The following is a 52,074-nucleotide window of genomic DNA, read 5'->3' on the forward strand; positions in this document are numbered from 1 at the left end:
TAAAAGTGTGAATACGATGAACACATTTAATGTTCTTTGTTTACTAATTATCATGTATACTTTCTCCCCTTAAAATAAAATTAATATTTTAAATCTTTCGACTATTAAAAGGTATAGTTACCTTCTCACCCCCTTAAATCCTCATTAATAGTTTTAAAGATTCATAGCTTATTTATTGATTTTTTCTCTTTTTTAATAAGATAAATAGAGCTAATGACATTAATATAAAACCTAGTGCATAAAATAGGGTTGTTCCTATGCCTCCTGTATTAGGCAACAAATAATTTGATTTTGTATTGTCTACTGTTAATTGAACAACGGATTTATCTGTCGTAATTTCGACTTCAATTGGTTCCTTCAATATTCGATACCCATCAGGCGCTTTCGTTTCTACGAGTTGATAGCTACCTAATGGCAACTTATCAAATGTTAGCTTTCCATTTGCATCTGTTACACCCGAAGCAACGACTTTATCCATATTATTTACATCTCGTAATTCAAACTCTGCACCAACTAGTACTTCTCCTGTTTCTTCATCTGTTTTAGTAATTTCAACTATTCCATTATCTATTGGTGTTACAGTCACTGGATCAGTTACTTTGTTATCCTCTGTATCTGTTGCGTTTACAAAATCTAGTGTTACGGTATTAGGAATCTTTCCATTTTCATAAATGGATATATCTGTATCCGCATTAATCTTTGCTGGAATGACTAGTTCAATCTGTTTACTTCCATCCAACGCATTGAAATCAAGGACTTCCACCTTCACAATATTACCATCAACTGTTAAATTAAGGGCATTACTCTCTTTTCCATCAACTGTTACAGCGACTTTCTCTTTAATAACAGTCAAACCTTTATCTACCTTATCCGTGATACTAAATTTGTCATAATACTTAATATCATTTGGTATTTGTGTAATCACATTGTACTGGTACTCTTTTTCACGTAAGATATCTAAATGTTTCTTCCCATTAACATCTTTGTCAATTTTAGGAACAGATGGAGATAAATAAATTCCAGCATCCCATGTCATATCATTATCCGTTAAATCGATGATATCTGTTCTTCCTGTTTCCTCATTTGCGTTAGAGTCTTTGGCCAGGTCACCTTGCGTTACTTTTGTAAATGTATACCCTTCAGGTAAAACAAATTCCACTTCATATTTGCCTGGTTGTAAATCTTTAAAAAGATACTTTCCGGTGCTATCTGTCTTTGTTGTGGCAATTTGTTCTCCCTGATGATTAAGGAGGTTTACTTGAACTCCCTCTAACGGTTCCTCATCTTTATCTTGCAATCCATTTTGATTAGCATCTTCCCATACATAATCTCCTAAAGATACAAGCTTTGTTAATCCAGCATCCCAAGTCATATCATCATCCGTTAAATCGATGATACCTGTTCTTCCTGTTTCCTCATTTGCGTTAGAGTCTTTTGCCCGATCTTCACCTTGCATTGCTTTTGTAAATATATATCCTTCAGGTAAGACAAATTCCACTTCATATTTGCCTGGTTGTAAACCTTCAAAGAGATACTTTCCGGTGCTATCTGTCTTTGTTGTGGCAATTTGTTCTCCCTGATGATTAAGGAGACTTACTTTAACTCCCTTTATCGGTGGTTCATCTTTATCTTGCAATCCATTTTGATTAGCATCTTCCCATACATAATCCCCTAAAGATACAAGCTTTGTTAATCCAGCATCCCAAGTCATATCATCATCCGTTAAATCGATGATACCTGTTCTTCCTGTTTCCTCATTTGCGTTAGAGTCTTTTGCCCGATCTTCACCTTGCATTGCTTTTGTAAATATATATCCTTCAGGTAAGACAAATTCCACTTCATATTTGCCTGGTTGTAAACCTTCAAAGAGATACTTTCCGGTGCTATCTGTCTTTGTTGTGGCAATTTGTTCTCCCTGATGATTAAGGAGACTTACTTTAACTCCCTTTATCGGTGGTTCATCTTTATCTTGCAATCCATTTTGATTAGCATCTTCCCATACATAATCCCCTAAAGATACAAGCTTTGTTAATCCAGCATCCCAAGTCATATCATCATCCGTTAAGTCGATGATACCTGTCCTTCCTGTTTCCTCATTTGCGTTAGAGTCTTTTGCCGGATCTATACCTTGCTTTGCTTTTGTAAACCCATATCCTTCAGGTAAGACAAATTCCACTTCATATTCACCTATTTTCAAATCTTTAAAAAGATACTTTCCAGTGCTATCTGTCTTTGTTGTGGCAATTTGTTCTCCCTGATGATTAAAGAGATTTACTTTAATCCCCTCTAGCGGTCGTTCACCTTTATCTTGCAACCCATTTCGATTGGTATCTTCCCATACATAATCCCCTAAAGATACAACATCAGGTATCTTCGTTAATCCAGCATCCCACGTTATATCATCATCTGTTAAATGGATAAAATCTGTTCTTCCAGTTGTTCCTGTTTCCTCTATTACATTAGAGTCTTTTGCTGGATCTTCACCTTGCATTGCTTTTGTAAATTTATATCCTTCAGGCAAAACAAATTCCACTTTATATTCATTTCTATCTAGTCTACTAAATTCATATTTACCATGTTCATCTGTAGTTGTTGTGGCAATTTGTTGGCCATTATAATTTAAGAGATTTACTTTAACTCCTGCTATCGGTGGTTCACCTTCATCTTGTATTCCATTTTTATTAATATCTTCCCATACATAATCCCCCAGAGATACTTTGTTGTGAAAATTATGAAGTTCAAATCCACCTGAAGAAATTAAGTTCGTCGCATATAATGATCCATTTAGTGAACCACCTTTTCCCGTATAAGTTGCATTCAGAGCATACACATCACCAATTAATCCGTATCCACTACTACTAACTTCAGTTGCTTGTGGAAATAACCAAGTCAATTTATCAGCAACGTGCTTCATATTAGGCTCTGTTCCGTGCGGAGCACTTGTGTTAATTAGTTTTCCATCATAAAGCATTGCCCCGCCTGAAAAGTTAATCGAGCTAGCTTCAGAATAGACGATAACCTTTCTATAATTTGACAAGTCAGGAATATTTAATTCCCCAATATTCACAACATCACCTGAAATATTAGCTACTAGCACAGAATTATCATATGTAGATTCTTCAAATGTAACTTTTGCATTAGGGGAAGCTGTATTATAAATCATCGTACTTTCTATATTTCGATTTATTTGAATGAAAAAATTATCAAAAATCGTATTCATTTCACTCTTTTGTATTTCCAATCTGTTCCCACTCACTAAATCAATTTCATGCTGTGTAGTAGCTGCATCCGTATAAACAAATCCGCCACCTTCAATTACTACATGTGTAGGTGAATTGTTAATCTTCCCTCCTAAGATTAACCCTGGCGTATTTTCATATAAATAAGGATCTCCTATAATGTTATATCCACCAGTGGCAGCTGCGCCATATGTGAAATGGCCTTCCACATAAATATCATTTTTAACTGCAACAGACCCTTCGGTATCCGCACTATCAAATGTATGATCACCAAATAACACAGCATTATAGTGATCAATTGAGCGGGAAAGATTTTCTAATGTTAACTCTTCTTCTACTGCTTTATTATTTTGATTTGCAGATGCATGTACTGCATATTGTGACGTAGTTAAATGAAGTAGAAGGAATATAGACATTAAAATTACCAGTAATCTATTAACTCTCACTAATAATTCCTCCTTCATTAATAAATTTTGTATGATATCTTCAATATGAAGAACTATCAACAGCAATTGATTTTATTTATTCACCAAAAAACAACAAACTAATATCCCCCCTAATTAGCAATTCATAATAACAAATAAGGCTATACAACAATGTAGTAACAAGTTAATTATTCTTGATATAATGTAAATGATACATCTCAACAATTCCTGAACAAATGCAACAATATATTGCTTTTAAGACAGAAAAAGCAAATAAAATCCAAAAAAAAATGATCCCTTCATAAATTAGGAATCATCAATTTAAATTATTGTTCTATTACATTCTAAGGAAATCACTTTGTCTGGGAGTCTCCCCCCCTAAATATCACCGGCGCCACCAGTTCGTTTATGTATAACCGCAAAGCGTACTACTCTACCTTTTTGATGTGTTGTGCAAAATACCCTCATTCGTCGATGTACACGAGTGAAGATACCACTTTTGTACTTCATCACTCGGTGCTACATCTAGTTCTTCATACAACACGTTTTCGAGTATTTGGTATTGCCGATGCACACTGACATGATCCTTTTCTGCAGCAAAGATTTTCATCAATGCGAAGTACGCTTCTTCAACGAGCGGTGCATCTGCACAAATACGTGTATACCATTGCTTTGCTTCTATTAACTTTCCTTGCCTAACGTAAAATGCGGCTATTTGCAAAGCGATTTCCACCCACTGTTGTTCGTACTTATATCGTTCCCCTTCTGCCCACAAATAATCATAGTCTTGTAAATATCCACCTGTATAAATGGCCATTGCATCTTCATACATTTGTATAGTCTTGTCACTAAGGGATGGAAGTGTTTCTATCTTATCCTTCCACTGCTCAACGTCTAATAAGACATCTTTCGTTCTCAAAATATACCCTTCTGCTTTATTTTTGAGTTTAAAATGGTTGTTGTACTTGCTTAATGTTTTACGTACATGATATATAGTTGTGTATAAATGCGTATATACTTTGTCAGGATTTGCATCTGGCCAAAGTAATTCTATTAACGTCGCTTTTGAAACGAGCTGTTCACGATGAAGGATAAGATATAGAAAGGTTTCCATGCCTTTCTTCGTTCTCCACGTAACTATTTCCTTCTCACCATCTACTAATTGAAAGGACAAATTCCCAAAAACATGGACACGGAGAAATTGGTGTTTCGATGCTTCGATTGGTCGTTTTAATCCATTTAACTGTTTTATCCGCTCCATAGTTGTTTCTAGCCTATTTAATTGAATAGGCTTCATTAAATAGTCAATCGCGTTCAATTCAAAAGCTTGTACAGCGTAATTATCATATGCAGTCGTAAACACAATCGTTGCTTCTGGCTTTGCTTCTATGATTTTCTCCGCTAGTTCTATACCGTTTATTTCTGGTAAATGAATATCTAAAAATACAACATCAACTTCTTGTTGCAAAATGTGTTTTTTTGCGGTAACAGAATTAGTATAAGCTCCCTGTACCTGTATTCCGCCCATTTTCTCCAATAATCGTTGAAGGTAATCCAGTGCAAGCTGTTCATCATCTACTAAGATAGCTTTCATATCCTTCTCCCCTCATTTAACATGTAGTATTCACTCGTATCATCTATTACAATTAATTCCCCATAAACAAATGTATCTTTATTTCCTAAGCCATATTTCAGAAATAATAATGAAAGCAACTATAACCATAAAGGACACAACCCAAAACCAAACAGGTAGAGTAGCATCTAACAATTTCACTCATCTCCCTAGGTCAAAAATATTACTTTTATTGTATCACCACCCACACATATGTACCAAAGGGAAGACTATTTTCTACTTCAAAATGTAACCAATCCTTGTTATGATAAAAGTACTTTCAACGATGAATGGAGGAAGAAACAATGAATCAAGACTGTATTTTTTGTAAAATTGTTGCTGGAGAAATCCCTTCTGCTAAAGTGTATGAAGATGAACATGTGTGTGCATTCTTAGACATTAGTCAAACAACGAAAGGACATACATTAATTATTCCAAAGCAACACACCCGAAATGTTTACGACTTAAAAGAAGATGTAGCTGAAAAACTATTTGCTCGCGTACCAAAGGTTGCAAACGCAATTAAAGACGCCTTTCAACCAGTTGGTATGAACATTCTCAATAACAATGAAGAGGCTGCTGGTCAAACGGTATTCCATTTACATATTCACCTGATCCCGCGTTACGGGAAGGCGGATGGTTTTGGCGCTAAGTGGGAGACGCATACAAATGATTATACGAATGAAGATTTGCAAGCAATGGCTCATTCCATTTCTGAACAAATTCAAATGTAAACCATTAAAATATCCATTTACTTTGACAGAATATTTGGTACAATAAAGTTATCCTTTCGCACTTGGCCATGAGGGCACAGGTGGAAAGCAGAAGAGAGTAGATTAGATGAGGAGAGATAAGATGAATAAGCAGTTCGATACTCGTGTGTTAGTTATGCTATCTTTGTTAATAGGGATTGGAGCTGTATTGCACATTTTCGCACCACCTATTTTATTTGGAATGAAACCTGATATGTTGTTAGTTATGATGTTTCTTGGGATTCTATTATTCCCACAGTTACCTTATGTGATATTACTCGGTTTCTTAACTGCAGGCATATCAGCTTTAACGACTTCCGTACCCGGTGGACAAATGGCTAATATGGTAGACAAACCAATAACTGCATGTTTGTTCTTTGGTTTACTAATTGTATTCCAGAAAGTAATACGACCAGTGAAACTTGCTCCGGTAATTACTGCCATTGGAACAATAATTAGTGGTGCTATATTCCTCTATGTTGCTGTTATAATTATCGGTTTAGTTGAAGGATCATTTACAGCATTGTTTCTAGCGGTCGTCCTTCCTGCAGCGGTGCTGAATACTGTCGCCATGATTATAATGTATCCAATTATAGCAAGAATCTTTGCACGAAGTCGTATCTCATCGATAACTACAAAAGCATCCTAATATTTATATATAACAACCTCTGACTCGTTCAGAGGTTGTTAATTGTATAGAAGAGGGAATAAGAAAAACACTATATAATATTCTCAAAAAAAGTTCATGAATGTTCAGATATATGACATTTATAACTCAACATCAAGAGGCAAATTCGCTATAATAGAAGCAAGAAAGGAGTTTTAACTTATGGGAAAAAATAAATCATTATGGTTAGGGTTTGTTGTAGGCGGCATGGTAAGCGCAACGGCTACATTACTTTACACTCCTTCTTCAGGAAGTCAAATTCGTTCACAGACGAAGGATTCCACTGAACGGCTACGAAGCACACTAGAGGCACTTAAAGAAGAAGGGAAAGGGCTATCTGATCAATTAGCTCAAACATCTAAAGAAGGTGTGACCCTTCTAAAAAGTCTTTCTACTGATATGAAAAAATCGATTGAGAGTTGGAAACAAACGATGGAGCCTCACCAACGAAAAATCACCAAAAGCCTTCAAGAAATTGAGGAAAGCTTAAAAGAACTAGAAGAAAAAACGCAACAAAACACATTCCGGTGAAACAGCTAATAAAGCCCCTGCCATTGAACGGATACCCGTCTTGTGGCAGGGGCTTTATTCACATTTATGGAAAAAGATAATAGTATGTGTCACTATCCATAGAATAAAGCTATACAAAAGACTTTCATCTATTGTATAGCTTTTTCACTACTTATTTCAAGTCTTCAATTGAAGTAACATCCATATATTTTGGTACGACTAAACCAATTTTAGCACCTTCTAGGTTTGCTCCAAGGTCCTCTACTTGATCTTTATAAGACTCATACAAATCACCGTGTGTCCCTGGTAACCAAGCTGCTACCATTCCATCAGCTTCCCCTTCAGCAACTGCCTTCCACATCATCGCATTTTCAACTTGAGTAATCTTGACAGCAAATCCTTGACGACGTAACACTTCAGCAATTACGTTGGTAGATGCAATTTCAGAATCCCATGCTACATATACAAGCTCTACTTCTATTCCATCAACCTTTTCTGTTCCTTTGGTCCATTCAGCTACTTTATCTTCATTGTCATCAACCCATTGTTTCGCTGCCGTTTCTATATCTTCCCCATCACTAACAGATAGCATAACTTGTTCCATTTCATCTGTAGTCCACGCAAACTGATCTAAAATTTTATGAAAGTTCGGCTTTTCTTCTTTGACACCTTGACGTACCATTGTTTTAATTTGTTCTTCGTCCCCAAATACGCCTTTAGGGTCCTCTAAATATTTCAAATCGTATTTAGCAAATTTCCAGTGTGGCGTCCATCCAGTAACGATAATTGGCTCTTCATCTTCAATGGCATTACCTAATTCTTCTGTCATTGCACCGCCTGAAGATGTCTTAACTTCCCAATCTTCCAAACCATATTCTTCAATTGCTTTTTCTGATGATTTTACAACACCTGCACCTGCATCAATACCAGTAATGGTGTAATCTACTGTTTCTCCTACAGAAGCATTTCCACTAGTTCCTTCTTCAGTTCCTGAACCACACCCTGCCGCTACAAGTGTCAAGGATAAACCCGCTGCAACACTTAAACGTTTCCAATTCCATTTCAACATAATTATCATACTCCCCTTTTTTACAAATGATTTTATTTGATCACGTATTAGTAAGTAGTTCCGTTCTTATATTCGAACATTTCCTATTACTAATCGTGTCTAACATACATTACTCCCCTTTTTGGGTATTCAAGCTTTGGGTGAAACGGTCAATAATAATCGCCAAGATAACAATACTTACACCTGCGACAAACCCTAAACCTACTTGGTTACGGGAGAGAGACTCTATAACACGCTGTCCTAATCCTTCTGCACCAATCATGGATGCAATAACAACCATGGATAGGGAAAGCATAACAGTCTGATTAATACCTGCCATTATAGTCTTTTTCGCCATTGGTAACTGAACTTTGAATAATTTCTGAAAGGACGTAGTACCAAAAGCGTCAGAAGCTTCAATTAATTCTTGTGAAACTTGACGTATTCCTAAATTAGTAAAGCGTACAGTAGGTGGTACCGCAAATATAACAGAGGCGAATACTCCAGGGACCATTCCAATTCCGAAAAAAGCAACTGCTGGAATTAAATAAACAAAGGCTGGCATCGTCTGCATAAAATCTAGTATTGGTGTCATAATAGTTTCTACAATATTACTTTTTGCCATCCAGATTCCTAGGGGTACACCTATAATAACCGAGATGACACTAGCGGTAATGACGAGGGAAAATGTATCCATCAATTCTTCCCACATTCCTTGGTTGAATATAAACCATAAACCAATAAAAGCAAAAGTCGCTAACCCAAACCGCTTTCCTGTTACAAAAAACGCCAACAAGGCAATGAAAAGCATAAAAATCCACGGATTAATCCATTGCAACGATAAGCTAAGCCATTCAATAAAATCTCCTAAATGTTCTTTTATTGGTTCAAATAAAAATTCGAAATTATCGGTAATCCATTCTGTTACAAGATCCACCCATTCTTGTACTGGAATCGTATTAATGAACCCCATTTAATGACACCTCACTTCCAGCTAAAGCAGCAATGACAGCACCACGAACGATAACACCACGTAGCTTACCATCGTCGACTACAGCAATAGGTACCGGTGAATCGTGAATTATATCAAATATTTCTTGCATCGACGTATCTAAAGATGTCGTAGGAAGATCTGTTTCCATAATTTCATTTAAATCTGTAACGTTATTTTTTACCGCTTCCGATGCTTTATCAGCTGATACGACTCCTTTTAGTTGACGAGTGCGATCCGTTACATAAATGGTGGATATACCTTCTTCCTTCATGCGTTCTAATGCAACACGTGGACCATGCTTTTCATAGCTAACTGTTTCTGGTCGTTTCATGATGTGCTGAGCAGTTAATACTTTCGAACGATCAACATCCTCCACAAATTTTTCTACGTAATCATTTGCTGGATTGACGAGAATTTCTTCAGGTGAGCCAATTTGAACAATAGAACCGTCTTTCATTAACGCAATACGATCTCCAATACGTAGTGCTTCATCTAAATCATGCGTAATAAAGATAATCGTTTTCTTCATTCTCTCTTGTAAATCCAATAGTTCATCTTGCATCTCTTTACGAATTAATGGGTCTAATGCAGAAAATGCTTCATCCATTAACAACACTTCTGGATCATTTGCCAGTGCACGAGCAAGCCCAACACGTTGCTGCATACCACCTGAAAGTTGCCCAGGGTATTGATTAATGAAATTTCCCAATCCGACTAATTCCAATGATTCTTTCGCTTTTTTACTTCGCTCTTCTTTCTCCATTCCTTGCACCTCTAATCCAAACTCTGCATTCTCTAATACGGTGCGATAAGGAAATAATGCAAAGCGCTGAAAGACCATACTCATTTTTTGACGTCTCACTTCTCGTAACTCTTTACTTGTCATATTCGAGAGGTTTTGATCATCTACATAAACATTTCCTTCCGTTGGCTCAATTATTCTATTAAGCAAGCGAACTAAAGTAGATTTACCACTTCCAGATAGTCCCATAATAACGAATATTTCGCCTGGTTCAACTTCGAATGTCGCTCGGTTTACCCCGACCGTATTTCCTGTTTTCTTTAGTATTTCTTCTTTTTTAAAACCTTCATCAAGCAGTTTCTGCGCTTGAGCCGGGTGCTTACCGAAAATCTTCGATAAGTTTTCCACTTTAATAACCGGCACGTATATTCACCCCTCTTAATATTTAATAAAGATTCTTTGTTTTCAAATCATTCAAACAACCAATCATCTACTACATTAATATAAATGATAAATAATAATAGAACAAACTTTAAATACTTTTGTATAAGTTTATATTTATTGTACTGTTTAAACTGAACAAACTTAAGGCATTTAATTCTTTTAAATGCTCCCTTATGCTTCGAAATACTATGTTATCCATTATTTCAAATTTTCTAAAATTTATTGTATGGTAAGTAATAGCAACGTGAAGGAGGCTCCTTTGATGTCTGAATTCGAAAATGATTCCTTATTGAATAAATTGCGATATGAAACAATCACAGAATTTGCTAAAACACTTGAAATGTTTGGCCTTACTGCAGGAGAAGCTAGACTATTTGTTGCCTTATATCTTGTTAATGAACCAATGACACTTGATAATATGAGCGAAATGTTAGCGAAGAGCAAAACATCCATGAGTACAGGAATTCGTACACTTGTAGATTTAAATTTAGTAGAAAGAGTTTGGGTCAAAGGAGTTAGAAAGGATTTGTACAAAGCAAATGACGATATATTTAACAAATTTATGTCCTCTTTTGTACTACGTTGGCTTGACGCTACGATGAGACAAAAAGCATCCATTCTCGAAATTAAACAAAGCTTAACAGAAGATAAGCATTCTATACCCGCTCATCAAGTAGAAGAACTGAATGATCGGCTCCACCAAATCATTACATTTCACAACGAAATCTCACAGGCATTATCCAAGCTAGACGTTTGATTACAAACCAAATAACTACTTTCATCTCATAAAAAAAGCACCACTTTGTATGAAAGTGGTGCTTTTAGGTTGCAGTTTTCAAAAAAATTCATATATATTTAACATAGTATCACTTTCTAGTATAGCGCTTTCTTGAGATAATAATAGTAGTGTAGTTTCATACATAAAAGGTGGGATAATGATGAGTCATAATGAAGAGATATCTGTACAAGAAGCCATTTTATTTACACATAAAATGGCACAACTAAGTAAAGCGTTATGGAAAACAATCGAAAAGGATTGGCAAAGCTGGATAAAGCCTTTTGATTTAAACATTAATGAGCACCATATTCTGTGGATTGCGTATCATTTAAAAGGAGCAAGCGTATCCGAGATTTCTAAATTTGGGGTTATGCACGTATCTACTGCTTTTAATTTCTCTAAAAAGCTCGAAGCAAGAAATTTATTAACGTTCTCTAAACGAGAAAATGATAAACGAAATACTTATATTGAAATAACTCCTAAAGGAGAAAAATTGCTATTAGAAACGATGCAAGCATACAAGCCTGAGAACAACTCCATTTATAAAGGAGTCCAGCCATTAAAAGAGTTATACGGAAAATTCCCTGATTTTTTAGAGTTAATTGCGCTGATTCGCCAAGTATATGGACCAGAATACTTAGACATTTTAAATCGTTCAATGAGGAGTATTGAAAGCGAATATAAAGAACCTGCTATGGAGGATCACTCAAATGAATCTGATTGGAATTAATTTAACATTCAGAAACGTCTATTTTCCACCTCACTGCACTAAATTCTTTCATTAATTCTAAATACAACCCTTCTTGTTTCAGCGCTTTTATCGTGTAATCCGGATGTAATTTCACATTTAGCATTCCTGCAAAGTGAAGTAACAAGGCTGTGAAATCTAACAAGCCGGCCTCTTTCTGCTCCTCATATTGGCCTTCTAAATCATCTAATAAGGCTAACAATTCAGCGTACTCCGCTTCTGTTAGCTCCTTTTCCACAACCATCTTCTTGAATGGATGCTTCTCTCCATCTATCATTTGCGATAAAAGCCTAATACGAAGGGCTAGTTTCCCTGTTTTATCTTCGTGCAATTCCACACTTATGTTCTCTCCTTTAAACTGCTGTAATGCCCCCATAAACAACCTCTCCAACCAATTCAAAAATATGACATCATTTTTTTCAAAAAGAGTATTGATTTCTTTTATAAAACATCGTATCATTCCTTAGGACTAAACATTATAAAGAAATTAATTGACTTAAGTATATCGATAACAATTATATTTTACTATATCCCAATTAAAATTGTCACAATAAGGGGGTTAATGAGGATGAATTTAAGCTGTTGGAAATCCTTTAACATCAATAAAGAATTTGGCTCTAATCGACTTTATCTCATGAGCCTATTACTTGGTATTTTATCATTTATACTGTTATATATTCCAGTATCTATCTATCATCAAAACCATCAATTAGTTGATTACGGATTGATTCCGTTAGTGATTACATTGTTTTTACTACCTATGCTTCATAAATTAATGCACATTGTACCACTTGTATTCGTTAATAAACGAGTACGGATACGTTGGAAAATTAAATATTGGGGTGGCCCCACTTTCACATATATGCCTTATCAACCATTGTCGAAAAAAACGTCCATTTTTACAGCGCTTGGTCCGACATTGTTACTGACAATCCCTGGTTTGATTTCTAGTTTTGTCTTCCCGAGTTTTCACGCGTATATCGTGCTATTAACTTCGGTAAATATTGCTTTTTCTTTATCTGATTTCATCTGTGTCCGACAGTTTTTAATAGCACCGAAGCAATGCATTATTGAAAACGGAAGAGATAGCTATGATATATTAATTAGAAAGTAATCCAGCGTACCTTTTAGATAACGGATACGTATAATATGGAAGCTACCGTAATACAAAGTAAAAAAACACCTAATTATGGGTGTTTTTTTCATACATTTTTCTGTTCAACACGTGGATTTTTTGATACAGTAACTTCATAGGTGCAAAAGGAGGTTTTAATGGTGACATTATTTTTTGTACCGTTCGCTATTTTTGTATTATTCACATTTAACTCCCTTACCCATTCGTTATGCCTTAAAACAGAAATGGCCGTGGAAAAGCAGCCTAAGGTGTTTCGTACAATTAACATTCTTATAACCATCCTATTACTCTCATCTTACTTTGATGTACTTATACATAGCTAGATGGTGCTTTCCTGTAACGAACGATATCACTGGGAAAAGAGAATAATTACGTTTCATTTCTAAAGAAAAGACATACTCTACCGCCTATACGGCTGGTGTGAACATGTCTTTTCTTTATTATTTATTTCATCATATTAAAACCAAGAAGCACCTACAATAATTAATAAAATGAAGAGTACTACAATTAACGCAAAACCGCCGCCATATCCTTTGCTCATAGTGTACACCTCCCTTACCTCGCTGTTATGTTATTGTATGCACGGATACAAGATTGGGATAGGCTTTTTGCTTAGTTTTTATTATGTTTTTGCTCAAGATAGTCATCACCTATGTATGTATGCTACAATGTGTTATAGTATTTTGCGGATTTGATCATCCCTAATACCTGTATAGAAACTGATGAGACTAGGAGTGTTAGACGAATGAAGAAATGGACTCTTGCTACAACATTAGCTATCGGCGTAGTGGGCTTATCTGCCTGTTCTCAAGCTGATTCAGATGTTGTTGTTGAAACAGCTAATGGTAATATTACGAAAGAAGCATTTTACGAAGAGATGAAAAATCAACACGGAGAAGCAGTGCTTCAACAAATGGTCATGAAAGAAGTACTTGATGATGAATTTTCCGTATCAGAAGAAGAAGTAAATAAAGAAGTAGACAAATTAAAAGAGCAATTCGGTGACAACTACGACATGGCTCTACAACAAATGGGTGTAAGCAACGAGGATGAATTCAAAGAATTGCTTGAATTTAGTTTAATGCAACAAAAAGCGGCTACTTCTAGTATCGAAGTGACGGATGAAGAAATTCAAAAGCACTATGACCGTATGAAAACAGAATTAGAAGCAAGCCACATTCTTCTAGATTCCGAAGAAAAGGCAAAAGAAGTTGCGAAACTAGTAGAAAAAGGCGATAAGAACTTTGCAGAGCTTGCTAAAGAACACTCTGTTGGCCCATCCGCTCCAAATGGTGGGGAATTAGGTACATTCGGCCCTGGTAAAATGGATCCTGCCTTTGAAGATGCTGCATATGCATTAGATAAAGGAAAAGTTAGTAAACCAGTACAATCTTCATTCGGTTGGCACATTATTAAAGTAACAGATAAGAAGGAAGTAGATGTAGAACCACTTGAAGATATAAAAGAGGACATTAAATCAGAAATCCAAAACACAAAGTTACAACAACCTGAAAATCAGCAAAAAGCACAAGAAACTATGGACAAACTCATCAAGGATGCTGATGTAAAAGTAAAAGTAGAAGGTTTAGAAGACATGTATAAAGAAGAGGATAGCCAAGAGGAACCTTCTGAAGATAGTCAAGAGTAATATACACGTTTTAAAAAGCAAGCGCACAAGGCGCTTGCTTTTTCTATGAAGATTGGGATTTGATGTGACGATCTTGTTCTTTCTCTTTACGAGCTTCTTCGATTCGTTTCATATACTTACGTCCTTCCTGCTCTATGAAATTCCGTTCCATTTGCTTTTCCTCTTTAATAGAGCGAAAGGCCATATATCCACTGTAAATAATAATAGCAATAATGAGTAACACCCACCACGGCATACCTGCAATTACCATATCAGGTTACCTCCTTGTCCCTTTTTACCATAGCATATGTTTCCTCTTCGTTGCTTATGACAAATGAGAAGGCTTCTGCGCAAGTTGTTGGGCCTCAAATCGTTTAAACGTCCCATAATACATCACTGCACTCAATAAAGCGAAACTTCCAATAATAGCAAAAACCGTTGCATAAGAGAACCATTCGATAAATATCAAACTCATAGGAGCGAGCAATCTACCTAACGTAAAACGTAGGCTAGCAGCAGAAAAATATTGACCTCTCATCTCTTTAGGTGATAATTTCGCAACAAAACTTTCTTGAATACCCGCGACCATTAATTCTGCTATCGTAAAAAGAACCATACATCCAATCATGAACCATAAATGATCCGTCATACCATACAGAGTAATAGCTATTGCGTATAACAAACTTGAAGCGATAAACACGTGCTTTTCTTTCCTTTTACTCATTCTCTTCGTAATGAATACAGTAAATAGTGCAACGATTAAACCATTGACAGCTAACACTAGTGAGAAGGACTGTGCACCATTTAAAGTCCACTGCCAATTACCTAAATTTAATAAAGTAGCTGATTCTATTTGATCTGACGTGTAGACGGCAATAAGGATGTCTAGTTGCATAAACGTTTGAGCGATTAAAACGCCAGAGAAGATAAATAATAATAACGTTTTATCTTTGGCAATAATGCGATAATCAGCTAATTCATCAGCAATAGCTGTATACCACTTCTTCTTTTCTTCCTTGTTGCGCATCGCTGGTGTGCTCGTTTCTTCTAGAAAAATGTGCAAAATAAACGTTAACGTTGCGGAAAGAAGAACACCGATACAAAGCATTTCGAATCGATAAGAAAAGAACACCATACCACCGATAATAGGACCAACGACAACCGCAATATTTAACGTCGTGTAGAAAACCGCAAAGACAGAAGCACGATTTTTTTCGTCGACAACATCAGCCACCATGGCATGAGAAGCTGGCCAATAAATCGCTCCAAACACTCCTAATAATCCAAATGACAGAAACGTTAACATTGGCGAGGACAACCATGGGGAGTTTGCATAAGCGAACAAAACGAATGTAGCCGTTTCTCCCATTGCTGCAAAAACCATCATTCGTTTTCTACCAAAGCGATCAGCACAATATCCTCCAACTAAATTTGCACAAACAGAGGCTACCTGTGAAAGCATAAGTAGTAAACCTGCCTGCTTTTCCCCGAAAGCATCCTTAAATAATATCGTCATAAATGGGAAGAAGGACCAAAACATGAAATTCATGACCCCTTCGCCGTATAATCGGATACGAAGATTACGATCCCAATCTTTCCATTTCATTGCCCTTCGCCCTTTCTCCCTTAATCTTCTCTATATGAATTTGTAAAAACTGGTTTATAAAAGCTGCGCTGATCCATAGCAAATAACCGTTCTGTAAATTCACCAGGATTCACTTTCTTTAATGCACGGTTAAGTATGTTCATCTTAGCATCCATATGATCAATTAAATGAAGCATTTCCGCTTCTCTAATCATTGGCGGTTTCGGACTACCCCATTCCGCTTTGCCGTGATGACTGAGCACCATATGCTGAAGCATCACCACTTCCTCACCTTCTATACCTAACCCTTTTGCTACGGCACCAATTTCCTCAACCATCATTGGTATATGACCAATTAACTTCCCTTCTAACGTATAAGAAGGAGCTGTGGCACTTGATAGTTCTTTTAACTTCCCTAAATCATGTAAAATAATTCCCGCATACAGCAAGTCTTGATCAACATCCGGATAAAGATCTATTAATTGCTTAGCCAGCTTCAGCATAGACACGATATGGTGCGCTAGACCTGACACATATTCATGATGATTTTTTACTGCTGCAGGGTATGTTAACAACCCTTCTTGATACTGCTTCACAAATTGTCGCGTAATACGCTGAAGATTCGGATTTTTCATCTCAAAAATAAATTCTGTCAGCTTTTCCATCAACTCTTCAGGAGAAATAGGTGCTTTTTCTACAAAGTCAGCAGCCTTTACTCCATCTGTTAATTGCGCAGGGCGAATCGATTGAATCTTTAATTGTAGGCGACCACGAAATTGATTTACGTCCCCGGCCAATTTTACTAGTTGTTCGGCAACAAATGTTTGTTCATCTTCTTTAGAAGCATCCCATAATTTTGCTTCAATTTCTCCTGTCGCATCTCGTAATATTAAGGTCAGAAACGGCTTACCGTTACTAGCAACCCCTTTTGATGCAGACTTTATTAACATATAAGAATCAAAAGCATCCCCAACTTGATACTCTGCAATACCTTTTTTCATGCTGTTCCTCCTCGTAAATATTGTGAGAAAAAACGACACCCCCCTGTTCACAGATGAGTGCCGGTTTAAAAAAGAAGAGCGTGCTTCCACGCCCTTATGTTCGTTCGTCTTCTTTTGGTACGTACTTAAAGATTTCGCCTGATTCTACCACTCGTATAAATCTCATGAGCCAGCGATAATAACTTTTTGCGTATTCAAGACGATCGATATCACGTTGAATAGTACCAATAAGTTCTTCATCTTCTGTTTTCTCTGCTATCGTCCGTAGTTCAGAGATCGCTTCATCTGCTTCTTCCATGTTTGTTTCCGTATGATGTCTCCAACGATTCCCAAATAAAGAAGTGAAAGCTTTATACCAATCTTCTTCTGATTTATATAAATCCTTTCTGATCCCTCTTCGGAAAGCAGGCTCTACCATTTTCATTTCAGATAAGGATCTAACTCCTGTTGACATGCTCGTTTTACTCATTTCAAGCGCATCTCGCATATCATCAAGCGTCATTGGATCATCGGAAAAGTATAATGTTCCATATAAGCGACCAACAGAGGACGTCATACCATATAGGTTCATATTCTTTGCGATAACCTGGATAAATTTCTCTATTGTTTCTTCATATTCTGCCCATTCTTGTTTTTTATCTACCAATGGACGACCCTCCACTAGCTTTATTCAACATGTACCTAGAGTATTCTAACACTATTATTCCAAACTTGCGAGGACATGACAAATAAAAACTTAATTTTTTATAGAAAAATTATTTCTTTTTTATTCTGAATAGGTTGAACGGAAGATTGAGATGTAAATAAGATGATTTGTTGCTCCTTTGAAAGCCTTTGCAATAAGGTGATAAACTCCTTCGTCCGCTCTTCATCAAAATTCACATACGCATCGTCGATTATAAATGGCAAGGAGTGGTTGTCACTCATCACTTTGCTTAAAGCTAACCGTAACGAAACATATAATTGCTCTTTCGTTCCTTGAGATAGTTGCTGAGCAGAGAAGCGATCTCCCGCCTTCGACTGCACAACGATACCATCTTGTTCCTCTGACAAGAAAACAGATTCATACGTATCGTTTGTTAACATTGCGAAATAGCGTTGGCAATACTTTAGTACCGATGGCATACGTTCCTTTTGATAAACGGACTTCGTATCTTGTAATAATGAATATGCCACTTGGTACACTGACCATTCCTTTGCCTGCTCTACTAGGAGATCCTTCTCTCCTTCTAATTCATGACGACTTTGTGATACCGTTTCATCATCTTCTAACATGCTTAACTGAGAAGAAACATCTGACAATTGCTGCCTAATTCTTTCTATTTTCTCCGTCCATTCACTCAATTGTTGACGTTTCTCTTCATATTCACGTTTCACCTCAAAGCCATCCATTCTTTTTTCTAGTATAGACTGAACAATTGTTTCGTCAAAGAATATTCCTTGTAATTGTTCGTAATACATTTGCATTTGAGATTTTATTTCTTCGAGCCACTTCATCCGCTTCCCTTTATCCACATACGCTTCTTCATTATCTACATTCGCCTTCTGGAACAGTAGCGCTATTTCGGATTGATATGGTTTCATTTTAAAGTGCAGTTGCTTACGTTGTTCTATCGCGTTCTCAATCCATTCCTCATACTTACGCTGTAGTTCTAGTTGCTGCACATATGTTTGCCAACGCTCCTCTAGCTGTTCGATAACAGCATCAAACGGCGATTGAAAAAGAATACCTTCTCGTTTAGTTAGCTGTTGTAGTTGCTCCATTAAGGTAGACCATTCTGCTACTAAAGCTTTCTCGTCTTGCTCTTGTTTCTTCAGTTCCTCTAGTTCGTCGCATAAGTGAGTAATTTTCTTATACGTTTTTTCCCAATATCCAATATCGATATGATGAAGAAATGGATACGTATCTAACTGTTCTTGCATTTGTTGATGATGACGGTTAGATTGGTGCTGCAACGAGCGATTTCTTTCATCCCATTTTATCTGTTCTCTCTCTATTTGTTGGAAAGTCATTTGCTCCTGCTCAATTAACCGCAATGTGTTCTTATGATGCAACAATTTGTCCTTATCATTACGTATATCAACATCATTGCTTACTAGTTCTATATCAGAGGACAATTTAGGTAACGAACGTTTCATTAGCTTGCCCATCACAATGGCTAGCACAGCGACAAATACTCCACCAATAGCAACGAACCACTCTTGCATAACAAAGCCTACGATGAAAGACACAATTGCCACCAATAGTCCAATCATCATTACTTGTTTCGTCAGTTTATTAGTTTTATGACGGTATTCATGTTGCATAGCAATTACTTTGTCTTGTTCCTGCTTTTGCTCATACAAGCGAACACGACGCTCACATTCGGCATACGCTTCTTCTGACAGTAATGTTTGCTCTAATTGCTCTCTCCTCTCTTGCATGTGTTTCAACTGTTGATGTAAAGTATTGTATTGTTGTTGCAGTTGGTCTTGTTCAAATTGAAGCTGCTTTTTTTGGTCAAATAGTTGCTGCCAATGCTCCTCTATATAAAATGGAAAATGCAATTGTTCCATATCCTCAGGCTTCAAGCCGATTCCTAGAGCCTCTACATCTTGCTCCCATCGCTCTCTTTCCCGCACTAGCTTAGCTGTAGCTCGTTTCAACTCCTCTCGTTTTAATAACATTCGCTCCTTCTGTCCTAATACGTCTTCCAATAAAGCCAACTTACCTTGTTCAACTTGTGGCAATGCAGATTGTTTTTGTTCATACGTTGCAAGGTTTTGTTGCACCACTTCTAATTCACTTTGAAATGGCAATAGTTGGTCTTTCAAGTGCTCATAACGCTCTAAACCTTGTTCTGGAAATGTTACGTCCTCATCAAACGTAGCCAGTTCTTTCTCTAATTGTTGATACGCATAAAGAGGCTGAGCAGCTTGATAGTGTTTCTCCAACTGCTGCATCTTATTCTCTAACTTCTTTTGCTGCGCCTTTCCATGTTCCAATTGCTCTTTGAGATCCTGTTCTTTTTGCTTCCAAGTATGGTAGTGTGCTTCTCGCTCTTTCGCACGAACATAAGCTTGCTCTTTCTGCTTCACTAGTGCTAGCTGCTCATTTATTTGCGGTTTTCTTCCTTGCTTTTTAAATCGCTTCTCTAATTCCTTCTCTAATTGTTTTTCTACGATATGTATTTGCTGAGACCCGGTCATGCCGATGCCAAATAATATATTTCCTAAATCACTACGATCCAGCTGATGAATGTGTTGAATATCCTGTAAATCAAAGGAAAATATGGACTCATAGGTCGCCCTGTCAACCCCATTAAGCAATTGTTTTAAGAACGCTTCTCCATGCACTTGGCCATCTTCTAAATAGCAACGAGCTTCCCCGTTTTGTTGCTCTGGCTGTCGTTCAATGGTAATGAAGCCTAACTGCTCGTCTCTAACATATAACTTCCCTCCCATAACATTTCCTCGTAGCGGTTGAAAGGCTTTTCGCTTACGAGGAGGCAAATCGAATAAAATATACAGCATAAATTGATGGAGGGTTGATTTACCAGCTTCATTTTTACCATAAATGTAAGACAATCCTTCAGGAGAAAAAGAAATCGTTTGTTGTTGCCATTTCCCAAAGCCATATATTTGTGCTTTTTCAATTTTCACATTTTCCCCTCCATTTCTAATAACTGATTTAATAACAATTGTTCTGCATGTTCTATAATGTCTTTTTGCTCTTCTTCTGTAAACGTAGGCATATATTTACGAACTTGTTTGTGGTAAAGTAAGTCTTTCACATCATTTTCAATATCTGTACGCTTATCCTTTTGCCGTAATATTTCTCCAATGAAATGCGCTCCTTGCTTCAGTTGCTCTCTATCCCACTTAGGCGTTGCATGTACCTTAATGGTATGAAGCCATATCCATGGAGACTCACTGTCTTCTTGGTCATTCCAAATATCGCGTAACTCTTCTATTATCGAAGTGGAAGGTACATGACCAAATAAATGAAGCTCTATCATAGCTTTGCCGTATTCACGTCTCCATTCTTCTTTTTTCCCATGTACCAATCTCTCCACCTGTTGTATCGTCGTACACTCATCTAAATAAAGTTCTCTCTTTTCAAAACGAATCGTATTTGTTGGCAAGAATGTCATGGAGGTATCATGAGGAGTGATGTCCACTATGTAGCACCCTTTTTCTCCTATTTCTTTACGATGTCTGCCTTGAATGTTACCAGAATAAACGACAGGAGGATCTTCATGCAATTGCTGCCGCTTATGAATGTGACCAAGCGCCCAATAGTCCATCCCTCTTGCAACTAGCTCCTCTAATGTAAACGGTGCATACACGTCATGATCTGTATTCGTAGCCAAGCTTCCGTGCAACATGCCAATATGATACACGTCATCGGCTGTTCGCTCATAAAAAAGGTGTTTACTTTCCCCAATCGCCCTTTGTTCATAGCTAAATCCGTATATCTCTGCAACATGCTTCCCTTTTTTATGAAACGAGACATGCTCTACTTGCTCACTAGAGAAGATATGGACATTGTCTGGATAATCAACCGGATAATACGAAGCGTCCATATAATCGTGGTTGCCGTGGCTAAGGTAAACAGGTATATTATGTGCTGCTAGTTGCTCAAACCCTTTCTTTAAGCGTAATTGCGCCTTTAAGCTTCTTCCATCTTGATCAAATATATCTCCGACCATGACAACAAAGTCTACGTGCTGCTCCACCGCATGCTGGACAATAGATTGAAATGCTTTAAACGTACTTTCCTTCATCTCTTGAAAAATTTTACCGTTATGATGGGAAAACCCTTTAAAAGGACTATCCAAATGTAAATCCGCACAATGAAGAAAACGAATCTTCTCCTTCATAAATACCGCTCCCCTCTTCAACCTAGTGCCACTATTGTAACAAAGCAGCAACACGAATGCACGTTCCCTTACATAATCGCAATCCATATGGTCAAGCTATAGCTATGGAGGTGATTAACATGGCAAAAATAAAGAAAAATCCTTCTAGTCGTGGTAAAAGTGCCGCTAGTGTTCAAGGCTCTCCAAACAGTGGTCCTGTCGAACGATTTCGTGATGACCCTGACCACCAAACCACCAATATGCAATATAAAAAAAACAACACAGCTAAGGAATAACGCTCCTTGCTGTGTTGCGTATTTTGTTTTATTCTTTTTTTGTAAGTTGTAGAGCTTTCTTAATATCTTTAAATGACGAAGAACGGCCGTACAATAATACTCCTCCGCGATAAATACGCCCACCGATAATGCCAAGTGCGACAATCGTTGCTACTAATATTACGAGGGAAATTGCTACTTCCCACATTGGAACTTCTAACATACCAACTCGCAAGAACATTAACATCGGTGTAAATAACGGAATAAACGATGTGACCGTTACATAAGTGGCTTCCGGATTACTTAACCCTGTCATCGCTAAAAAGAACGCAACGACAATGAGTAGTATCATCGGTGTCATGACTTGTTGAGCATCCTCCGTGCGACTAACGAGAGAACCTAGTACAGCAGCGATTGTTGCGTATAGCATATAACCTAATAAGAAAAATACAATCGCGTATATGAGTGTACTTATTTCAATATTAGAGAATCCCAAATAGCTTGAAATGGAGGTGCTATCTAGAAACTCTTTATTTTGCTGAACAGCAATATAGCCCACAAGGACAATTAAACCGAATTGCGTTAACCCTAACAATGCAATACCGAAAATTTTTCCAAACATTTGCTTCACTGGAGAAACGCTTGAAATAAGAATTTCCATCACCCGAGAAGATTTCTCCGTTGCAACTTCGGTTGAGATCATAGATCCGTACATTAGAACACCAAAGTAAAGCAAGAATAACATAATATAGACTAGCCCACGGGTTTGACTTAGCTCCTCTTCCGTTTTAGCGTCTTCTTTCAAGGAGACTTTCTCAAAAGCAACTGGGGACATAATTTCATTGATGGTTGCTTGTTCAACCTGTGCACTTTGTGAAGCAACAGTTACCTTTAATTGTTGCAATGCTTGCTCTAACAAACTACTAACCTTGTATTCACTTATTTGTTCCGTATAATACGTCCCTTGTGGAATATTATCTTCCGCTAAAGACACGGACAATACTCCTACATAATCTCCATCTGTTACGGCATCCTTGGCTTCTTGTTCGGTGCCTTCGAACTTCTCTACTTTCACTTCACTTTCATAGGGCTCTAGTTGCCCTTGCAAATGTTCAAACAGATTAGCCCCTTCTTCTACAACGGCAACGCGCTCCTCTTCATCCTCACCGGAAAACAAGCCAATAATCGTCTCTAAATTGGCAAAGGCCATGACAAATAATAACGTGATTAATGTAGTAATCATGAATGCTTTTGATTTAAGGCGATTGGTATACGTATGCCCGACGATAATCATGAACTTATTCATAAGAAGCACCAACTTTCTCTATAAAGATGTCGTTTAGTGTAGGCTCTTCTAAATCAAATGTACGGACAAAACCTTTCCCTGATAGCGAATCAAAAATGGTTGCCGCTACTTGCTCATTTTCAATTTGCAATTCACAACCACCAGTTACAACTTTATATTTCACAACGCCCGGTAGTTCCTTCAAGTAAGTCACATCGAAATCAGCATGTACGACAACGTTTTTCTTACCAAAGGAGCGTTTCACTTCCTTCAAGCTTCCATGTACAACTGGAGATCCTTTATGCATAATACATAAATGCTCACATAATTCCTCTACATGCTCCATTCGATGAGAGGAAAATACAATAGACGTGCCTTCATTCTTCATATCAATAACAGCTTTTTTCAGTAGCTCGACATTTAACGGGTCTAACCCAGAAAATGGTTCATCTAATATAAGCAATTGCGGCTTATGAATCACAGCAGATATGAATTGAATCTTCTGCTGATTTCCTTTTGATAACTCTTCAATTTTCTTCGTACGATATTCGGTTACATTAAATCGCTCCAGCCATTTATCAAGCTCTTGCAAAATCGCCTGCTTATTCATTCCTCGGAGTCGACCTAAATAAACGAGCTGATCCTTCACTGTTAATTTTGGATACAATCCTCTTTCTTCAGGTAAATATCCGATAAGGTGACTTTTATCATAATTAATAGCTGCATCATTCCACGTAATGTCTCCTTCTGAAGCGTCAATCAATCCTAAAATCATGCGAAACGTCGTCGTTTTACCTGCCCCATTAGCGCCAAGAAAACCAAATATTTGTTTCTCAGGTATTTCTAAATTCAGCTCGTCTACAGCCGTAAAGGAGCCAAACCTTTTCGTGATATTATGTAGCTTCAATGCCATTTGTACATCCCTCCTTTTATGTAATACGTTCGTAATCTTCTATTGGTTTCATTTTTTATTTCGCATAATTTAGCAGAACAGCAGGAAAAACAACGAAACATTCCGAATATTACTACCTATAGTTCAATTGTTGGGAGGTTAGATGAATGAAGAATTATTTTTTAACAGTGTTTGCACCTGATGGAAGTTCTTTGTTAGATGAAACCGTTCAAGCTTCTTCGGATCAAGAGGCAAAAGAGTTAGGACATAAGAAGTTAGACGAACAAGGATATACAGAACACACACATCGCCTTGTAGCACCAGAAGGTCATATGGTTTTGTTTCATCGGTAAAAATTTAACCACCAAAACACGCGATACGCACAGTTTCGTGTGTTTTTTAGTTTCTAATCCAACTCTTCTTCTAGTACATTCGACATGTTGAAGCTTCCTCCCTGCAATAATTTTCTTCCATACGGCGCACTTTTTGCACTCATTATAGACAAAAAATCCCCCTAATTAAATTAGGAGGATGGCATCACTATTGTTGTAAATCTTCTTCCGCACCGTAAAGCTCTTCTAAAGGCTTTGTAATAATACGACTAATGTCATTGATTACTTGGTTAAGAAGTTGTTCTTGTTGCATAAGGTTAGAAATTTGCTCATGTTGTTGTACTGTTTCTACAACTTGGCGTGCTTTCTCTACTTCTTCTTCTGTAATTTCTAAACCTTGCATTTGTTTTTGCTGTAATTCTATTTGTACATTACGGAAATTGTCAAACATTTGTTTCGCTTGTTCATCAGCCATTACTGCTTCATATGCTTGTTTTAATCCTTTAAATTCATCACTTTCTCTAATTGCTTTTTCTAAATCATAAGCGTAATCATACATGTTAGCCATGGAATAGTTCCTCCTAAAAATGTGTAATCCTTCATAAATCATTCTCTAACACTATAACAAACGTATAAAGCTGTGTATAGCAATGCAAGAAATATTTAACTTAAAAATAATACAATTAGCGATTGAACGAAGCCAATGAGACCACCGAGAAGAGCACCGAGGTAAGTGATCATTTTAAATTCTTTTTTAGATATACTTAAAACCATTTCCTCTAATCGCTCAACAGAGAATGATTGTACTTCTTGCTTCACAATGTCGGATAAATGAAGTTTCTGCATGATTTCCGGAATGCGGTCAGCTAAATAGCCACCCATGTGATGAATGATTTTAGGTACAAAGGTTTGAACGACATATGGACGAACGACCTGCATATGGTCCGCGATGGAACGCTCCATCCACCCTTGAATAGGTAGCGATGTAGAAACCATGGTAGCAATCCAATCCGCTATGTTGCTTGCGCCTATCTTACTCTCGAAATAGTGCACCTCTTTGCCAATCCACTTATCATACTCTTCTTCAAGTAAAGACGTTAACCATTGTTGTGCCTCGGAGGAATTAATATACTTACTTAATGTTGGTTGAATCTTCTCCGCAATTCCTTCATTCCCGAGGAAAGAGGCTACCATATTCCCTAGAAAGCCTTGTCCCCCTAAATATTGCTCAACTAACCCACTTAACTTCTGCTTCCCTTGTGCACTAGAGATATATGCATCTAGCTGCGTTAACATATAGGTGCTAACATCGTGCATATGATTTTTTCCCTTATTCGTTAATTCCGCCCCAAGTACACTTTGTAACGTTTCATGTCGACGATTTTCCATTTGCACTTCATATTGCTTCAACGTAAACTGATAGACAAACGTTTTTACCCTCTGCTCATCAACAGGGATGTCATAATCTTCAAGAAACGCTTTAAGGGATTGTTCGGAACGTAATAAACGATTTACTTCTTCCTTTGCCCAATCCACCATTTGCTTTTGGAAAGATGCATCCATAAACTTTCGGCGGAGTCCTGCTGGAGTGATCAAATGCTCGACAACCATGTGTCCTAATTGCTCTGCTAATTCGTTACGACGTTTCGGTATAAGACCAGGCGTAAATGGAACACGAAATGAACCAATAAACTTCGGTTCAAATGGCCGAAATAGCATCTTAATTGCCAAAGAATTTGTCATACCACCAATGAGCGCTCCAATCACAATCATCATAACAATTATGAAAAATGTATCCATATTCTCAACCTCTTTTATTATCATTTCCTAATCACATAGTATAACGAAAACAATCCCCAAATAAAAGAGGGCATGATGTATTCATTTCTATCATACAATGATAAAGAAATAGAATGACAGGAGGCAGGCAATATGGAATGTTTCCAATTTAATCTTCGCAGTTATGAGAGTCACAAAAACAGAATCATTGTCCCGATGGATGCCTATCGATCTTTCAAGCATGTACAAGCAATCTATTTCGGTATTAAAGAAGAAGCAATAGAAGTAATGACACACCAGAAAAACGACGCCACTATATATTTGTCGCAATCAATAATCAACAAACTTCACATAGAACGCCTTTCCCTTTCTACTTGCTACGTGCAAGGAGAACAGCTTATCATACAACCTTATCTCGGCGTGTTTACAGCAGGCTTTGATTCTTCATCCTCGAGACCTCTCGGTGAACGAACCGCCGTCATGGAAAATATGGCACAAGCTGGTGAAGCATACGGATGGGAAACAGCCTTTTTCGGCTATCAGCATATAAATTGGGAAGCAAACACTATAAATGCTTTCACGTTTCATGATAGTAAATGGCAGCGACAAACTTTTCCAATTCCTCATATCATTTACGATCGCATTCCAAACCGCCAAGTAGAACATCATCCTTCTGTCCATGAAGCAAAACGAAAGCTTAAGCTTCATAGTCAATGGTTTAATGAAGGATTCTTCAACAAATGGAAAATATATGATCAACTTATCCGCATACAAGGCGTTGCCCATTTGCTACCACCAACCGTTCTGCACCCATCTAGTGATAAATTATTTGACATGATCCAAAAGCATGGAAGTGTGTACATTAAACCAATCCATGGGAGCAAAGGAATCGGTATAAAAAAATGTACATTACTCACACAACTAGAAGCCATCGAATGTTCCTATTACGTCGATGAAAAGAAAGTCCACAACCGTTATTATCACTTTGATCAATTGATGAAACAACAATTCCCAAATGGCTTAGCTGGCTATATCGTCCAACCAGCCATTGCACTCCAAACCATCCGTTCTACACCGATTGATTACCGAGTTCACACAAATAAGAATGAAAAGAATGAATGGGAAGTATCTGTCGTATGTTGTAAATTCGCTGGTAAAGGAAGTTTAACTACACACGTTCAACGTGGCGGTTCCGTCCATACGTTAACTGACATTTACGCAGATTCAGAGAGCCAAGTAATATTTAACAAACTAGAACGTGCCGCTTTGCTTGTCAGCAACACATTACACCACCAGAGTAAAACCCCCTTAGGAGAATTAGGTTTAGACTTCGGGATTGATGAAGAAGGTGAAATATGGTTATTTGAAGTGAATTCTAAGCCTGGATATGCTATTTTTGAACATCCATTTTACCGACAACAACAATCTGTTATATTAACGTATCCATATCAATTCGCTACGTATTTACAACAAGCCATTTTCCACCTAAAGAAAGAACCGCTCTTTTCCTAACATAGCTCTTCATTTTCCGGAAATAATAAAAAGAAAGGAGGTAGAAACATGCCTAAAGGGAAGAAGGACCTTGAAAACGAAGGTCGAAATGCTGTGGAACTAGACGTGGATCGAATGATTAATGAAGGATTAGCAGGAGGTTCGATTCCGGCTTATTATAACAGCACGCAAATCGAGGAAGCCCGAGATTTACCTACAAACGGAGAACCTTTTCCGGCAGATAAGAACATTCATAGCGATGAAGATTCTTAAAAGAAGTCCTAGCACGAATAAAAGTGCTAGGACTTCTTCTAGATTATTTTAACTTAACGGCTCTTTACAATCATTTGCACTGCTTGCTGAATCAATTCATCAGTCGGTTCTCCATTGACATTTGATTCACGGATACACGTTTCTAAGTTTTTAGCGACAATATATCCAATCGAACGATCAATAGCTGAACGTGCTGCCGATAATTGCGTAATTACATCTTTACATTGTTTTTCCTCTTCCATCATCTTCAGTACGCCGCGAATTTGTCCTTCAATTCTCCTTAGTCGATTTTTCATATCTTGAGAATACTGATCTATTTCTGTTGGTTCCATTGTTTGTACCCCCTTCTCAAGGTGTCCTCTATATCGCCTTACATTTTCAGTAATAGTTACTTGTTATTATACTATATGATCTTCATTTTAAAAAGCTAAAGCTTACGGCATCACGTGCTGTACTGATATAATACTACGTATAGTTATCCATAACAGGAGGGATAGATCATGACACTAGAAGCTTTAAGAGCCATCTACCCTGACATGATACACGCTTCAACATCTGATCAGCAACGAGACAGTCAATATAGATGGTATAAAACAGAGAGCGGGCAACTAATAGGCTTCCCACTTACATCTTTAAATGAAAAAGAAACAAAACTACTTTCTACTTTTTTAACAGTAGCGGACGTCCATTCAACAACCTTAACCTATCGTGAACAATGTTGGTACAACTGGATATATAAAAGTGAGGGAAACAATCCCATCGATAGCAAAGAACCACTTCCAAACCAGTTTCGTTATATTTTCTTTTCGTTGGAGAATGGAGAAGAACTAGACGTTCATCATTTCCAAGAAGCTATGCAATCTATCTTTCCGAAACGTATGCCGCTTTTATGGTTAAACAAGCAGCAAGGTTTCATTATCGAAGAGTGGAGCGCTCCCCAAGAAGAAAGATATACGTTTGAGCACATTATAGACGTATTAATGAGTGATTTTCTTATCACACTCCAGTTATATATTAGCCCCTACTATGAAGCAACAGCAATGATTCAAACTGCCTATCGATGGGGAGAAAGATGCTTTAAGCTCGCTTGCAAGAAACAAACGAAACGAATCGCAATGTATCAAGACGTCATTCCTATGTTATATACAAGTTCCTTAGCTGCAAGTGATAGTGAATTTATTGTGCATACCATACTGGAGAAGGTTCGAGAGGATGAAGCATTATTACATACAGTCAAGGTATTTCTTAGTTGTAATTCCAATGCCACATTAGCGGCGAAACAATTATATATGCATCGTAACAGCTTACAGTATCGAATTGACAAGTTCATACGGAAAACTGGTGTTGATGTAAGAAAGTTTCAAGGTGCAAGCATCACCTATTTAGCACTCATGCATAGGCAATAAAAGCTTGAATAGGCACCGTGTACAAAAACGCTTACAAAAATTGTGCACGTTACCTATACTACTAATCCAAAGAATTCGATAAACTGATTGTAATGAAATCAAACGCTTCTATTTGGAGGGGAATTTATTGGCTGAAATGATACTGAATAAAATTGAAAAGGTTTACGATAAAAAGGTGACAGCTGTAAAAGACTTCAACCTACATATTAATGACAAAGAATTCATCGTTTTCGTTGGTCCATCAGGTTGTGGTAAATCAACAACCCTTCGTATGATTGCTGGCCTTGAGGAAATTTCTGGTGGCGACTTTTTCATTGATGACAAACGCATGAACGATGTTCCACCGAAAGATCGTGATATTGCTATGGTATTCCAAAACTATGCCTTATATCCTCATATGAACGTTTATGATAACATGGCTTTCGGCTTAAAACTTCGTAAATTTAAAAAAGATGAAATAGATCGTCGTGTACAAGAAGCAGCTAAAATCCTAGGTCTTGAAGAATATTTAAATAGAAAACCAAAAGCATTGTCTGGAGGTCAACGTCAGCGAGTTGCACTTGGTCGGGCCATTGTTCGGGATGCAAAAGTATTTCTGATGGACGAGCCGTTATCGAATCTTGACGCAAAGCTTCGTGTACAAATGAGAGCAGAAATCCAAAAGTTGCACCAACGCTTGCAAACAACGACAATTTACGTCACACATGATCAAACAGAGGCAATGACGATGGCCACCCGTCTTGTCGTCATGAAGGATGGGGTTATTCAACAAGTTGGACGTCCAAAAGATGTGTATGACAATCCAGAAAATGTATTTGTCGGTGGGTTTATCGGCTCCCCAGCTATGAACTTCTTTTACGGAAATCTGTCGGACGGCTATTTCAAAATGGATGATTTAAAAATGAAAGTGCCTGAAGGTAAAATGAAAGTTCTTCGTGACCAAAACTACGTTGGCAAACGTGTCATTTTAGGCGTACGTCCTGAAGATATGCACGATGAACTCGTTGTTATTAATTCTATGGAAGAGAGCAAATTAACAGCGAACATTGATGTAGCAGAATTAATGGGATCAGAATCATACTTGTATTCTTCTATCAATGGACAAGGATTTGTTGCACGTGTCAATTCTCGTTCTGATGTTGACAGTGGTCAATCCATCGACCTCGCTATCGACATGAATAAAGTGCATTTCTTCGATCACGAAACAGAAAGCAGAATAAGATAAGAAGAAGGCCATTTGTTTCTCATGACAAATGGCCTCTATGTATTGTTTTCTTCAATTGCATAACTTTGTTCGTTGCCGCAGTTAAAGCAGTATAACAAATGAACACATGTATGATTTAGCGATGAACAACTATCCCCATCTATCATCTTCAGCCCTTCATCTTGTAAATAAGGACTATATTCATCAAAATAATCCGCGACACGACCTTGGTTGTTCATTATTTGATTACAATTTAAACATTGCATTTGTAACGATTGCAAACCATTACACACAGGGCATATAAACATTTCTTCCCTCCATCACGGAAAGGGAGAATGACGATACATTCTCCCTTCAGCCATTCCGTATTTAATTATGATTGTTGTCCGCTGTATTGCTGTTCCGCCATTTGTACTAAACGCTTTGTAATTTCTCCACCTACGGAACCATTTTGGCGAGACGTAGAATCTGGACCTAATTGAACCCCAAACTCTTGAGCAATTTCGTATTTCATTTGATCCAATGCTTGTTGAACTCCAGGGACTACTAATTGATTTGAATTATTATAAGCCATTTGTTTTTCACCTCCTGTGTGAACTTATTATCACCAGGATGCTCAAGCATTATCACAAAAATAAGTTGCCAATTTTTATCGCTATTGGTCGTGAAACAATGCAGTGGATAACATTACCGGTTATAACCCTCAACATATATCACATAATACAACTGTAAATAAATTATATATTGCGGGCTTATTATTCTGGTGCAAATCCAGCAAAAGCCCACCACCAAAATAAAAAAGAGGTGAATTGTTATGGCGAACAATAACTCTAATCAGCTTGTCGTACCTGGTGTACAACAAGCTCTCGATCAAATGAAATATGAGATTGCACAGGAATTCGGCGTACAGCTTGGTCCTGATTCTACTTCCCGTCAAAACGGATCTGTAGGTGGCGAAATCACGAAACGACTAGTACAAATGGCTGAACAACAATATAGCAGCCAACAACCGAATCAATAAAGAGATAAAATAAATCATGGCTAACCCCCTCAAAGAATAAAATCCTTGAGGGGGTTATTTATTACATTATTTAGCATTAGGCTTTGTCATCGCTTGCACATCAATGTACGCTTCAAATTGTTCTTCAGTCAAATTACCTGTTTGAACAGCAGCTTCTTTTAAAGTAAGCTTATGTTCAAAGGCATACTTGGCAATTTTCGCAGCATTTTCATACCCGATATGAGGATTTAAAGCTGTTACTAACATTAATGAATCATTTAAATTCTGATTGATTTGCTCATGATCTGGTTCTAACCCTTTGAGGCATCGATCATTAAACGAATGCATGGCATCAGCTAATAGCTGACATGATTGCAAGAAATTATAAGCAATAACAGGTTTAAATACATTTAATTCAAAGTTACCTTGACTAGCTGCAAAGCCAATCGTCGCATCATTTCCCATTACCTGTGTTGCAACCATCGTTACAGCTTCACTTTGCGTCGGGTTTACTTTTCCAGGCATAATCGAACTCCCCGGTTCATTGGCAGGAATTGTAATTTCTCCAATTCCACAACGAGGACCACTAGCTAACCAGCGCACATCATTGGCAATCTTCATTAAGTCACCCGCTAACGCTTTAAGCGCCCCATGCGAATGCACAAGCTCATCATGACTCGTTAAAGCATGGAATTTATTCAAAGCAGAAGTAAACGCTTCATTCGTTTCCTCATTAATAGCTTTACATACCATCTCTGAGAAATGAACGTGGGCATTTAACCCTGTTCCTACTGCTGTACCACCAATCGCTAGTTCACGCACATATGTAAGACTTTCCTTCAACATTGCTTCTGTTTTCTCTAGCATTCTGTGCCAACCACTAATTTCTTGTCCTAACGTTAATGGTGTTGCATCTTGTAAGTGTGTACGACCAATTTTTACAATATCTGAAAAGGCTTCCATCTTCTCTTTGAGCGTTACTTTCATTGCTTCTAATGCTGGTAATACTTCCTTTTCTACTTTTAGTACTGCCGCAATATGCATGGCAGTTGGATACGTATCATTTGAACTTTGGGATTTATTCACATCGTCATTTGGATGCAGCTTTATTTCCTTGTTTTGCTCTATTAACCATTCGTTACCTACGTGAGCTATCACTTCATTGACGTTCATGTTAGATTGCGTTCCACTACCTGTTTGCCATACAACTAACGGAAAATGTTCTTCTAATTCACCATTTACAATGCGATCTGCCGCTATCGCAATTGCGTTCGCTTTTTCTTTTTCAAGAAGCCCTAGTTCACTGTTGGCTTTCGCTGCACTTTTCTTTAAAATAGCGAATGCGTGCACGACTTCTTTCGGCATTTTCTCTTGACCTATTGGGAAATTTTGAACACTTCGCTGCGTTTGCGCCCCCCAATATTTGTCTGCAGGTACTTTTATTTCTCCTAGTGTATCTTTCTCCGTACGATATTCCATCTTACCCCTTCTCCTTTCTGTCATCACATATAGCGTTGTGATGCGCTTACATTTTAAATGTGGTGAATGCTACCACTTGTATTCTTTCGCTATTTATTATAACATTCCTGCCTGTAGAAGAAATATCACTTATGACTATTCACAATATATTACTAAAATGACCCACAATAGGCGTTTCTTTTCCTATATAATAGGTAATGATGCACAGTTACATATTCAGAATACACTCACACTGTACTCTATCATGAATGAAAGAAGGATTCCCTTATGCCAAATATTTGGACACACATACTATTTTGTGAGGACGTTATGGACTCTATAAACGCCCCCCAACAATTAAATGCAGTTCAACCTTACCTTAATCTAGGAGCTCAAGGACCAGACCCTTTCTTTTATCACAATTTCCTACCATGGCAAAAGGATACTCGTGTACACGAAATAGGAAATGCGCTACATTATCGTCATTGTGGTCCTTTTTTAATCTCTCTTATTGAAGAAGCAGCTAATCAATCGGATGAAACGAAAGCTTACGTTACCGGATTTGTTACGCATCATATTCTAGACCGAAACACTCATCCATTCATTAATTACTTTGCAGGCTATGAGAAAAACAAACACCAAGCATTTGAAGTAATTATTGACACGATCATGATGCAACGGTACCGACATATGAAAACATGGAAATCACCCGTTTATAAAGAGATCAATGTAGGTTCCACCTTAGATAAGGAAATCGAGGAACTTCTAAATAAGTTAATCGCATTTTATTATCCAGATGAACATAAAAACGTTCCAACGAATTATATTAAAGCTTCATACAAAGACATGAAACAAGCCTTGCATATACTTTTTGATCCGTACGGTTGGAAAAATGCACTATTAGGTTCACTCGTCTCATCATTTTCCCACCAACCAATAAAAAAAGAACTAGACTATTTAAACGAACAGCATCGTACTTGGCACCATTCTGCTACCAACGAAGAGCAAACAGAAAGCTTCTTAGACTTATACGAACAAGCTAGAGCGGAAGGAATAGAAGTGATTGACGAACTGTGCAGATACTGGAGAGCTCCGACAACGAACAAAAAAAACACATTAACATTACTAATTGATAACCGGTGTTATGACACAGGCAAACCGCTTCATTTAAACTTAAAGAATCAATATTGTAATCCCATTATATAAACGTACAAGACTGCATTACTATGATAATCATTGCTCAGAACTCACAACTCTGAGCTTTCTTTTTTACAAACACCGCGCCATTTATAACAAAATAAGCAGGTAAACCACATAGACAGCTTTCCTGCTCGATTCTCTAAGTTATTCCACTATTCATAGTAATGCTTTATCGTGTTGCTAGCTTATGATTCGTTGCGTTTTCCGCTTCTTCTATCCCTTTATGAACATCAATTTTATGAAGCAATATAACTCCAACAATAAAAAACAATAAAATCGATAATATACCCATTCGACTAGAGCCAGTCAAAGCTCCTACTGTTGCGAATAGAAATGGTCCAAATATTGCCGCGAATTTAGAAGAGATGCCGAAGAAACCGAAGAATTCTGCGTGTCGATCAGGTGGAGCCATTTTGCCAAATAGTGAACGACTAAGTGCTTGAGCACCACCTTGTACAACACCCACTAGAGTAGCTAGAATATAAAAGTGAACCGCAGAAGTCATAAAGAAACCTAGTAAAATAATAACAACGTACACGTATAAGGAGAATAACAAAGCTTTCTTACCTGTTATTCTTTCCGCTAACCAACCGAATAAGAACGTACAAGGAATTCCAACAAATTGAGTGATAAGTAAGGCTGCTATCATATGAGAAGAACCAATTCCAATCGAAGCACCGTAGCTCGTAGCCATAACGATAATGGTAGAAATTCCATCATTATATAACCAAAATGCAACTAGAAAGAGTGTTAATTGTTTATATTGATTAATTTCTTTAAACGTACGACCAACTCTACTAAAACCTAGCTTCACATACGATGTAGGGCGTGGTTTATGTTCTGTAAGTGTATGATCTTTAACGTTTGTAAACAATGGGATAGAAAAAACAAACCACCATATACTGACGGTTACAAACGCAAGCTTCGTTCCCGCAGTTTCTGATGCTAGACCGAACCAGCTCGGATTTTGAATCATGAACAAATTAATCGCTAACAGGATTCCACCACCAAAATAGCCTAACGCATACCCCATAGAAGAAACACGGTCTATGTTACTTCCTTTCGCAACTTCAGGAAGAAATGCGTCATAAAATACGTTAGCCCCTGAAAAACCAACTGTTCCGAGAATAACAATTAAAGAAGCAAAGAAATATTCACCTGAATCTACGAATACTAACAAAAGTGTAGAAAGCATACCCAAAATGGCAAAAAATCGAAGAAATTTCATTTTCGATGCAGTATAATCACTGATAGCACCTAATATTGGTGCTAAAATAGCGACAATAAGAACAGCTATCGACTGCGTATATCCCCAATAGCTTGTTGCAAGCGTTGGGTCGATGGTTGAGGCCGCTACATATGTATAAAATATCGGTAATACCGCTGCCATAATTGTAGTGGCAAAAGCGGAATTGGCCCAATCATAAAGCGCCCAGCTTCTAATTATTTTCTTATTCATAAACCTTTTACCCACACTTTCCAAATAGATATACAATCAGCATAGCAAAGTCATCTAGTGTCGTACATAATTTTTTCCGTATTTTTACACAAACATAACAATTACTTAATAAGGAGACGAATGATGAATATTACAATTTTTGGTGCAACAGGACGAGTAGGCCATCAAATAGCCACACTGCTTCACGAGCAAGGGCATCACGTCCAGTCACTCGTAAGAAACAAGCAAAAAGCACAGAACTTAATTCCATTTGCAAACATTATACATGGAGACGTCACTAGTCATGTCGATGTAGATCGTGCAATTAAAGGTGCAGATTATGTTATGTCTGCTTTAGGTACAGATAAGACAACGACATTATCACAAGCTATGCCACTTATCATTCAATCCATGTACGCTCATCAACTCAACCGTATTATTACAATCGGAACAGCTGGAATATTGAATAGTAGATGTGAGGAAACGAAATACCGCTACCAAACAGCAGAATCGAAACGCAAGAAAACGTTTGCTGCCGAAGAACATGCAACTGTCTATCAACATCTGAAGCAGTCCACCTTAGATTGGACGATTATTTGCCCAACCTATTTACCTGACGGAGGTGAAGAAGGAGGCGTTCGCTATGAACGTCACTTCCTTCCAATTGATGGGGAACGTATTACAACTGGAGATACCGCCAAGTTTGCAGTGGATACGTTAAAGAGCCATTCTTTTTCTAAATGCCGGGTAGGAATTTGCTATTAATTAAAAGAAAAAGCTAGCATGACGATAAAACGTCATGCTAGCTTTACATTCTTTAGTATTTAAAATGAGCGACCATTGATTGGAGTTCCACAGCCATATCTGATAATTGTTTCGCAGTTGCAGACACTTCTTCCATGGAAGCTAACTGTTCTTCTGTTGCTGCAGAAATACTTTCGATTTGTGAAACGTTTGATTCTGTGTGTGTCTTGATTTCTTGAATAGAACCATTCACTTCTACAGCTCTAGTAGCCAACTCTTGAGAAGTTGCAGACACTTGCTGTATTTGCGATGAAACTGTACTTACAAACGACGTGATATCTTCAAACGACTGATTCGCTGTTTGAACTACTTGAATTCCTTCATCCACCGCTTGTGTCCCTTCATTCATTGATACTGTTGCATCCTGTACATCACGTTGAATGTTCTGGACTAATTCTCGAATCTGATCTGCAGAACGAGAAGACTCCTCTGCCAATTTACGAATTTCTTGTGCAACAACTGCAAATCCTTTTCCTGCCTCTCCTGCTCTCGCTGCTTCTATGCTAGCATTCAGTGAAAGTAAATTCGTCTCTTCTGTAATGCTTGTAATAACATTAATGATGTCACCTATTTCGCCTGAACGTTTGCTTAACTGGTTCATGTTAAGTTCTAAGTCGGTCATTTTTTGATTAATATGATTCATTTGTGTAATCGTCGTTTCAATTGATTGATTTCCTACTTCGACGACTTCTGTGGCTTGCAATGCTGTACTCGCGACTTCCTGTGAACTAGTAGAAATGGACTGTACTCCATTCGATATATTGCTTACAACTTCAGTCATATGTTGCACCTGCTCCGTTTGATCATTTGTACTTTGAGCAAATGTTTGGGTGCTCGATGCAATATGTTCAGACGATTGACTCGTTTGGCTTGTGCTGGCTTCAAATTCTTCCGATGTTGCAGCCAGCGTTTGGGATTTCTCACTTACACGAATGAGTAAATTCCGGAGCGTATCAATCATATCATTAAATAAAACAGCAAGCTGACCGAATTCATCTTTGGATTTCAACTCCACTTTATTACTTAAATCTCCTTGTTGAATTTGTTTCGCATGACTCATTAACAATTGCAAAGGCGTGTTTATAGACCGGATAATAAACCATACCACAGCTGCACCGACAATAATAGAAAGGACAATGATGACAGACGTAGTAGTCAAAATGGGTTCTGATTGACTCGCTATATCTTTCATTGCTACAGAACCTGCTATCTTCCATCCTGTGATTTTATTCGTCGTGTAGATTAATGCTTTCTCTTCTCCACTATAACTATAATCAACAACTCCGGAATCCTTCTCCATCATCTCATCTATCCATTTGCCTTCTCCCTGTTCCCCCGTTGTTTCTGTTGGGTGAACCAAATACTTATTTTCGCTAGATAGAATAAACGGATAGCCATTGCTACCAATTGATTGAGCTAGTACCATTTCTGATAACGAAGTCAAACTAATATTAACGCCAACAATTCCTTCGCCACTTTGCAATTGTTGCGCAACAGATACAATAATTTCACCTGTTCCAGCATCAACAAAAGGTTCTGTGATGATTCCTTCTTTTGTACTTGCAGCTTCTTGATACCAGGTCCGTTCCCTCGGGTCAAAGTTTTCACCTAAATCATTCTCCGGATAAATGGTAATATCCCCATCACCCGTTCCTACATAAATAGCAAGTACTTCTGGTCGAAGCTTCTGATATTGCTTAAACTGATTCATCGTTTCTTTTTCTTCATCTATGTTAATCGATCCAGTAAAATAATTCACATCTTCATACACTGTTCTTACCGTCTTATTAATAAAAGAATTAATAAAATCCACATTGCTACTCGCATTATTAATAAGTGTTTCATCTACAGTGCTTTTTGCCGTAAAGTATCCCATGGCTCCAATAACGATACTAGGTGCTAGCAAAACAAGCATAAAACTTACGATTAGTTTTTGCTTCATTTTCATAAAAAACCGCTCCATCCTCTTTTGTAGTCTAATCCCGAATAATACAACATTTATTATCGGTAGCAACAACGAATCGTTTAGCTTTTCTATGACGAAGTAAACATTTTTTTCTTTTTCTTTGTAATAAAATCAATTTTAGAATGCAATAACCTTATTAAAATCTAAAAAATGTATTTTGTGGATTCGCATTGATTTTGATGTCATATTTTTAATATATTTGGTATTAATTAGTTGGAAGAAGAGAAGGAAATGGAGTTTTATATTAGATAAGGCGGAAAATGTAGTATTGATTCAATGTTAGGAAATTCTTTTTTTACACACCAAAATCCTAGCACGCCAATCAGTGCTAGGATTAATCTATTAATCATTCACGACATTTTCCTATTTCACATTAAAGCGATTTATTCGTGAGTGAACGGTTTATATAATTCACTCAATTCCATAAAGCGTTCTTTATCCTGCTGATCAATGGCATCGTTTAATTGTGCTTCAATATGATGTTTATTCCACATGTAGCATAATTCATCTAACACAAGGACAGAGGCTAATTTTAATTCAAATGCTACTTCCTTCTTGGCAGTGACTTTCTTCTTCCCTTTCATAAAGGTACTCTTGATTTGGTAAGAAACCTTTTGTTTTTTCATGGAACATACCCCCTGGTTCCTTTTTTTTAGTATATTACATTATGGTTAAAATTGAAACAATATTCTGAAAATATTTCTTGATTTTATTTTACCCAACTTTAACCAAAATCAAACATAAAAAAAAAACGAGAAGGAGTTCTCCTCTCGTTCATTTCCTTTATACCGGGCGGTGAATACGCTTCGTAATATCGACTGTACGCTTTGCTTGATGCATAACAGCTTCTTTAACATCCTCTTGCATCTTCCCATCCTGATCTACTGTTACGCTCGTTCCATACGGATTCCCACCTGAAGTAAATGCAGAAGCATCTGTGTATCCAGGTGCAGCTACAATCGCTCCCCAGTGGAACATCGTCGTGTACAAATTAGTAATAGTTTGTTCTTGACCACCGTGAGGATTAGAAGCAGAAGACATGGCACTTACTACTTTATTAACGAGCTTACCATTTAACCAAAGTCCACCTGTACCATCTAAGAAGCTCTTCACTTGTGATGGTACATTTCCAAAACGGGTTGGGATAGAAAAAATATACCCTTCTGCCCACTCTAAATCAGCATTCGTTACTTCTGGTACATCGTTTGTTGCCTCTAGATGTTGTTTCCAAGCAGAATTACTTTCTATCGCTTGTTGCGGAGCAGTTTCAGGTACTTTAAGAACACGAACCTCTGCTCCTGCCTCTTTAGCTGCTTCTTCTGCCCACTTCGCTAATTGATAGTTCGTTCCAGTTGAACTGTAATAAATAACGGCTAACTTTGTCATCGTTTTTCACTCCTTAACGGGTAGTAATTTGCTTTCATTGCATATGTAAATGAAAGCAATTTAAGTATATATATTGAATTCAAAAATTTCAAACAATAAAGCCAACAATATAGAATAAGTGAGATAGTGGTACTGTGTAATTGGCTGATATTCATGATTTCCCCTTTTTCATATTGAATGAAACTACGTAAATGTTGTAGTATGGAAACTTCCTTCTCTTTTGTCAATACATCTGCATCAAGCAATGTATGTTTCTCTAGACCCACCTAATTAAGATTTGATACACTAATATTTCTAGAAAGAGTGAATATGGAGGTCACGTAAATGAATGAGTACGATCAATTAAAAAAAGGAGAAAAAGGAGCTATCCTAAGCATTTGTGCCTATCTCATTTTATCTGTTCTTAAATTAATGGTTGCCTCGTTTGGAAACTCAGAAGCACTTCGAGCAGATGGATTGAATAATATTACAGATGTTATAGCTTCCGTTGCTGTGTTAGTTGGGTTGCGTATTTCTAGAAAGCCTCCTGATCGTGATCACCATTATGGCCACTTTCGAGCGGAAACCGTTGCCTCCCTTATCGCCGCATTTATTATGATTACAGTAGGTATACAAGTTATTATTGCGACCATGCAGCAATTACTTTCAGGATATGAACGACATCCAGACATGTTGACCGCATGGACTGCATTAGGTTCTGCCATCGTAATGCTCATCGTCTATCGATACAATTTAAGGTTATCAAAGAAAATTAATAGTCATTCCCTCTACGCAGCTGCTCAAGATAATCGCTCCGACGCCCTAGTTAGTATTGGTGCCTTTGTAGGTATCATAGGTGCTCAATTTGGCGCGACCTGGCTTGACCCGGTTGCCGGATTTATTGTCGGACTGATAATTTGTAAAACGGCATACGACATATTTAGAGATGCCAGCCACGCTTTAACAGATGGAATTGACGAACAGCTGCTCGATGACATCCATACCACTATTGCACAAGACCCTGAAGTAAAACGGATAAAAGACGTTAAAGCTCGGCTCCTTGGTAGTCAAATACTTGTTGATGCTACCATACATGTTGAAGGTGATTTGAGTGTACACGAAAGTCACGAAATTACCGACCGAATCGAAGCAATGTTAGAACGAGAACACCAAATCAAACATACCCAAATCCATATAGAACCGTACGAATAACGAAAGAAAGCTCACTATTACAAAGGTGAAGAGCTTGCTTTTTTCAGCCTATGTATAAAGCACAAAAACAAGCTCCTTATTCATAGAGGAGCTTGTTTCTGTTTTATGATATTTCATCTACAACAGCCATTAATTTGTTCATATCTTTCCAACCATATGCCGTTTCTTCATACGTACCTTTCCCAATCGTCACTACTTCCGCTTCTACTGGTTCTGCTCCGTATTTGGCGTAAAATCTTCGGTACGGATTTTGACTTAATATCCATACGAGAAGAGAGCGGTAGCCTTGCTTTTGCATCATGTCTACAAACTGTTTAAACAATCGTGAGCCATACCCTTTCCCTTGATATCCTGCTAGCATATAGACGGCATAAATCTCTCCATCATAGCCGTAATTCTTTGTTCTTTCTCTTCCACCTGAGATAAAGCCGACAATTTTCCCCTCTTCTTCTGCAACTAAGACAATTTGACCATTTATTTGTTTCGTCAACACTGTTTCCCATAAAGTAATACGATTTTGCAACGTTAAACTTTGAATATCTTGTTGCTCAACTACATTTTCATACGTCGTCTTCCAACTATAAATATGAACATGTGCGATAGCTTGTGCATCTTCTTTTGTAGCTTTGCGTATATGCATCATAGAACCCCTTTCTATGTATAGATAAAACTTAGTCACTATATAAGTAGTAGAAACGCCACCCTAAGATGACGTTCTAGCATTATTAAGAGCATTGAAATGTAGCGATGCGATTCGTGTCTATTCCGAAATATACCCACTGTTGTTGCCTTCTTCTCCACCGATAACCTGCAACAGATGTCCGTCCTATAAAAGTCGGATAGAACCAAAAAGCTCTACCATTATTTAATCGAACCCACGTATACCGATATAGGCAGCCGTAAAGGGAACCTGGATCAACAGCTTTCAACATTGGTTGATCATATCCCTGCTCAAACCCTTGTCCCCCTGGTGGTACTGCTGGAGGTGGACCTAGTGGTTGCCCTTGTCCTGGTCCTCCTGGTGGGCCAAATGGTGGTTGTTGTCCTGGTCCTCCTGGCGGGCCAAATGGTGGTTGTTGTCCTGGTCCTCCTGGCGGGCCAAATGGTGATTGTTGTCCTGGTCCTCCTGGCGGGCCAAATGGTGATTGTTGTCCTGGTCCTCCTGGCGGGCCAAATGGTGATTGTTGTCCTGGTCCTCCTGGCGGGCCAAATGGTGATTGTTGTCCTGGTCCTCCTGGCGGGCCAAATGGTGATTGTTGTCCTGGTCCTCCTGGCGGGCCAAATGGTGATTGTTGTCCTGGTCCTCCTGGCGGGCCAAATGGTGATTGTTGTCCTGGTCCTCCTGGCGGGCCAAATGGTGATTGTTGTCCTGGTCCTCCTGGCGGGCCAAATGGTGATTGTTGTCCTGGTCCTCCTGGCGGGCCAAATGGTGATTGTTGTCCTGGTCCTCCTGGCGGGCCAAATGGTGATTGTTGTCCTGGTCCTCCTGGAAAGAACACTTGGCCAAACCAATCTAATCCTTGATTTTGACGAGGATCATACATAGTCGTATATCTCCTTCCCGTGATAAATTCTCTATACTATATGCGAGAACATCACACGCGTGATAAACAACTAGAAGAAGGAAATTAGCCACTACATCCTTTAAACTCCTATTAATGCCAAACACATTGCTTAAAATACCATAACTAACTTTTATTATACCTATTTATGCGAAAATTAGGAAGGTATAGATAATTTCATCGTGCATATCTAATGTAACGCCAATAAACTCTGGGGCTGATAGACGCTTACCAAATTAATTATAGCCGTTCAATAATTGCTGCCGTCGACATGCCATGACCAATGCATATTGTAAGTAATCCGTACTTTCCATTTATACGTTCTAACTCATGTACTAACGTCGTCATTAATTTCACACCAGTTGCCCCTAATGGATGACCTAACGAGATAGCTCCTCCATTAACATTAACTTTGGTCCAATCTGCTTGAAGTTCCTTTTGCCAAGCTAACACAACCGGAGCGAACGCTTCATTAATTTCGATTCGATCCATATCATCTATCGTTAAGTGTGCTTTTTGGAGTATTTTCTGCGTTGCTGGAATAACGCCATCAAGCATCAATGTTGGATTGGATCCTACAACGACGCGGTGGAGAATACGCGCTCTCGGCTTTAGTCCTAACTGCTTTGCCTTCTGTCTCTCCATCAACAATATTGCAGCTGAACCATCACTCATTTGACTAGCATTTCCAGCTGTTATAACTCCATTTTCTTTAAAAACAGGTTTTAACTTCGCTAAAGCTTCCAGTGATGTACCATTACGAGGTCCTTCGTCGCTTTCTATAAGAAGCTCGTTTCCGTCTTCATCTTGTCCTTGAACCGGATGGATTTCATATTGAAAACGTCCCATTGATATAGCCGAAAGTGCGCGTTGATGGCTTTGGTACGCATATTCATCTAATTGTTGTCGTTTCAATCCATATTTCTCAGCAATTAACTCTGCAGACACGCCTTGATGAACGATATGGTGCTTTTCATAAACGCTCTTTGGAATCGTATCCTTATTTCCATCACTTAAAATGGGTACGCGCGTCATACTTTCTACCCCAGCAGCAATCGTAATATCCATGTCACCAGCCAAAATTTCTTGAGCTGCAAAATGAAGTGCTTGCTGACCAGATCCACACATCCGATTAATTTGGACAGCTGGAACCTCAACAGGAAACTTCGCATCAAGAGCTGCTAATCTTCCAATGTTGTAGCCTTGTTCAGCAACAGGTGAAACACATCCCATTACAATATCTTCTATCAAACCTTTTTCAATGCCTGCACGTTTCACTACTTCACTTAAAACTTGAGAAGCTAAATGGACAGGATGAATATTTCGAAAGCATCCTTTTCGTTTCCCGACTGGTGTTCTTACTGCCTCAACAATAACAACTTCACGTGTCATTTCAACCCTTCTCTCATTGATTTATATGTATGTAAGAAACAGAGACTTTACTTGATGAAGGAGTAAAAGAAAGGAGACTCCCCCCTTCCTTTACTCCTTTGAAGATGCGAAATGTTCATTCAAACTATCACGTAATGCACGTTTCAAAAACTTTCCGACAGACGTTTTAGGGATTTCTTCCATGAAGACGATTTCATCTGGAAGCCACCATTTGGCGAATTGTAGTGCTAAAAAGTCGTACAGTTCCTCTTTCGAAACCGTCTTCCCTTCATGGCAAACGACACAGGCTAGAGGTCTTTCTTGCCACTTCTCATGGGGAATTGCAATAACTGCTGCTTCATACACTGCCTCATGTGCCATAAGTGTATTTTCTAAGTCAACAGAAGAAATCCACTCACCACCGCTTTTTACTAAGTCTTTCGTACGGTCAACAATTTTGATAGCCCCTTCTTCATCCACCGTTACAACATCTCCTGTATAGAGCCAGCCATCTTGAAACGCCTGTTGTGTTCTCTCGTCCTTATAATATTCATCAGCAATCCACGGGCCACGTAACAATAATTCACCCATTTCCTTTCCATCCCAAGCCACTTCTCCGTTTTTCCCCATCACCTTCATCTCAAGTCCCGGAGCCAAAACACCTTGCTTAGCACGAATGTTAAGAATCTCTTCCTCTGGTAAATCCATTTGATAACTTTTTAATGTCGACATTGCCGCAAGTGGTGTCGTTTCCGTCATACCATAAGCAGGTATACATGGAATATTATATTTTAATTCAAATTCTTGTATCACACTTTTCGGAGATGCTGAACCACCGCTTAGTACTGCTCGTAAACTACTCGTATCGTACTGACCTGTATCAAGTTCCCTTAATAAACCGAGCCAAATAGTTGGTACACCAGCTGTAATAGTGACTTTTTGTGTATCAATTAATTCCGCTAGTGCCTTCGGTGTAAATTGTGGACCAGGCATGACTTGTGTTGTACCAAACCAAACAGAGAGAAATGGTAATCCCCACGCATTTACGTGGAACATTGGTACAACAGGCATGGCTACATCCGCTTCCCGAACACCTCCCATATCAGCTAAACCTAATGCCATACTGTGTAACACAATAGAACGATGTGAATACACAACACCTTTTGGATTACCAGTAGTAGCAGATGTATAACACATACCAGCTGGTGCGTGTTCATCTAAATCTTTTTTGAATTCATAAGTTGGATCAGCATCTTTCAGAAGAGATTCATAATGATAGACAGGGCTTAGTGTGGTTTCAGGTAGCTCGTCTTTATCTGTCATAATGACGTAAGCTTCTACTGTGTTTAAATTAGTTTGGACAGCTTCAACGAGTGGAAGAATGTCTTCATCTATGAGCAACACTTTATCTTCAGCGTGGTTTACAATGTAGGAAACGTGTTGTGGCGATAAGCGAATATTAATGGTGTGTAATACAGCTCCAATACCTGGAATAGCAAAGTATGCTTCCAGATGACGATGGTGATTCCAAGCTAGCGTTCCAACACGTTCGCCTTCTTGAACACCTAGCTTTTTCAGTGCATGAGATAACTTTCTCGTACGTTTGCCGAGCTCTTTATAGTTTACTCGGTGAATTCCATCCAGCGTCCGAGAAATAACTTCCTTCTTAGGAAAAAACTTCTCCGCTCGCTCCATCATCATTGGTAATAATAAAGGTGTATTCATCATATATTATCGTACCTCCATTTGGTTTTTTTTGTAAACAAAGATCGTTCGCACCCCTTTTTATTTACATGGCTTTATCAATCGGACATTCGATAAAAAGGTAGTACCTATATCCCCTCACCTTCTTTGATAACGCTTACAACAAACATCTCTTGTGCTCTTTTTAACAACCTTACTTAACTATAATTTCACGTACTAGAGTAAAATCCCTGCTATATTTAAGAATTTTCTGTATTATTCTTAGATAATTCTATTTCTGGGTAATGTTCTGGATGTAATAGTTGAGCCAGTTGCTGCAAGCCAATAAGCAATCTCGGAGAAGGTCGACAATAATAAGCTTCTTGCAACGTGTAAATGCGGTCATGACGAACAGCACTCACCTCTTCCCATTGCGGCCTCTTTCGAATCAATTCTGGGTTCATTTTCTTCTCCGCTATCCCTACCCAAACCATACAAATGATATCTGGATTACGCCGGCGCACTTCCTCCCAATCTGTTTTCACATTTGCACGAGGATCGGAAGCGAATACATTCAATGCGCCTGCGAGCTCACTGATTTCTGTCAACCAATTCATTCCACCAGGAGTAAAGATAGGCTTCGGCCACCATTCCCAATACAGCGTCGGTTTATCCGTGATTCCTGATGCAATTTGTCGATAGTTTGCTAGAATTTCTCTGTATCTTTCTGCAACACGCTTCGCCTTTTCATACGTACCAGTATGCTCCCCAACAGTTATAAGATCTTCCGCAATCTCTTCTAAAGAATTCGGATTTAACACGATGTAAGGTAAGTTCCGCTTCCTTAACTCTTCGATATTCTTTTCCATACCAGGTACACTTAAGGAGGCTAATACGAGATCAGGGTGCAATGATTCTACCTTATCCATATCAATCGATAAATCCGAACCTACTTGTGGTAACTGTCTTACTTCTTCTGGCCAATCAGAATATTGGTCAACCCCTACTAATTGATCCGTTAAATCTAAGTATCCGACTAGCTCCGTATTGCTTGGACAAATGGAAATAAGTCGCATGCTTTCCCCCCCTAATGTATTCTATAACTTTTTGAATAGTATAACATTTCTGTGGCTTATAAAGAAAACGGTTGAACCTTTATTTAACTGAAATGGTTTGATATGATCAAAATGTGAAACTAACAGTCTTTTTTAAACGTATATAAAGGAAGCTTGCAAAATGCAAAGGTGGGATAAAATGATTGAAATAAATCACGTAACGAAAAGCTTCTCTACGAGTAAAAAAGCAGTCGACAATCTCAACTTAACAATACCAGCTGGGAAAATCTTCGGATTCCTCGGCCCTAATGGTGCTGGTAAATCCACAACTATTAAAATGATGACGGGAATTCTTCCTATTGATGAAGGAAGCATCACCATAAATGGATTTGATATTACAAAGCATCCAATTGAAGCAAAGAAAATATTTGGCTACGTACCAGATAGCCCTGACTTATTTTTGCGTTTAAAAGGTATTGAGTATTTAAATTTTATTGGTGATGTGTATGATGTGCCTTCCGATGTTCGCCAAGAAAAAATAGCATACCTCACGAAGACTTTCGGTATTTATGACGCTTTAAATGACACGATTCAAACGTATTCCCACGGCATGCGCCAAAAAATAATTGTCAGTGGTGTATTGCTTCACGAACCGAAAGTATGGATTTTAGATGAACCATTAACAGGGCTTGACCCGAAATCCTCTTATTCTCTAAAAGAAATGATGCGAGAACATGCCCAGAAAGGATATACGGTATTTTTCTCTACTCACGTATTAGAAGTAGTTGAGCAGCTATGTGATGAGGTAGCCATTATTAATGAGGGAACATTGTTATTCCATGGAACATTGGAAGAAATGCGCACTAAATTCACCTCTGATGGTTCATTAGAGCAAATGTTCTTGGAGTTGACGAATCATGAATAAAACATTTTTACTATCCAAAATGATTCTTACGTTATCATTTTCAGAACTTTTTAAAGATACGCGTGCAAAACGTAATGCCTTTTTTGTTTTTTTAGGGTTTCTTCCACTAATTGTTATATGGCTTTATATCTTATCTAGCATTATCAGCTCATCGATATACATACTAGCACCATCAGATAATGAGCCGATCATATTAGGAATACTATTTGTCTTAACTGCCATTATTACGGTATTATTCAGTATTCCTTCTGTCATTTCTTCTTATTATTTTGCAGATGACATGGAAAACTATTTAACAATGCCATTTCACCCGTACCAACTAGTAATCGGAAAATCTCTCGCCCCGTTACTAATTACTTATATGGTAAACCTTGCAATCCTAGCACCTACTATGATTTTTTACGGAATGGCTACAGGAAGCGGCATCTTATATGTGTGCCTGAGCATCTTTATTTTCATCCTATTTCCTATCATTCCGTTCATAGTTGCAGCACTAATTGTTATGCTTGGGATGCGATACGTGAATATTGCTAAAAATAAAGACCGTTCCAAAGTGTATGCAGGCATTTTTTCTTTAGTATTCATTATTGGCTTTAATATCATCATTCGGTTAAATACGAATTCCAATCAAATGTCACAAGAAATTGGTAGTTGGTTGAATCAGCAAGAGCAATTGGTATGGCAGGTCACAAAGTTATTCCCTAGTGCTTATGTAGCTACCAACACCTTAACTAGTTCAACGTGGTGGATGATGATACTGTTCCTTATTCTATTTATCGTGCTAACCGCACTTGCACTCTATCTATTTATTACAATCGGACAGCGAATGTACTTTAAAGGTATGCTTGGGATTAATAAAGGAGGGAAAGGGAAAAAGAAACAACATATTGAAAAGAGAATAGGGTCTAATCCAACACTTGTAACATTAACAAAGAAAGAATTAAAAACAATCGTACGAACACCTAACTTTTTTATGAATTGTATTGTGCAAAGTTTATTCTTGCCTGTTTTCTTTGTCGCGATGATTGCTTTCGATGATAGCATTGGATCCATCGCATCATTCATACAAAGTTCAAATGAAGTAAACGTCTTATTAACAACATTTTCTATCACTGTATTTATGCTTGGTATTAACTTGACGGCAACATCATCGATTTCAAGAGATGGGCAGTGGTGGTTTACCAACCTTTATATCCCGATAGAGCCTAAGACTGTCATATACAGCAAAGTTATAACGGCTTGGATTATAGAAGGGATCTCCATCATTTTACTCGGTGGTATCTTTCTATACTTAGGTGTACCAACCATTCCTTTGCTGATGTGGGGTATTCTAGTAACCATGGTAAGTTGGATAAGTGGCACTTTAGGAACAATTATAGATTTACATTATCCTGCATTGAATTGGACAGATGAACAAGAAATATTTAAAATGCGCTACATTCCGCTTCTTAGCTTCCTCATTCAAATTTTTGTGTTTGGTGCAGCTATATTGGCTATATGGCGTCTTCCGTATTTCACAGGTGTATGGCAAACGTTTCTTGCTATGAGTGTTGTTCTTGTCATTGCGATTTACTTAGGCAACCATCTATTAAAAAAGGCCATTCAAAAACATTATTTTCATATGTTATAAAAGAGGTTGGGACATAACCATGAAAATCAAAAAGGCGCATGAAATCACATTTAAAAACCTTGACTTCATGCGCTTTCTATTTTGGGAAAATCAGAAATTTCATTGATATCTTAACTTCTGTCCCCGCCTCTTCATAATTATTTATTTGACAATCATAACAGGACAAGGTGCACCATGTGATACTTTATGAGAAACGCTACCTAATACCATCTCTTGAATAGCGTTTAAGCCTCTACTTCCTATCACAATGACATCCATTTCTTCCTCTTTAGCAAAACGGTTAATAGTAGGACCAGGTTCTCCTTTTAATAATTTATATTCAAAAGTAACCCCTTCCTCTTCTAGAATCTGTTCAATAGGTCGAATTCGTTCATGTCGAACAGCTTCTAAGTAGGCACCATTTCCTCCACTACTAATGACATCGTGTTTGGAAGATACGGCATCTACTACATATACGACAGTCACCTTTGCATTTGAATCCCCTTTTGCTAAGTACGCTGCATGCTTTGCTGCTGTTTCTGCATGTTTGGAGCCATCTGCTGCTAGTAAAATATGCTTATACATCTATTTATCCACCTCACTAAACTTATTTTTCCCATCATACCACGTTTCTGCAATTATTCACCATCGGAAAAAATTCAGACATAAAAATGTCACTTTTACCTTACCACCCTCTAAATAGAAGAAATCAATAGATTTTAAAAGAAAACAACACATTAAAACGCTTACATGGCGTTATTTGATTTTCCTACTTCATGTTATAATCTGATTCGTTGCAATCGGTTAAGACTTTCGATATGGTCGATAGTCATTATAAAAAATAAGAGAGAGGTGTTGTTTTGAACATCGAAACAATGAAAAGAGAATGGTTCGGTAATGTGAAAGGAGATATTCTTTCAGGCGTATTAGTGGCGCTCGCCCTTATTCCTGAAGCAATTGCTTTTTCCTTAATTGCCGGTGTAGATCCTATGGTTGGTCTATATGCTTCATTCTGTATTGCAGTTGTAATTGCATTTATCGGTGGACGTCCTGGTATGATTTCTGCTGCAACAGGTGCGATGGCTTTATTAATGGTTACCCTTGTAGCAGAACACGGTTTGGAGTATTTACTAGCAGCAACGATTTTAACAGGGGTCATTCAACTTATTTTTGGCTTGTTAAAAGTCGGTCGCTTCATGAAATTCATTCCCAGATCTGTTATGGTTGGATTCGTGAATTCATTAGCTATTTTAATTTTCATGGCTCAGTTAGAACATTTCGTTGGCGCTAACGTCTACATGTATTTAATGGTTGTAGGTTCTTTGGCGATTATTTACATGTTGCCCCTCGTTACGAAAACGATCCCTTCACCACTAGTTGCGATTATCGTCATGACAATTGTTGCGATTACAACTGGTGTCAACGTAAAAACGGTTGGTGATATGGGTGAATTAGTGGCTGAATTACCTATATTCCTCATTCCAGATATACCGTTAACATTAGAGACGTTGAAAATCATCTTCCCGTATTCTTTAGCACTTGCGATGGTAGGTTTATTAGAATCATTGTTAACTGCACAAATTGTCGATGATATGACAGATACTACAAGTGACAAGAACAAAGAAGCTCGCGGGCAAGGGATAGCAAACATTGTTGCAGGATTCTTTGGTGGTATGGCTGGTTGTGCAATGATTGGACAATCTGTTATCAACGTGAAAGCAGGTGGGCGCGGCCGTTTATCTACACTTGTTGCCGGTATCTTCTTAATGATGCTAATCGTCATGTTCCAGGATATTCTCGTACAAATTCCAATGGCTGCTTTAGTTGGAGTAATGTTCATGGTTTCTATCGGGACGTTTGATTGGTCTTCTTTAAAGACGCTACACCTAATGCCTAAGACAGATGCTGCCGTGATGATTGTAACAGTAGTAACCGTTGTATATACACACGATTTATCCAAAGGTGTTATTGCAGGTGTACTATTAAGCGCGATTTTCTTCGTAGCCAAAATTTCGAATACCAAAGTAGAGAAAACGTTCGATGAACAACGCAACAAGCGTATGTACATTGTAAAAGGAGAAATGTTCTTCGCTTCGGTTTCCACTATTCCATCTCAATTTGATTACAAAGAAGAAGGAATCGATGCTGTTGTGATCGACTTCAGTCAAACCCACGTATGGGACGACTCTGCTGTTGGAGCGATTGACAAGGTTTTAATGAAGTTTAAAGAGCAAGGTAAACAAGTAGAAATCATTGGACTTAATGAAGATAGTACAACGCTAGTCAACAAACTAGCTGTTCATGATAAAAACTAATCGAGTAGAGGGAAAAGTTAAGTAAC

The 52,074-nt window shown here is 37.9% G+C and carries 52 protein-coding genes; 21 read left to right on the top strand and 31 right to left on the bottom strand.

Annotation, left to right across the window (positions count from 1 at the left end; translation table 11 throughout):
* Positions 1–172 precede the first annotated feature (172 nt).
* Positions 173–3,685: an SdrD B-like domain-containing protein gene (locus tag N784_RS16040; RefSeq protein WP_052127310.1), complete on the bottom strand. Its 3,513-nt coding sequence runs from the start codon at positions 3,683–3,685 to the stop codon at positions 173–175.
* 412 nt (positions 3,686–4,097) lie between these two features.
* Positions 4,098–5,258, bottom strand: a complete 1,161-nt coding sequence (locus tag N784_RS13035; protein WP_052127311.1) for a response regulator — start codon at positions 5,256–5,258, stop codon at positions 4,098–4,100.
* A gap of 323 nt (positions 5,259–5,581) precedes the next feature.
* On the opposite strand from N784_RS13035, the gene N784_RS13040 reads away from it, so the two are divergent.
* The 3 genes from N784_RS13040 (at position 5,582) to N784_RS13050 (ending at position 7,226) form a co-directional block, all read left to right on the top strand.
* Positions 5,582–6,010 carry an HIT family protein gene (locus tag N784_RS13040; RefSeq protein WP_036835617.1) on the top strand — a complete coding sequence of 143 codons (429 nt, stop codon included), beginning with the start codon at positions 5,582–5,584 and terminating at the stop codon, positions 6,008–6,010.
* 121 nt (positions 6,011–6,131) lie between these two features.
* The gene (locus N784_RS13045) at positions 6,132–6,677 is read left to right on the top strand and encodes a tryptophan transporter (RefSeq protein ID WP_036835618.1); all 546 of its coding nucleotides are present in this window, start codon (positions 6,132–6,134) and stop codon (positions 6,675–6,677) included.
* Positions 6,678–6,857: 180 nt separating this feature from the next.
* On the top strand, positions 6,858–7,226 hold the full coding sequence (locus tag N784_RS13050) for a YtxH domain-containing protein (RefSeq protein ID WP_036835619.1): 369 nt from the start codon (positions 6,858–6,860) through the stop codon (positions 7,224–7,226).
* A gap of 151 nt (positions 7,227–7,377) precedes the next feature.
* Here N784_RS13050 and N784_RS13055 read toward each other — a convergent pair whose 3' ends face one another.
* From N784_RS13055 to N784_RS13065, 3 genes are all read right to left on the bottom strand, one after another.
* Positions 7,378–8,274 (bottom strand): glycine betaine ABC transporter substrate-binding protein, encoded by an 897-nt coding sequence (locus N784_RS13055; RefSeq protein ID WP_036835620.1) that lies wholly within the window; start codon positions 8,272–8,274, stop codon positions 7,378–7,380.
* Positions 8,275–8,383: 109 nt separating this feature from the next.
* On the bottom strand, positions 8,384–9,226 hold the full coding sequence (locus N784_RS13060) for an ABC transporter permease (RefSeq protein WP_036835621.1): 843 nt from the start codon (positions 9,224–9,226) through the stop codon (positions 8,384–8,386).
* The gene (locus tag N784_RS13065) at positions 9,213–10,412 is read right to left on the bottom strand and encodes a quaternary amine ABC transporter ATP-binding protein (RefSeq protein ID WP_036835622.1); all 1,200 of its coding nucleotides are present in this window, start codon (positions 10,410–10,412) and stop codon (positions 9,213–9,215) included. Before N784_RS13065 ends, N784_RS13060 begins: the two co-directional genes overlap by 14 nt.
* A 283-nt stretch (positions 10,413–10,695) precedes the next feature.
* Between N784_RS13065 and N784_RS13070 the strand changes: the two genes are divergently transcribed.
* Both N784_RS13070 and N784_RS13075 read left to right on the top strand, forming a co-directional pair.
* Positions 10,696–11,190, top strand: coding sequence for a GbsR/MarR family transcriptional regulator (locus tag N784_RS13070; protein WP_036835623.1), 495 nt, complete (start codon positions 10,696–10,698; stop codon positions 11,188–11,190).
* A 178-nt stretch (positions 11,191–11,368) separates the two neighbouring features.
* Complete coding sequence (locus N784_RS13075) at positions 11,369–11,941, top strand: HTH-type transcriptional regulator Hpr (RefSeq protein ID WP_036835624.1); 573 nt, start codon at positions 11,369–11,371, stop codon at positions 11,939–11,941.
* Position 11,942: 1 nt separating this feature from the next.
* Here the strand turns inward: N784_RS13075 and N784_RS13080 are convergent, their stop codons facing one another.
* A complete protein-coding gene (locus N784_RS13080; protein ID WP_084600255.1) occupies positions 11,943–12,335 on the bottom strand; it encodes a DUF1878 family protein in 393 nt (130 codons plus the stop codon).
* 192 nt (positions 12,336–12,527) lie between these two features.
* On the opposite strand from N784_RS13080, the gene N784_RS13085 reads away from it, so the two are divergent.
* Together N784_RS13085 and N784_RS16965 are read left to right on the top strand one after the other, a co-directional pair.
* Positions 12,528–13,073, top strand: coding sequence for a DUF3267 domain-containing protein (locus N784_RS13085; protein WP_036835625.1), 546 nt, complete (start codon positions 12,528–12,530; stop codon positions 13,071–13,073).
* Positions 13,074–13,234: 161 nt separating this feature from the next.
* Positions 13,235–13,417 (top strand): hypothetical protein, encoded by a 183-nt coding sequence (locus tag N784_RS16965; protein WP_036835664.1) that lies wholly within the window; start codon positions 13,235–13,237, stop codon positions 13,415–13,417.
* A 134-nt stretch (positions 13,418–13,551) separates the two neighbouring features.
* Here the strand turns inward: N784_RS16965 and N784_RS16385 are convergent, their stop codons facing one another.
* Positions 13,552–13,635 (bottom strand): YjcZ family sporulation protein, encoded by an 84-nt coding sequence (locus N784_RS16385; protein ID WP_084600256.1) that lies wholly within the window; start codon positions 13,633–13,635, stop codon positions 13,552–13,554.
* A 204-nt stretch (positions 13,636–13,839) separates the two neighbouring features.
* Between N784_RS16385 and N784_RS13095 the strand changes: the two genes are divergently transcribed.
* Positions 13,840–14,742 (top strand): peptidylprolyl isomerase, encoded by a 903-nt coding sequence (locus tag N784_RS13095; RefSeq protein ID WP_036835626.1) that lies wholly within the window; start codon positions 13,840–13,842, stop codon positions 14,740–14,742.
* 43 nt (positions 14,743–14,785) lie between these two features.
* On the opposite strand, the gene N784_RS13100 is transcribed toward N784_RS13095, so the two are convergent.
* The 6 genes from N784_RS13100 to N784_RS13125 form a co-directional block, all read right to left on the bottom strand.
* On the bottom strand, positions 14,786–14,992 hold the full coding sequence (locus N784_RS13100) for a sporulation YhaL family protein (protein ID WP_036835627.1): 207 nt from the start codon (positions 14,990–14,992) through the stop codon (positions 14,786–14,788).
* Positions 14,993–15,046: 54 nt separating this feature from the next.
* Complete coding sequence (locus N784_RS13105; RefSeq protein ID WP_036835628.1) at positions 15,047–16,327, bottom strand: MDR family MFS transporter; 1,281 nt, start codon at positions 16,325–16,327, stop codon at positions 15,047–15,049.
* 20 nt (positions 16,328–16,347) lie between these two features.
* On the bottom strand, positions 16,348–17,307 hold the full coding sequence (gene yhaM, locus N784_RS13110) for a 3'-5' exoribonuclease YhaM (RefSeq protein ID WP_036835629.1): 960 nt from the start codon (positions 17,305–17,307) through the stop codon (positions 16,348–16,350).
* Positions 17,308–17,401: 94 nt separating this feature from the next.
* The gene (locus N784_RS13115) at positions 17,402–17,953 is read right to left on the bottom strand and encodes a GbsR/MarR family transcriptional regulator (RefSeq protein ID WP_036835630.1); all 552 of its coding nucleotides are present in this window, start codon (positions 17,951–17,953) and stop codon (positions 17,402–17,404) included.
* 98 nt (positions 17,954–18,051) lie between these two features.
* Entirely contained in the window at positions 18,052–20,949 is a 2,898-nt protein-coding gene (locus tag N784_RS13120) for an ATP-binding protein (RefSeq protein WP_036835631.1), read from the bottom strand.
* Positions 20,946–22,169, bottom strand: coding sequence for a metallophosphoesterase family protein (locus N784_RS13125; RefSeq protein WP_036835632.1), 1,224 nt, complete (start codon positions 22,167–22,169; stop codon positions 20,946–20,948). Before N784_RS13125 ends, N784_RS13120 begins: the two co-directional genes overlap by 4 nt.
* Positions 22,170–22,288: 119 nt before the next feature.
* Here N784_RS13125 and N784_RS16675 point away from each other — a divergent pair, with 119 nt between their 5' ends.
* Positions 22,289–22,444, top strand: a complete 156-nt coding sequence (locus N784_RS16675; protein ID WP_156965257.1) for a YuzL family protein — start codon at positions 22,289–22,291, stop codon at positions 22,442–22,444.
* 28 nt (positions 22,445–22,472) lie between these two features.
* Here the strand turns inward: N784_RS16675 and N784_RS13130 are convergent, their stop codons facing one another.
* Positions 22,473–23,729: an ABC transporter permease gene (locus tag N784_RS13130; protein WP_036835633.1), complete on the bottom strand. Its 1,257-nt coding sequence runs from the start codon at positions 23,727–23,729 to the stop codon at positions 22,473–22,475.
* Positions 23,722–24,621 (bottom strand): ABC transporter ATP-binding protein, encoded by a 900-nt coding sequence (locus N784_RS13135; RefSeq protein WP_036835634.1) that lies wholly within the window; start codon positions 24,619–24,621, stop codon positions 23,722–23,724. Before N784_RS13135 ends, N784_RS13130 begins: the two co-directional genes overlap by 8 nt.
* 146 nt (positions 24,622–24,767) lie before the next feature.
* On the opposite strand from N784_RS13135, the gene N784_RS13140 reads away from it, so the two are divergent.
* Positions 24,768–24,953 (top strand): YhzD family protein, encoded by a 186-nt coding sequence (locus N784_RS13140; protein WP_036835635.1) that lies wholly within the window; start codon positions 24,768–24,770, stop codon positions 24,951–24,953.
* 187 nt (positions 24,954–25,140) lie between these two features.
* Here the strand turns inward: N784_RS13140 and N784_RS13145 are convergent, their stop codons facing one another.
* Together N784_RS13145 and N784_RS13150 are read right to left on the bottom strand one after the other, a co-directional pair.
* Positions 25,141–25,500: a YlbF family regulator gene (locus tag N784_RS13145; protein ID WP_036835636.1), complete on the bottom strand. Its 360-nt coding sequence runs from the start codon at positions 25,498–25,500 to the stop codon at positions 25,141–25,143.
* Between the two features lie 95 nt (positions 25,501–25,595).
* Positions 25,596–26,732: a DUF445 domain-containing protein gene (locus N784_RS13150; RefSeq protein ID WP_036835637.1), complete on the bottom strand. Its 1,137-nt coding sequence runs from the start codon at positions 26,730–26,732 to the stop codon at positions 25,596–25,598.
* Between the two features lie 132 nt (positions 26,733–26,864).
* Between N784_RS13150 and N784_RS13155 the strand changes: the two genes are divergently transcribed.
* Together N784_RS13155 and N784_RS13160 are read left to right on the top strand one after the other, a co-directional pair.
* Positions 26,865–28,223 carry a YheC/YheD family endospore coat-associated protein gene (locus N784_RS13155; RefSeq protein ID WP_052127314.1) on the top strand — a complete coding sequence of 453 codons (1,359 nt, stop codon included), beginning with the start codon at positions 26,865–26,867 and terminating at the stop codon, positions 28,221–28,223.
* A 48-nt stretch (positions 28,224–28,271) separates the two neighbouring features.
* A complete protein-coding gene (locus tag N784_RS13160; protein ID WP_036835638.1) occupies positions 28,272–28,475 on the top strand; it encodes a hypothetical protein in 204 nt (67 codons plus the stop codon).
* A 53-nt stretch (positions 28,476–28,528) separates the two neighbouring features.
* Here N784_RS13160 and N784_RS13165 read toward each other — a convergent pair whose 3' ends face one another.
* Positions 28,529–28,807 (bottom strand): metal-sensitive transcriptional regulator, encoded by a 279-nt coding sequence (locus tag N784_RS13165; RefSeq protein WP_036835639.1) that lies wholly within the window; start codon positions 28,805–28,807, stop codon positions 28,529–28,531.
* A 168-nt stretch (positions 28,808–28,975) separates the two neighbouring features.
* Here N784_RS13165 and N784_RS13170 point away from each other — a divergent pair, with 168 nt between their 5' ends.
* Both N784_RS13170 and N784_RS13175 read left to right on the top strand, forming a co-directional pair.
* Positions 28,976–29,881 (top strand): PucR family transcriptional regulator, encoded by a 906-nt coding sequence (locus tag N784_RS13170; RefSeq protein WP_036835640.1) that lies wholly within the window; start codon positions 28,976–28,978, stop codon positions 29,879–29,881.
* 127 nt (positions 29,882–30,008) lie between these two features.
* Positions 30,009–31,106 carry an ABC transporter ATP-binding protein gene (locus tag N784_RS13175; protein ID WP_036835641.1) on the top strand — a complete coding sequence of 366 codons (1,098 nt, stop codon included), beginning with the start codon at positions 30,009–30,011 and terminating at the stop codon, positions 31,104–31,106.
* 35 nt (positions 31,107–31,141) lie between these two features.
* Here N784_RS13175 and N784_RS13180 read toward each other — a convergent pair whose 3' ends face one another.
* Positions 31,142–31,393, bottom strand: a complete 252-nt coding sequence (locus N784_RS13180; RefSeq protein WP_036835642.1) for a hypothetical protein — start codon at positions 31,391–31,393, stop codon at positions 31,142–31,144.
* 65 nt (positions 31,394–31,458) lie between these two features.
* On the bottom strand, positions 31,459–31,659 hold the full coding sequence (locus N784_RS13185) for an alpha/beta-type small acid-soluble spore protein (RefSeq protein ID WP_036835643.1): 201 nt from the start codon (positions 31,657–31,659) through the stop codon (positions 31,459–31,461).
* Positions 31,660–31,899: 240 nt separating this feature from the next.
* Between N784_RS13185 and N784_RS13190 the strand changes: the two genes are divergently transcribed.
* On the top strand, positions 31,900–32,106 hold the full coding sequence (locus N784_RS13190) for an alpha/beta-type small acid-soluble spore protein (RefSeq protein WP_036835644.1): 207 nt from the start codon (positions 31,900–31,902) through the stop codon (positions 32,104–32,106).
* 66 nt (positions 32,107–32,172) lie between these two features.
* On the opposite strand, the gene fumC is transcribed toward N784_RS13190, so the two are convergent.
* Positions 32,173–33,564: a class II fumarate hydratase gene (gene fumC, locus N784_RS13195; protein ID WP_036835645.1), complete on the bottom strand. Its 1,392-nt coding sequence runs from the start codon at positions 33,562–33,564 to the stop codon at positions 32,173–32,175.
* A 267-nt stretch (positions 33,565–33,831) separates the two neighbouring features.
* Here fumC and N784_RS13200 point away from each other — a divergent pair, with 267 nt between their 5' ends.
* A complete protein-coding gene (locus N784_RS13200) occupies positions 33,832–34,749 on the top strand; it encodes a zinc dependent phospholipase C family protein (RefSeq protein ID WP_036835646.1) in 918 nt (305 codons plus the stop codon).
* A 163-nt stretch (positions 34,750–34,912) separates the two neighbouring features.
* Here N784_RS13200 and N784_RS13205 read toward each other — a convergent pair whose 3' ends face one another.
* A complete protein-coding gene (locus tag N784_RS13205; RefSeq protein ID WP_036835647.1) occupies positions 34,913–36,202 on the bottom strand; it encodes an MFS transporter in 1,290 nt (429 codons plus the stop codon).
* A 123-nt stretch (positions 36,203–36,325) separates the two neighbouring features.
* On the opposite strand from N784_RS13205, the gene N784_RS13210 reads away from it, so the two are divergent.
* Positions 36,326–36,946: an NAD(P)-dependent oxidoreductase gene (locus tag N784_RS13210; protein ID WP_036835648.1), complete on the top strand. Its 621-nt coding sequence runs from the start codon at positions 36,326–36,328 to the stop codon at positions 36,944–36,946.
* Positions 36,947–36,998: 52 nt separating this feature from the next.
* Here the strand turns inward: N784_RS13210 and N784_RS13215 are convergent, their stop codons facing one another.
* The 3 genes from N784_RS13215 to wrbA form a co-directional block, all read right to left on the bottom strand.
* Positions 36,999–38,933 (bottom strand): methyl-accepting chemotaxis protein, encoded by a 1,935-nt coding sequence (locus tag N784_RS13215; protein ID WP_052127315.1) that lies wholly within the window; start codon positions 38,931–38,933, stop codon positions 36,999–37,001.
* A gap of 401 nt (positions 38,934–39,334) precedes the next feature.
* Positions 39,335–39,577 (bottom strand): IDEAL domain-containing protein, encoded by a 243-nt coding sequence (locus N784_RS13220; RefSeq protein WP_036835649.1) that lies wholly within the window; start codon positions 39,575–39,577, stop codon positions 39,335–39,337.
* Between the two features lie 157 nt (positions 39,578–39,734).
* Entirely contained in the window at positions 39,735–40,337 is a 603-nt protein-coding gene (gene wrbA / locus N784_RS13225) for an NAD(P)H:quinone oxidoreductase (RefSeq protein ID WP_036835650.1), read from the bottom strand.
* A 324-nt stretch (positions 40,338–40,661) separates the two neighbouring features.
* Here wrbA and N784_RS13230 point away from each other — a divergent pair, with 324 nt between their 5' ends.
* On the top strand, positions 40,662–41,528 hold the full coding sequence (locus N784_RS13230) for a cation diffusion facilitator family transporter (RefSeq protein ID WP_036835651.1): 867 nt from the start codon (positions 40,662–40,664) through the stop codon (positions 41,526–41,528).
* A 103-nt stretch (positions 41,529–41,631) separates the two neighbouring features.
* Here N784_RS13230 and N784_RS13235 read toward each other — a convergent pair whose 3' ends face one another.
* The 5 genes from N784_RS13235 to N784_RS13255 all read right to left on the bottom strand — a co-directional run bounded on the left by N784_RS13235 (position 41,632) and on the right by N784_RS13255 (position 47,220).
* Positions 41,632–42,168, bottom strand: coding sequence for a GNAT family N-acetyltransferase (locus N784_RS13235; RefSeq protein ID WP_232306023.1), 537 nt, complete (start codon positions 42,166–42,168; stop codon positions 41,632–41,634).
* 85 nt (positions 42,169–42,253) lie between these two features.
* Positions 42,254–43,072, bottom strand: coding sequence for a hypothetical protein (locus tag N784_RS17195; protein ID WP_332307855.1), 819 nt, complete (start codon positions 43,070–43,072; stop codon positions 42,254–42,256).
* Positions 43,073–43,330: 258 nt separating this feature from the next.
* Entirely contained in the window at positions 43,331–44,482 is a 1,152-nt protein-coding gene (locus tag N784_RS13245) for a thiolase family protein (RefSeq protein ID WP_036835653.1), read from the bottom strand.
* Positions 44,483–44,572: 90 nt separating this feature from the next.
* On the bottom strand, positions 44,573–46,189 hold the full coding sequence (locus tag N784_RS13250; RefSeq protein WP_036835654.1) for a long-chain fatty acid--CoA ligase: 1,617 nt from the start codon (positions 46,187–46,189) through the stop codon (positions 44,573–44,575).
* Between the two features lie 215 nt (positions 46,190–46,404).
* On the bottom strand, positions 46,405–47,220 hold the full coding sequence (locus N784_RS13255) for a cobalamin-binding protein (protein ID WP_036835655.1): 816 nt from the start codon (positions 47,218–47,220) through the stop codon (positions 46,405–46,407).
* Between the two features lie 178 nt (positions 47,221–47,398).
* Here N784_RS13255 and N784_RS13260 point away from each other — a divergent pair, with 178 nt between their 5' ends.
* A complete protein-coding gene (locus N784_RS13260; protein ID WP_036835656.1) occupies positions 47,399–48,124 on the top strand; it encodes an ABC transporter ATP-binding protein in 726 nt (241 codons plus the stop codon).
* Entirely contained in the window at positions 48,117–49,754 is a 1,638-nt protein-coding gene (locus N784_RS13265) for a putative ABC transporter permease subunit (protein ID WP_036835657.1), read from the top strand. The genes N784_RS13260 and N784_RS13265 overlap by 8 nt, the downstream gene beginning before the upstream one ends.
* Before the next feature lie 141 nt (positions 49,755–49,895).
* Here the strand turns inward: N784_RS13265 and N784_RS13270 are convergent, their stop codons facing one another.
* Positions 49,896–50,318 carry a universal stress protein gene (locus N784_RS13270; RefSeq protein ID WP_036835658.1) on the bottom strand — a complete coding sequence of 141 codons (423 nt, stop codon included), beginning with the start codon at positions 50,316–50,318 and terminating at the stop codon, positions 49,896–49,898.
* A 275-nt stretch (positions 50,319–50,593) separates the two neighbouring features.
* On the opposite strand from N784_RS13270, the gene N784_RS13275 reads away from it, so the two are divergent.
* Positions 50,594–52,048, top strand: a complete 1,455-nt coding sequence (locus N784_RS13275) for a SulP family inorganic anion transporter (protein ID WP_036835659.1) — start codon at positions 50,594–50,596, stop codon at positions 52,046–52,048.
* Positions 52,049–52,074: the final 26 nt, after the last annotated feature.

This window comes from Pontibacillus litoralis JSM 072002 (assembly GCF_000775615.1).
Lineage (GTDB): Bacteria > Bacillota > Bacilli > Bacillales > BH030062 > Pontibacillus > Pontibacillus litoralis.

Coding starts and splice junctions, on each gene's coding strand:
- fumC (WP_036835645.1), bottom strand. CDS start 33,564: ATGGAATATCGTACGGAGAAAGATACACTAGGAGAAATAAAAGTACCT.
- N784_RS13200 (WP_036835646.1), top strand. CDS start 33,832: ATGCCAAATATTTGGACACACATACTATTTTGTGAGGACGTTATGGAC.
- N784_RS16385 (WP_084600256.1), bottom strand. CDS start 13,635: ATGAGCAAAGGATATGGCGGCGGTTTTGCGTTAATTGTAGTACTCTTC.
- N784_RS13210 (WP_036835648.1), top strand. CDS start 36,326: ATGAATATTACAATTTTTGGTGCAACAGGACGAGTAGGCCATCAAATA.
- N784_RS13265 (WP_036835657.1), top strand. CDS start 48,117: ATGAATAAAACATTTTTACTATCCAAAATGATTCTTACGTTATCATTT.
- N784_RS13095 (WP_036835626.1), top strand. CDS start 13,840: ATGAAGAAATGGACTCTTGCTACAACATTAGCTATCGGCGTAGTGGGC.
- N784_RS13165 (WP_036835639.1), bottom strand. CDS start 28,807: ATGGAACCAACAGAAATAGATCAGTATTCTCAAGATATGAAAAATCGA.
- N784_RS13220 (WP_036835649.1), bottom strand. CDS start 39,577: ATGAAAAAACAAAAGGTTTCTTACCAAATCAAGAGTACCTTTATGAAA.
- N784_RS17195 (WP_332307855.1), bottom strand. CDS start 43,072: ATGTATGATCCTCGTCAAAATCAAGGATTAGATTGGTTTGGCCAAGTG.
- N784_RS13075 (WP_036835624.1), top strand. CDS start 11,369: ATGATGAGTCATAATGAAGAGATATCTGTACAAGAAGCCATTTTATTT.
- N784_RS13055 (WP_036835620.1), bottom strand. CDS start 8,274: ATGTTGAAATGGAATTGGAAACGTTTAAGTGTTGCAGCGGGTTTATCC.
- N784_RS13040 (WP_036835617.1), top strand. CDS start 5,582: ATGAATCAAGACTGTATTTTTTGTAAAATTGTTGCTGGAGAAATCCCT.
- N784_RS13245 (WP_036835653.1), bottom strand. CDS start 44,482: ATGACACGTGAAGTTGTTATTGTTGAGGCAGTAAGAACACCAGTCGGG.
- N784_RS13045 (WP_036835618.1), top strand. CDS start 6,132: ATGAATAAGCAGTTCGATACTCGTGTGTTAGTTATGCTATCTTTGTTA.
- N784_RS13215 (WP_052127315.1), bottom strand. CDS start 38,933: ATGAAAATGAAGCAAAAACTAATCGTAAGTTTTATGCTTGTTTTGCTA.
- N784_RS13255 (WP_036835655.1), bottom strand. CDS start 47,220: ATGCGACTTATTTCCATTTGTCCAAGCAATACGGAGCTAGTCGGATAC.
- N784_RS13170 (WP_036835640.1), top strand. CDS start 28,976: ATGACACTAGAAGCTTTAAGAGCCATCTACCCTGACATGATACACGCT.
- N784_RS13135 (WP_036835634.1), bottom strand. CDS start 24,621: ATGGCATTGAAGCTACATAATATCACGAAAAGGTTTGGCTCCTTTACG.
- N784_RS13060 (WP_036835621.1), bottom strand. CDS start 9,226: ATGGGGTTCATTAATACGATTCCAGTACAAGAATGGGTGGATCTTGTA.
- N784_RS13140 (WP_036835635.1), top strand. CDS start 24,768: ATGAAGAATTATTTTTTAACAGTGTTTGCACCTGATGGAAGTTCTTTG.
- N784_RS13130 (WP_036835633.1), bottom strand. CDS start 23,729: ATGAATAAGTTCATGATTATCGTCGGGCATACGTATACCAATCGCCTT.
- N784_RS13185 (WP_036835643.1), bottom strand. CDS start 31,659: ATGGCTTATAATAATTCAAATCAATTAGTAGTCCCTGGAGTTCAACAA.
- N784_RS13260 (WP_036835656.1), top strand. CDS start 47,399: ATGATTGAAATAAATCACGTAACGAAAAGCTTCTCTACGAGTAAAAAA.
- N784_RS13230 (WP_036835651.1), top strand. CDS start 40,662: ATGAATGAGTACGATCAATTAAAAAAAGGAGAAAAAGGAGCTATCCTA.
- N784_RS13235 (WP_232306023.1), bottom strand. CDS start 42,168: ATGCATATACGCAAAGCTACAAAAGAAGATGCACAAGCTATCGCACAT.
- N784_RS13205 (WP_036835647.1), bottom strand. CDS start 36,202: ATGAATAAGAAAATAATTAGAAGCTGGGCGCTTTATGATTGGGCCAAT.
- N784_RS13150 (WP_036835637.1), bottom strand. CDS start 26,732: ATGGATACATTTTTCATAATTGTTATGATGATTGTGATTGGAGCGCTC.
- N784_RS13100 (WP_036835627.1), bottom strand. CDS start 14,992: ATGGTAATTGCAGGTATGCCGTGGTGGGTGTTACTCATTATTGCTATT.
- N784_RS13160 (WP_036835638.1), top strand. CDS start 28,272: ATGCCTAAAGGGAAGAAGGACCTTGAAAACGAAGGTCGAAATGCTGTG.
- N784_RS13105 (WP_036835628.1), bottom strand. CDS start 16,327: ATGAAATGGAAAGATTGGGATCGTAATCTTCGTATCCGATTATACGGC.
- N784_RS13155 (WP_052127314.1), top strand. CDS start 26,865: ATGGAATGTTTCCAATTTAATCTTCGCAGTTATGAGAGTCACAAAAAC.
- N784_RS13070 (WP_036835623.1), top strand. CDS start 10,696: ATGTCTGAATTCGAAAATGATTCCTTATTGAATAAATTGCGATATGAA.
- N784_RS16675 (WP_156965257.1), top strand. CDS start 22,289: ATGGCAAAAATAAAGAAAAATCCTTCTAGTCGTGGTAAAAGTGCCGCT.
- N784_RS13270 (WP_036835658.1), bottom strand. CDS start 50,318: ATGTATAAGCATATTTTACTAGCAGCAGATGGCTCCAAACATGCAGAA.
- N784_RS13080 (WP_084600255.1), bottom strand. CDS start 12,335: ATGGGGGCATTACAGCAGTTTAAAGGAGAGAACATAAGTGTGGAATTG.
- N784_RS13035 (WP_052127311.1), bottom strand. CDS start 5,258: ATGAAAGCTATCTTAGTAGATGATGAACAGCTTGCACTGGATTACCTT.
- wrbA (WP_036835650.1), bottom strand. CDS start 40,337: ATGACAAAGTTAGCCGTTATTTATTACAGTTCAACTGGAACGAACTAT.
- N784_RS13190 (WP_036835644.1), top strand. CDS start 31,900: ATGGCGAACAATAACTCTAATCAGCTTGTCGTACCTGGTGTACAACAA.
- N784_RS13050 (WP_036835619.1), top strand. CDS start 6,858: ATGGGAAAAAATAAATCATTATGGTTAGGGTTTGTTGTAGGCGGCATG.
- N784_RS13125 (WP_036835632.1), bottom strand. CDS start 22,169: ATGAAGGAGAAGATTCGTTTTCTTCATTGTGCGGATTTACATTTGGAT.
- N784_RS13145 (WP_036835636.1), bottom strand. CDS start 25,500: ATGGCTAACATGTATGATTACGCTTATGATTTAGAAAAAGCAATTAGA.
- N784_RS13250 (WP_036835654.1), bottom strand. CDS start 46,189: ATGATGAATACACCTTTATTATTACCAATGATGATGGAGCGAGCGGAG.
- yhaM (WP_036835629.1), bottom strand. CDS start 17,307: ATGAAAAAAGGTATTGCAGAGTATCAAGTTGGGGATGCTTTTGATTCT.
- N784_RS13085 (WP_036835625.1), top strand. CDS start 12,528: ATGAATTTAAGCTGTTGGAAATCCTTTAACATCAATAAAGAATTTGGC.
- N784_RS13180 (WP_036835642.1), bottom strand. CDS start 31,393: ATGTTTATATGCCCTGTGTGTAATGGTTTGCAATCGTTACAAATGCAA.